This is a genomic window from Mucilaginibacter sp. (assembly GCF_028288225.1).
Taxonomy (GTDB): domain Bacteria; phylum Bacteroidota; class Bacteroidia; order Sphingobacteriales; family Sphingobacteriaceae; genus Mucilaginibacter.
The window spans coordinates 1-55827 of sequence record NZ_JAQBOC010000031.1; the positions used below are offsets into that span (position 1 = coordinate 1).

Consider the following 55827-nt stretch of genomic DNA (forward strand, 5'->3'; position numbering starts at 1 on the left):
TGGCTTTCCAAAGCCAGAACAAAATTGAAAGTTCCTGATTTACTTTCATTTAGCCAGTTATTTGAGGTTAAACCATGGCCCCACCACAACCCCAAATTGAACTGTCGAAATAAATTCGGTATACTAATTTCCGTTTTTTTGGTAGTATACCGAATAGTATACCGAACGGCTTAAACTGTTTTGACCCTGCCTGAATGAAAAAGTGCTTTAAAATGGATTTAAAACAAGAAAAGCCTTTCTTTCGAAAGGCTTTATCTCCGTTTAAACGGTTTTTGTGATCCCGCTGGGAGTAATTTATCATGATTATATAGTTAAATATCAGTAGTTTATAAAAACACTGCGAAACATTTACGAAACATTACAAAATTTCAAAGCCGTTTTTGTTGCCCTCGCTGCGTAATGTTTCAATTATTTTACCGAAACCTTTACTGAAACTCTTATCTGTTCCGCTTATGGTTATCTGCACTTTCATGCTGTTCTCTTTATTGGGGTATGGCACATGCGGATCATTCACTGAGTTTGATACCGGCAGAGCATTCCGCTCTAAAAATTTGTAGTAATCAACAATAAAATCAAACTCCAGTGCCTTACTGATCTGCATTACTACTTTAAATTGCAGCTCCAAAATTGATTCCATTTGAAAATACCAGCTTTCAGATTTGCCGATTTCAGCGCAAAGCCATACCCTGGTGCGACCTAATTCCTTGGATTTCTGTTCAATTTTTTCCTTAAATGGATACTCTTTTGCCATAACTACAAAATAATGTAACTGATTTACAGCCAGTTACGCATTTTACTACAATTATTTACTATAAAATATTGTATTACTACAAAATATTGTAGTACTTAGCCGTACAATAATAACACATTATTAATACAAGCGGTGTATAACCACTTCACAATAACGGTACAATATTAATACAATAATTATACATAGTAAATACCATTTAAATAGTATATGATGCAAAACGAAGCCCTTAAAATCCCTACTGAGTTTTTACCTGAGAACTGGGCGAAAGATGTAGCTGCAAAATTTAACCTGTCGCGGCATATGGTAAGATCTGTGGCGAATGGCAAGCGCAAAAATAACCTGGTGTTTGACCACCTGTTAGAACTTGCCGTGCAGGGCAAAGCAAAGGCGGCGTCAGAAAACGCTTATCGCATTAAATTATTAACCAAGCTAATTGCCTAAGCCATGACACTACCTGCCGGATTACGTGATAACAACTATGAATTTTTTGCCGATGATAACCGCGCCTGCTTTATCACACAAGGCGCAGTTGCGGAGGTTGATAAGCTGAGCGAGCAGATGCTGCAGGCAATTGAAAGTGAGCTCGGTAAGTATCCCGAAAAGCTTAAGGGGATCAATAAGATGGGCGTTAGCGGCCGGTTGCCGGTTATCAACCAGTTCATGATCTGCAACTATGGCGGGTTTGACAGCAAGCCCGATTTGGTTAACTACCAACTTGGCGAAACTGAATACTGGCCGTGCCCTAAACGTGGCACCTGCGCCTTTGAGGGGATAGTTTGCGATGGCTTAAGAACCAATACCGGCGAGGTTTTGAGCAAGCGTGAAATTGAGGTGGTGAAGCACATTGCCACAGGTGAGCTTGATAAAAACATTGCGCATAACCTGAACATATCGCACAGCACGCTTACCACCCATACCCGCAACATCAGGCGCAAAACAAAACTTTTCAGAAAGGCGGATATAACCAGGTTCGCATATGAGAATACATTAATCTAAATCTTAAACAATAAACCATAACCAAATAATGAAAAAAGAGCTAATAAGCTTTCACGGAAAGCAGGAAATTAAGGATGCAAAGGTTGCAGATATTACCCGCCACAGGGAACTGGATAACATGACCCAGCAAACATACTTCGACGAGGAGGAAAAGAAAGGATGCGCAGTTACCTGCACTATGTTTAGTCCGGCAGAGTTTGTTAAGGGCAATCTTACCACAACGGGGATCCACAAGCGGTATGAAACCGAGTTAGGTATCCCGCGAATTATAGCACGCTTGGAAGATCGAATTTTTGAGGGGCTGCCGGTTGCAGAATCTAAAAACTGGCCTTTAGCTTTTATTGAAGCTGTACCGGTAGGTGTAAACTTAGAAAACGTATGGCGGAAATTTATGATTTGGCTTTTAGTAGATGACACCGCAGGTGTCATAAAATATGTAAAAGACGAGAATGGCCGCCAGGCCATTAAAAATATTGCGGATGCCTTTGAGCGTTCGCTTGAAAGCGAAGTTTCACGCAGTGAATGGTTGACGCTAAGATCAGCGGCAAGGTCTGCTGCTTATGCTGCTGCTGATGCTTATGATGCTGCTTATGCTGCTGCTGATGTTTATGATGCTGCTGCTGCTGCTGCTTATGCTGCTGCTGCTGATGCTGCTGCTGCTGCTGATGCTGCTGCTGCTGCTGCTGATGCTGCTGCTGCTGCTGCTGCTGATGCTGCTGCTGCTGCTGCTGCTGCTGCTGCTGCTGCTGATGCTGCTGCTGCTGCTTATGCTGCTGATGCTGCTTATGCTGCTGATGCTTATGCTTATGCTGCTGCTGCTGCTGCTGCTTATGCTGCTGATGCTGCTGCTGCTGCTGATGCTGCTGCTGCTGATGCTGCTTATGCTGCTGCTGCTGATGCTGCTTATGCTGCTGCTGCTGCTGATGCTGCTGATGCTGCTGCTGCTGCTGCTGCTGCTGCTGCTGCTGATGCTTATGCTGCTGCTGCTGCTGATGCTGCTGCTTATGCTTATGCTGCTGATGCTGCTGATGCTGCTGATGCTGCTGCTGCTGCTGATGCTGCTGATGCTGCTGCTGCTGCTTATGCTGCTGCTGCTGCTTATGCTGCTGATGCTGCTGCTGCTGCTGATGCTGCGAGAACAAACGCTCGCTTCGCTCGCTATATCGCAATGAGCCAAAAGCTCATAGAACTTTTACAAACCGCTGCATAAATGCAGACGGAATTAGATTTCGGCGGGCACCTTGTGCCCGCCGAAATCCGAACCTGAGTTTAATACCGGTAAGGATGTACGCAAAGAGCTTAGCGATTATATAAAGGAAATCGGGCTGCTGCCCTACAAGGATTTTTACATGCGGTGCAAAAATTCCATTGCCATAAAATTACCCGACGGCATAAACAAAGATCAGTTTTTAATGATCGCCCGGGATGTGTATGAAAGCAGGGCATCCTTTTTAGATCGCAAATCAGGAAACAAAAAAGCAATCAGGTTTAACAGGCATAAAAAATAACAACCATGCAAGCCCAACAATCAACCACCATTATTACGCCGTTCACAGTTTTGGAGATCACCGAACGCGATGTGATCACCAAGCTACGCAGTTACGCCGAAGAGCGCAGGCATGCAATCAAGGCTTATCCATTTGCACATGGCGCCAATGAAAAGCTGGAAGCTATTGAGCAGATCATATACAACCTTGATCGCGCTGAGGCTTGCCGTAACCCATCGCAGGCTATAAAAATTGTGCTTACCACGGCGCTGAACTTCCATTTTATTGCACCGCGCCAAACGCACAAGCTATTTGCCGCCTGGTATGAAAAGGTTGAGGATGTGATGCGGGCTTGTCGCCAGTTTTTAGGGTGGAGGGCACAGTCATGAATACGTTGCTTTTAAGGGCCGCTTTATCTGAATTGGAATTATTGAAATTTGAGATAATCGACCTTAAAGAAATTATTGCCGACGAGGGATTGCCTGATTTTCACCGTACTGCAGCCACTATTAGACTTAACCTGCAACAACGATCTGTTGTCACCTTGAAAACAATGATAAATGTTGAACTGGATATGGTCGACATTAACGAGGTGTTGGATGAGGTAAATAATAACCTTTCTGCGAAATGGAGTTAACCACACCCTACACCATCGTATGCCCCAAATGCAAAACAAGGCAGACCGCTTTTATAAAGATCGGCCAGGCATTTAAGCACCCGTACATAAAGTGCGTGAACCATTGGGGTTGCCGGCACATGATAATTGGCGATGATCTGAATTATTTAATAGAACCAGTAATCAAAAACCCGGAGGACCTGAGAAAATTTAAACAAGGAATTAACTTTTAAAAACCTAATCAATGAAAAATTACCTTACACAAACCATCATAGCACTTGTTGCTTTTCACACCGTTTTTGTGCTATTGGTTACCGGCGCACTGCGCGATCTGAAAGCATGGTTTAAAGAACCGATAATTATTAGGGGCTGCGAAGCCAGGGGCGACGCGCATAGCGCCTATCTATCGCGCTGGAAAATATTTCAGCGGAACTGGGGCGCCCTTTATTTCCACAAGTTTCACCGCAGCGATGCCGATGACCTGCACGATCATCCATGGAACTTTATTAGCGTGATCCTTTGGCGCGGATATCACGAGGTAGTTATGGACCCGGATAAGCCGAACGTGAACGGCGCATATCTCTGCAAAAGGGTTTACCCCGGCACAATCATCTATCGCAAGGCAACGCATACGCACAGGGTAGTTTTGTTGGGTTACAAACCCGCTTACACTTTGGTTTTCCGATTTAAATACGTTCGATTTTGGGGCTTTTATGTGCGCGGTAACTGGCAGATTTTCCGTGAATATTTTAAAGAAAACGGGTGTTAGCCATGACAAAGAAACAAACCTTTTACGCCTGGTGCATATGCATAGGTGGCAGCTTACTGATCGGATTAGCAGTGGGCGTATTGATCTGCAAAATAATAAGTAACAATTAAACCAATTATATCATGAAAATGCTGTTAGTCCTGTTTTTGGCATGGGCTGTTTATTGCCCGTTTTGTGCCAGTTGCACCGTTTATAACCTGTTTTTTTAATCAAAACCAAACCTAATTAAGTAATCAATTTTTTCACAATAAATAAAATCAAAAACAATGGCAAAATTAGAATTAAAAGGAATCGTAACAGACGTATTTCCTGTTGAAACCGTCGGGCAGAATCAAACGCGCAAGCAGTCGTTAATATTAACGGTTCCGGGTTATGTGGATGAATATGGCGACAAAAAAGGCGAGGATGAGCTTTGGAGGCTGGACGCAATCGGGGATAAGATAGACGCCCTGAACATGCCGGCAGCTAACGGCAAAAAGGCAAAAATATCAGTTTTTATAAATTCAAAAAAGATCAGTAAAGCTGATGGATCACCAATGTATATTATTAATGTCAATATCAATAAAATAGAACTTGCCGCTAACCAGGCAAGCAATGCCGCCGCTGCACCCGCTGCAGATGATTTGCCTTTCTAATCTAAACACCAATTTTTAACCACCCAATATGCCCGGACTGATATCCTATTATACAAACGGTATTACCAACAAAATACCTGATACTTCGCTCAACCTTGATGCTGCCATTGGCATGATCAGGGGCGGCGAGTTTCAGGACGCAATTGAATTATTGCGGCAAACTACCGATAAGCCGGCCCGCGAAAATATCAAAAAGGGGCTGGCTTACTTTACCTTTTCTGGCACATTTTCTACCCGTGGCGTTTCGGGCCTTGTTGAGCATTCGGGGTATTTGTGTTTAGATTTTGACGATGTGGAAGATCTGTTCCGCCGGATGGGGTTGGTCCAGCAATCGAAATATGCTTGCGCCTGTTTTTTATCCCCATCGGGCAAAGGCTTTAAACTGATCATCAAAATTAACCCGAAATACCATGCCGAAAGCTTTTTGGCTTTGGATCGGCACTTTTGGGCGATAGGCTTAGAGGTTGATAAATCGGGAAAGGATGTTAGTCGGGCATGTTTTGTAAGTTATGACCCTGACGCTTATTTCAACCCGGAATCAGAAGTTTTTGAGTTCGACCCGCAGGCCGAACAGGTTTTAAATCAAACGCCTGCCGTTGTAAATAAACCAGCGACTTTTAATAAGGTTGATACGCAAACGGCGCTGAGCCTGGTTGATTACATTGTTTGCCAACTGGAAGAGCAGGGCATCGACCTAACAAATAATGAATATGATGCGCGCCTCGAAATTGGTTTTGCTTTAGCCACCTACGGTGAAGATGCCCGGGCGCTTTATCATAGGGTAGTGCAATTTAATGACGCATACACCGTGCGCGATGCAGATTATAAATTTAACGATGCGCTGCGCAAGGGCAGGTTTCAAACCCCGGCAAAATTCTTTGCGATGGCAAAAGCGGCGGGTGTGCAAATTGTGATGCCGAAAAAGATTGAGCCGGTAAAAGAGGTTAAAGCGGTTGACGAAACACCCGAACCTTTCCGCCTAATCAATCCTGATAAAGCTGTTAATTATTGGCACCTGGTTATCCATACCGACCTGATCGTAAGGATGGGCGACACGCCTAACCTGGTGTTTGACATCGCCCAAATAAATAAAGAAACTGTACCCGATTTAAAAGCGATCGGCAACAAGGTTCGACTGATCAGCTACAACCCTGCGGAAGACTTCGACCTGTGCGATGCGCTTGCCGCCCAGGGCTTCACCATCGCTATAAATACTTTTGCCGGTGAGTTTGTGGCTTATCATAAATACCTGATCCAACATTATACAGCTCATACGCCGGCCGATGACCTGAGCGACAATTTACTGAGCGTTTGCGAACACATTAGCTACTATAAAAATGCACTTGAACGGGAAGAAATTGCCGTTGAAATAGCAAAGCAGTTTAAAAAAGCAAAGGCAACGTTTGTTAAGGAGATCAACAATTTTGTAACTACCAGGGAAAGGGATAATGTGCAGATTGTTGCCGATGGTGAGGCTGGTTTGCCGGCATGGATAGACGCGGACGTTTACTGGAAGTACGGTTTCGACAGCAAAGCTACCGGCGACGGCATCGGCATTTATTTTATGACCAGCAACGGCCCGAAGCGCTTAACAAACTTCGTGCTTACGCCGCTAATTCACGTGTACACGCCAGACGAGGCCGGAAACCGCCGGTTTACTGAACTGAATAACGGCCGCTACAAAAAAGTACTGCAGTTGCCCGGCAAAGCATTTACCAGTATGGATGTGTTTGATACCATCATCACAAGTGAGGGCTCATTTTTTACGTACGACGGGTTCACCAAGTCGAACCTCAACAAAATGAAAACATATTACCTAGACGAATACCCCAAATGTTTTGAGCTTAATACACTCGGCTGGCAGCCTGAGGGTTTTTTTAGCTTCAGTAACCTGGTGTTTAAAAATGAGATTATTGAATATAACCAATATGGCATTGCCGAAATTGATGAGGTTAATTACCTGAGCATGGGCGCAAGCAGCGCCTTAGAGGGTGTGCGTGCCGAGGATGATATTTATAAAAACGACAAATACCTGAGCTATAACAAGGCCGAAATTGATTTTACCAGGTGGTGTGAGCTGATGGTTGCCGTTTTCCCCGAACATGGGATGATGGGCGTTGCCTTTGCCATGATGTCGGTTTTTAAGGACCTGCTATTTAAGCGGAACAATAACTTCCCGATGCTGTATGCCTATGGCGCGGTGCAGGCTGGTAAATCAAAGTTTGCCGAATCGGTTTGTAACCTGTTTACGCATGATATGCCGATGTTTAACCTTAACCAGGGGACAGACTTTGCATTTTTTAACCTGCTGGGACTTTTCCGCAATGTGGCTATCGGCTTGAACGAGTTTGACGAGAACGGGATAAAGGAAGAATGGTTCCGCGCGCTAAAGGGAGCGTTTGACGGTGAGGGCCGCAGCAAGGGCAGCGGGATCCGCAACAAAACAAAAAAGCAGGAAATTAACGCCGCCATCATCCTGATAGGCCAATACCTGAGCACAAAGGATGATAACAGCGTTTTAAGCCGGACGCTGCCCTGCAAGTTTACCGAAAATAACAAGCGTACCGAGTTGCAGATCAGCCAGTATAACGAGTTGAAGATGCACGAAAAAAAGGGCATCAGCAGTTTGCTTTGCGAGGTACTGGCCTGCAGGCAGTTTGTTGCAGATTGTTATCCGCTGCGCTTTGAAACCATAGGCGCTGAACTTAAGTCCGCGTTTTTAAAGGACGGGCAGCAGCCAAAAAACAGGATCATTGAAAATTATACCTCAGCGTTAACGATCATCAGCCTGATCAGTGAACGGATAGAGCTTGGTTTTACTTACCGCCGATTTTTTGATTATTGCAAAGAGGAAATTGGCAAACTGGCCAATATTATGACGGAAAGCAATTCACTCAGTCACTTTTGGAAAACAGTTGAGTTTCTGCTCGATCAGAATGTTATTGAGCAGGGGTATCACTTTAAGGTTGAGGTAAAAAATGAGATCCGCTTAGATAAGAAAAACACCTATACCAAGCAGTTTGAAGAACCTAAGAAGCTGCTGTACCTGCGCCTTAGCACCATACATGCGCTTTATCTGCAAGCTGCGCGGAACCAAACCGGTAAAATGGGCCAAAATGAGCAAACAATAATCACTTATATGAAAGATCAGGAGTATTATATCGGCAACAACCCCGGCAGCGGGTTTACAGACGCACAGGGCAACAGCACCAACACCAGCAGCTACGTGTTTGATTATGATGTGCTGGGCGTTAACCTGGAACGCTTTAAACAGGACACCGCCGTGCCGGTTACACTGAGCGGAAAAGTGCAGTACGATGCCGCCATTGAGGTGGTGATTGATAAGGAAAAGGTAAAATTTACGCTACTGCAGGATGAAAGCTACACCAATACAGACGGCCACCGGGTAAAGCGGGAAATCCTGACCTGGTGCCTGTGCGACCAAACCAATTATGTGTACACCCTGAAACGCGACCGCGAGATAAAGGTAACCGGCACCCTGAACGAGCAAAAGAACGGCGACAAGGTTTACCGCCGTATGAATGTTACCAATATTGAATTTACCGAGGCTATGCTGCCTTTTGAAAAAAGCGATGCCGAAGTTGATGCGGCGTTTGGGGAGGCCGGGAAATGACTTTAGCCACAAATAAAATACATTTAATGAATTGTATTGACGGCTTAAGGCTGCTATTGCCAAAGTCGATAAATACATGCGTATCATCACCACCTTACTACGCGCTGAGGGATTACGGCATTGAGCCTACAAAGTTCCCTGCCATTGAATATACGCTGTTTGGTTTCACAATTAAAGTAAAAGCGATGACGGTTTGTTTAGGCTTGGAACCAACGCCTGAAGATTTTATTGGCCACATGGTTTATATCTACAGATTAGTGCGCGAAGCTTTGAAAGATGACGGTACTATTTGGGTAAATATTGGCGATAGTTATTCAGCAACTGCAAAAAGTAGAAATGATGAGCAAGCGGCGCGCAAAAGCAAGCTGATGGGGAGCAAAGGCACACAAATAAGTTGCGCAAAACAGCAAAGCAAAATATTTACCGGTACAGGAATAAAACCTAAAGACATGATCGGTATCCCCTGGATGCTTGCCTTTGCTTTACGTGCAGATGGTTGGTATTTAAGACAGGATATTATTTGGCATAAAAAAAATTGCATGCCTGAAAGTTGTAATGATCGGTGTACAAAAAACCATGAATATATTTTCTTGCTGTCGAAAAAAAACAGGTATTATTTTGACCAGGAGGCAATTGCCACGGAGGTCGCACCAAGCACGGCCCGGGACGCACGTGTAATAAATGATATGTATTCTACAAATAGACCTGATCAGGGGTTTGTTGGTAGCCCATCGCAAGGTAAGGGGATGCTTAAGCCAAAATATAAAGTTCCTAATGGTTGGGATTCCCGGGCCGGAAGTCACAATGTGATTGACTGGGCAACGGAAGAGGCTCAAGGGAGAGGAAACCCAGCATCATATAAGGGATCATCTTTTGATAAGGGTAAAACTGGCGAAGTCTTACAAACGAGAGGCGGAAGATCACCACGTCCGGATGATAGTCGCGGTGGCAACCAAGGCAACGGTGATATCCCTGCTATCGGTAAAGGAAACCGGAAAACTTTTAGGGGTGGCGGCACTTATGTTCATGACCAGGCTTTTGAAAATTCCGCTGCAGTTGCAAATAATTCGGTAGGTAATACACCAAACGAAACCGGGAAAGCAAACAAACGCTCAGTTTGGACAATAGCCACACAAGGTTTTAAAGAGGCTCATTTTGCCACTTTCCCCGAAAAGCTTATAGAAGATTGCATAAAGGCAGGTTGCCCGCCTGATGGGTTGGTACTTGATCATTTTATGGGTAGTGGCACTACCGCGCTGGTAAGTTCAAAACTGGGGCGCAATTTTATCGGCTTCGAGCAAAATCCTAAATATTTAGAAATAGCTAATAACCGGCTTTTTAAAGAGCTTGGCTTATTTAACCCTATATCGAATGCCCTATAACCCCTACGCAGATATCCAGCAATACACATGGTACCGCAGCACCGGCGGGCAGGTAAAATATTACCTGTGTGTGAGGGCGCGGTTTACCTGGGGCGATTGCCGGCCGTTTGATATTGAAATGTTAGAATATTTAACCTGCACCCCAAAACCTATTGATTGTGAAAAGCTTGCCGAGCTGCTTACAAAAGGTAGTTTGGTGGTGGCTAAAAGTCCGTTTGGAGAATAAAAAATTAAATAAAAATACGATGAAAAAGAAAAAATCAATACCTGTAAAATTCCTTTGCCACCAAATTAACCCGGCAGTAACCGACGCGCCATTTGATGAGCAGATGCCTGCGCCTGGCTTTAGACCTGTGCGCAACAAGCCAATTTTTATTAACCAGGATAAGGTTGTAGCCATAATTGAAAACACGTTAGGCGAGGTGTACCCAAAATTGACGCAGATGCTGGTTGTTCAAATTAAAGCGTTATGAAACGGGTAATAAATTTCAGCGGCGGTAAAACATCAGCATTGATGACAATTTTACTTAACCCCACTGATGAGGATATAGTTTTATTTACCGATACATTACGTGAACATCAAAAGACTTATAAGTTTATTGATGACTTTGAAAAATATGAGGGAATAAAAGTTCACAGGGCTTACTACACCCACCAAAGAGCGCCTGGATTGCAAGGGTTCGATGCTTTAACTAAGTGGAAAACCTATTTACCGAACAGAGTAAGACGGATTTGCACTGAAGAGCTTAAAATAGTAACCGCTAAGCGATACCTAAGAAATTTAGGGGTGCGAAAGTTTGAAAACTTTATTGGTTTTAGGGCTGACGAGATGCACCGTGTAGAACGAAGTTCGCAACGATATGTAAATGTATTTCCGAAATACCCGCTGGTAGAAAAAGGCATCACCAAAGAAATGGTCAATCAGTACTGGCTCACCAAGCCTTACACCCTCGAAATACCGTCGATACTTGGTAATTGTGATCTGTGTTTCTTAAAGGGAAAGGATAATATTATTAAAATATTACAAATGTACCCTGAACTTGCAGAGCCATGGATAAGAGATGAGGAAAACGCTGGAGCGGGTAGAACTAACAAGCCTACATTTATTAAGGATATTTCATATAAAGAGTTATTACATATCGCTCAATCTCAAAAAACTCTTTTTGATTTAGATGATGCACTGCCAGCCTATAATTGCTCATATACCAGTTTTTAACTGTCCTTTCCATCGCCTAAAAAACAACCAACCTTTGAGCCTTGCCAGTGCAGGGCTTTTTTATTTTGCAGGATTTTTGCCGAAAACAGGGTAAAAAGTGCCGGGTGTTCCTTGCGCTCCTAAGCTGTTCCTTGCAAATTGGGCTGTTTTTGGGGTAAAAAGGAACACCTGTCCGTTTTTGGCATCGCGTTAGCAAAGTACTGCGGAATTTTAAAAAGTGCCATTACAGCGTTTAAACGCACATTGGTTTGTAAAAAAACAGCGAATGTAAAAAGCTGTGGCAAAGTAATAAAATGTGTTCCTAATGTACCTTTATACCTTAATATTGATTTTTAACTAAATAAAGCTATATTATTGCTTAGGAACACTTAGGAACACCGGGAGCGCTTAGGAGCGTTAGGAACACTTTTTCGCGTTTTGGCATCCCCGCAATACGTTTCTGTATTTTTTTGCAGTTGATGTAAAATAATACTACAATATTTCGGAGTAAATAATTTATCTTTAGCAAACTAATTACCAAATTAATGGCTAAAGATATCCTGATCAGGCTTTCGGTGTATCCATACATCCGCAAGTATTTGCTGTATCATTACAGCGAGCCTTTTTTTGTTACCGAACTTGGATATATTCCATCGTACCTCGAAAATTGTTTAGAGCATGTTACAAAAGTAAACCCGGCCACTTACCGCAAAAAGGACAAGGTAATTTACGGTGACTTTGTAGGCATAATGATTGGCGAGGGCACCATCCGTAAACATGGGTGCCACATCAGCGGCGAAAACGTAAAGAAATTTAATGCCACGGTGCAGGACCTGATCCACGAAGAGATGTTCCGCCTGATCACGCAGCTTAAGCAGGCTGGTTACCAGGTTGATGATACGATCCGCGAGTTTCAGCGCATGTATGGCTTTAGCGAGGATGAGCTGCCGTTTGACAATCTGAAGCGCTGGTATTACCGCGAGCGCGAACGGATTGAGCAGCGGGCCGGGAAACGGATTGAGGTACACCCGCAATACGTGCTTAATTTTTTTGAAGAGGTTAAGGAGCGCAGCGGGTTTAACGGGGTGGTTAGTCAGATGAATTTTAGTAGTTTATTAACGGCATGAAAGCGAATGAACTAAGAATAGGAAATATTGTTAAAAGCAATAAAGGCTCTTTTGTGATTGTAAAAGAGATTAATGAGGGATCATTCAACGGTACTGTTAGGGTTGTTGATACCACACATTATGATGATGAGGTTTTGTTTGGTTATAGCTGTAGCGAAATTGAGCCGATAAAATTAACGCCTGAAATATTTTTAAAATGTGGATTCAAGCAAATTGGAGTTTGTGAGTTCGGCTACTCATACCGGTTAAAACTTAATTCACGAATGGAGTTTGCATGGTACCCTGGCGAGGAAATTTTAAGGGTACAAACGACCTCATCAGGCTCAACCACTAGTTTACGTCATATCGAAGCTTTACACCAATTCCAAAATTTATTTTTTGCCTATACTGGCGATGAATTAACAATAACCCTATGAGCGCACAATTTTCAGAAGATAATAACATTGGCGGTGCGCAGCGGATACAGCTGGCGCCGGCTTATGCTTTTAGTAGTTTAAGTCCGGGGGTAGTTTTCCGCGCCGGGTATAGCTGGGATGATATGGTGTTTTTACCCGAAAATGCCCAGCTGACCGACGAAAGCGCCGAGGGGGATAACGGGATGCAGTACACCTATAACCTGGTATTCGCCTTTAACAAAAAGGACGCGGATAAAATTGCTGCGCTGCGCAAGTATCTGGGCACGGTGGCGGTTGCCCTGGTAACCGATAGCAACGGCTTTCAGCAGATCATCGGCAACCAGCAAACGCCCATCACCATAAAACAAAACACCGACAGCGGCAAGCAATATACCAACATGAATAATTTGCTTTATACCGGCGTTGTGGTGCAGGATAGGGAAGCGCTGCTGTATGACCCCAACTATGTGCCGCCGGTTATTCCGCCGATTATTACGAACGGGATTTTTAATGCCAGCTTAACCGAAAACCTGATCCCCTGGGTTGATGCCGATGTTGAGATTGATGATAACGGTGCAAGTGTGCTGGAACTTTTCGCCAATGGCGACCATGGCAGTATTTCGATGATCCCGGGCCATGCGTTTATTATAAAGGCGATCAGTCGGAGCGGCGGGCATACGGCGGTTGATCCGCAGATAAGTTTGCGGGTGGTAAAGAACGGCGTGCAAGTGTTTTTTGATCAGCAGCCCGCTACGGTCGGCCGGGTGATATCCTTTCCGGGAACGGTTGAGGATAGCGCGGTTTATACCGTTACGGTGGCCGGGGCTGATGTTGGGTAATAACTAAGATTTATAGGATTTAAAGATTTATAGGATGGACAGGTAAGCAATTGCCTGTCCTTTTTTTGTGCTTTTTGGGCTGGTAGTTTTGGCTCAATGAGTTTGAAACTGATATCAGCATTAGCAAAGGATTACTGGGCCATTACCGAAGATGCGGTAAATACCTATTTCCCTATTGCGCAATCAATTTTAAACGGCACCCATGTATTAAAAGCCGAAACGCTGGCGGATGATGAATTTGAGCCGGTTGATTTGGATGATGATAACAGCGAGACTATCGCATCCCCCGACTCATACACCGGGCGCATTGCTGTAATGAGCATAATAGGTGTGTTAATGCATTACGGAGGTCCCTGCAGTTATGGCGCTGTTGACTATGCTAACCGGATTGACGAATACAGGAACGACGAAAGTATTGCCGGGCTGATTGTAAAAGGCGACGGTCCGGGCGGACAAGTGCAAGGCACTAAAACGTTGCGCGAAGCATTCCAAAGATTTGCAGCAGTAAAACCATTAATCACGATTGTTGATGACGGTGTTGTTGCCAGTGCGTTGGTGTGGGCATTTTCACCATCTACGGAAATATATTGCAGCAATGCGATATGCGAGTTTGGAAGCGTGGGGATAGTAGCCTGTTTTATGGATGTGCGCAAGGCTATGGAGATGAACGGAATTAAGCAGGTTGTGATCTATGCCCCGCAGAGCACGCAAAAAAATAAAGATTTTCAGGACGCACTTGATGGCAAACCGGCAGCGGTAATTGCCAAACTCAAATTTGTTTGCGAAACATTTATTACAGATGTGGCAGACGACCGCGCCGATAAAATAAAAGCCGATACCTGGAAAAACGGCGAAATGTTTTTCGCCGAAGAGGCTGTCACCATCGGTCTGATAGACGGGATAAAAAGCTACACTGAAGTGGTTGCCCGCATGCAGGAATTAATTGCACAAAATCAAAACGAAAATATCATGTTACAAAACAAATTACCAAAAGTAGCGGCCCTGAAAGGCGCAACGCTCGCTTCGGCAGCCGACCTACAGGCGGCTAATGAAGATATTGAAGCCTACGGCATTGCCGGGGTAACCCTATGCCTGGATAGTGAACTGGAAGCCCTGCAGAGCAGCGCTGAAACTATTGCAGGTTTACAAACCACAGCAACCGCCAACACCGCGCTGATAGCCGCTAAGGATGGCGAAATAAACACCCTTAAAGCGGAAAAGGTTGCGCTACAGGCTAAGCTTGACGGCAGGCCAGCTGTGGAAGTTACCGGCACCCCTGCACCTAAGGATGTAATTGCTGGTGAGGTTGTAGTTGATGCCTTTGAAACTTCGGTGGATAAGGAAGCAAAGGCCCTACAAGCCCAATGGTAATAATTTAATCACCCCTATTAAAAAACACAATTAAATGAAAATTTCTAAAGGATTATTTCTGCTTGCGGGCGCACTGTTTGTAAGCTTATTTATCGGGCACTCTGTTGCAAATGCTTTCGGGCATTCGGCATACGCTTTGCCTGTAGCGGGTGCATTATTTGTATCCTCATTTATTCCGCGTGCCCAAATCGGAGCATTTTTAGTTAATACGCCCGACCTTTCATTGCTATCAACCGCTTTCGGGCAGTTCGGCGGCAAGATCTTGCGCAAGCATGTTAACGAGCTCGACCTGGGCACAGGTGTAACGCAATACAAAGGTGTTAAGGTGCCGGTATTTATGACTAAGCTAAGCGCGCAAGGCGGACCTGTTCCGTATAACGCTGCCGACGCAACCGGAACAGCGGCCGCTAAGTTTACAGACAGGACATTGACCGTTCACCAGTCTAAATGGGATTTTGATATTGACCCGGAAATTTATCGCCAAAAATATCTTGCAATTGCCGACCCTGCAAAAGTGCCTTTTTACCAGTTCATTCTTGACCAGGTAGGTATCGAATACATGGCCGCAATAAACGACAACGTGTTAGGAACGGGCGTTTATAACGCCGCAGGAACTACCGCAGCAGCCATTGCAAATGGCTGGATCACCTTGCTTAAGGCTGAGGTTACAGCCACCAACCTAACCGCCAAGGTGGTTGGCGCAATAAACGGCACCAATTCGGTTACAAAGGTTGAGGGTTTTGCTTCGGCACAGCCAACCTGGTGGAGGAAAAAGGGTTTTGTGATCAAATGCTCATACGGAACGTTTGACGCCTACAAAACCCACTACCGCACATTAAATGCGTTCGGCTTTCAGCCACGCGCAAACGGTGTGTACTATCTTGACGGTTTTAAGGATGTGATTTTGGAGCCGGTTAGCTGGATCACTACAGACGGGCTTTTAGGTGTTGTGTTTGATGCGCTTGCTTTCGGCACCGATGGCGACCGTATAGAGGTTGCAGCATCAATGCGCCGCAACATTATCGAACTGCGCTTAATGCTGCCTGTAGGTTTGGAGATGGAAGATTTGGATTGCGTAAGCGTATCTGATAACCTGGTAGCATAATTAGCTGATGGCAAAGAAAAAAGATACAGGTACACCGGACGGTGTACCTGTTGCCGAAACCATAGTGGTGGATGGCAAAACGGTACGGGTTAAGTTCGGCGGGCATATCCCCGGAATGAAAACGTACACCAAAGAGGAGTTGCTTGCTGATCCCGAGGCAGTGGCTTACCTAATCGAAATACAGTCGGGCTGTATTGAAATTTTATCAAACGAAGCATAGATCATGGCAGCAGATTACGCAAATATAATTCTAACCGGTCTACAGCACGTAGACGGTAACGAAAACCCGAGCGGCATACAGGAAGATGTGTTCATTATGATAGTTAGTCAAATGGCTACTATTGCGGAGCCCGCCGCATCGCCAACCGCGCCCGAGGCAATGCTTACCATTGCAGGCCCTCACGTTATGGCAACCGGTAAATCGCCTTTCGCGGTATACAGCATGTTTGAGAAATCAGACTTTGAAAGCCCGATGGCAGGCGAGGTTTATAGTAAGATATTTATGCCTGATGTTACCTGCTTTATCCCGCAGCCAACGCCTGAGAATGCCGGTAATTTTTCGGTATTGAAAAACTCGCGCCTGATTGTGCTGATCAAACGCACCCAGGGCGGCGCAGGCTTTACGCAGATCGGCAGTAAGCATTTATCGGCCAAAATAAAAGATGGATCCGTTAAATACGGTAAAGGCCCCACAGGCGAGCCCGGCATCACCTTTAATATTGAGGCGCCAAGCATCCACCCATTTTATTACTACACCGGCATTTTGCCAGTAACAGGAGTATAATGAAGAGGTCAGAGGTCAGAGGTCAGAGGTCGTTTGAAAAGGTTGTAGATGTGGCGAACCCTCATCTTAACCCCGATTTGGAGGGTAAGTTTAAGATTGTTGGCACGCATTGCCCACGGGTATTGCAAACCAGCATCGGCGATATTGATTTTCGCAAGCTTACCGAGGCTGAGGCTGAGCAGCTGGTAACCGATGGATTTGCCCATTTAATAAAATTGTCTTTTCATAATTTAGGTTTATAAATTGGTTAGTTTTAAGTAAAGCCGCATCGCCAGGTGCGGCTTTTTTGCGTTTAATTATAACCAGGTATATCTATTTCGCCATTTAAAAAGAAATCTGCCAATACTGCCGCATAGAAAACTATTGGAACTCTTTTATTAAAGGTTAGTTCCAATTTAAACATCTTGCTATAGTCTGTACCAATCAAAGATATTTCAGTATCTACTGACCTGTAGATTACATGATTAACCTTATAGTCTGAAAATAAGTGTTTTAAAAGCATAATCAAATATACCGATACAAAAACAGTTTTGCAATTCTTTCCCTGTCCTTTTTAACCGGCGCTTACTTTCCCTCTTTTGTGCTATGCAGGATGTTGCAGCATGGTTACTTACAAAGGATTACGAAGCCGGTGTTTTGCTTTACGCGAAGTACGGGACTAATAGCTTTTTGAAACAAAAGTTCGGTAATGGCCCGGACGAATACAACGTGAAAAAGTTGTTTGAGGTTTTGAGTGCTTTAAGTCCGATGTCCGAAAAGTCCGAAAGTCCGAAAGTAGCTGCGGTTGTTGCAATCCCCAAAAATTCAAATCCTGATCACGCAAAGAAATACCTCGATCTGCTCAAAAAAAAGGAAAAGCTTTATATGGAGCTTAATATTTTGATGGGCGATAAGCACCATTTGCCCGAGGGCGAGGAGCTGCGGATCTGCTGCACGCAGATCTTGATCAAACACCAGGCGCTGCGCGAATGCTGGGCGCTGGTAGATCATTACCAGGAGCACCAAAGCTTCCCTGCCGAAAAACCATTTAAAGAAATTGATCCGGATACGGAAATTCAATACCTGCGCCAAACCATCAGCAAGGCAAAAGCCCGGATAGCCGGTGGCAAGTGCCGCAACGTTGATCAAACACAAAAACTCATCGACAGTTCGCAGTCGCGGCTTGATCTGTTACTAACCGAACGCAAAACTGCATGAGCCTCAATAAACTGATAAAAGCCAGCGATGTAAAAGGCGACGCCCCTTATGAGGTGATATTACGGGCATGGCTGGAGCATAAGGTTGATAAGCTGCCGGAAATTCATTCTAAAATGCTGGCACGCTGGCAAATGGTTGATAAGCTGATCAGGCAGGGCGACACAATAACGGTTATTAATGATGATAATTCGATTGAAAAAAAGTTAAAGCGCTTTAACTTCCGCGACCTGGTGGAATGGCTGCAGGAAAATTACGGCATCTCCGCCCGCACCGCTTACGATGACATTAAGAATGCCAAACGCTTTTTTTTGAGTGCCGAGGGCAGGGAAGATGTGGAGTATGCGCGCGGCGTAATGGTGGAGTGGGGCGAGATGATGATGTTTAAGGCGTTCGATAGCGGCGATTTTGACAGCGCATCGAAGTTTTTTAAAGAGCTTAATAAAATTAAAGGCTTGCATGAGCAGCACCTTGATTTGCCGGATTATGCCGACTTTGTGCCGCCAAGCTTTATCATCACCGGCGACCCTACCGAATTGGGTTTTGAAAAAATTGAGAACCAGGACGAGGTTGTTAAGCGCATCCTGAGCGAGCGCCGTAAGGACTTTATTGACACCGAGGCCGAAGATGCGGAGGTATTGCCCGATGAATGAGCCGCGTAAAATATGGCTCAACAAGCCGCAGCGCGAAGCCTTTTTAATCCGCGCGCATGAGCATTACCATGTTTGGGCACGCGGTACCGGTAAAACCGAGGGGCCGATTGCCTTTCGCAGCATCCACAATGCTAACGTGATGCCCAGGGGCGCTACCGGCATGGTGGCGGCAACTTATATGCAGATTTTAACGCGTACGCTCCCACCGCTTGAAAAGGCCTGGCAGCGTTACGGCTACATGCCTGATGTGCATTACTGGGTTGGCAAGTATCCGCCTAAAAACCTGAAGATAAAAAAGGCTATTTATCACCCAAGATCGCCCGAGCATTGTGTTTTTTGGTGGAACGGCCACGTACGCCATTTTATGAGCCTCGACCGCCCCGGCCTCGCCAACGGTAAAACGGTAGACAGCATCGACGGCGATGAGGCGCGTTTTATGAACTTCCAGCGCTACCTTGATGATATTGCCCCGACCAACCGGGGAAACCGCGAAATTTTCGGCCATTTAGCCGAGCACCACGCCGTTACGTTCTGTACCGATATGCCGGAAGATCAAAGCGGCAAGTGGATCCTTGATAAAGAAAAGGAAGTAAACAAGCGGCTTATTACCGAAATATTAAATATTCAGCTTGCTTATAATGATATTGAAACGGAATATTACCTGCCTCGCACCACCAAGCCACGGCGCATCTACCTGGCGCGAAAGCTTAAGGATTATGCCTATTGTTTGAATGAGCTGCGTAAAGGCAGTGTTTTTTATTCGGAGGCCACAAGCTTAGAAAATATTGCGGTGCTGGGTGAGGAGCAATTCAAACAATGGCGGCGTGAGTTAAAGCCTAACGTTTATGAGCGGGCAATATTAAATAAGCGCATCATACAGGTTGAGCAAGGTTTCTACCCCCAGCTTAACCTCGAAAAGCACACCTATGATGCCTTTGACTATAGCTACATCGATAACGCTATTATGCCGATCAGGGCTAACCAGTTCGTGCAGGATAGCCGTTGCGATGCCGATGTGAATAAGAGCAGGCCACTTGATATAGCCTTTGACAGTAACGGTTACTTCAACTGTATGTGCATAGGTCAGGAAACACCCAAAGAATACCGCGTACTTAACGCGCTGTTCATCAAAGAGCCCGACTTGCTTAAGTACCTATGCAATAAGTTCACCGAGTACTACCGCCATCACCCAACCAAAGAGGTTAACTTTATCTATGATCATACGTTCATGGGTACGGATGCCACTCGGCACCACAGCTTCGCCGATGAGATAACTAAAGCAATAACAGCTAAGGGTTGGAAAGTAAAGCGGGTGTATATAGGCCAGCAGCCAGGCCATGACACCAGGTACCGCATGTGGGGGACCGTACTTAAAGAGGAGGACAGGCGTGTACACAAGGTAAGGCTTAACAAAACTAACTGCAGCACCCTGCTTGTGGCACTCCAGCGTGCAGCTGTAAGGCAGACAGCCAAGCGCTTTGAGAAAGATAAGCGCGATGAGGCACGCATCCACACCGTGCCACCCGAGGAGGCCACCCACTTCACCGATGCCTTTGATACACTATACATAGGCAAGTTCAAGCATCAAATAGGTTACGCCCTACCTCACGCTGACTTCATTGCCCTTTGAGGGGGATATCGCAATATCGTGCTCCGGGCTTTCCCTCTCGCGATAGTGTGTGCCGTGGTCAACTTCGTGTAAATGTAATTCAAAAAAGCAATTCCGAGGCTTAATGTCCAAATATCTAACCATTTACAACTTTTTGTACTGCAATTAGTTGTGTGCGTTTGCCTGTCCTTTATTTCCGTCTATGATATAAGAACTTTTGTGTTATGGAATTTGTCCGGATAAGCGAAATGTTACAGATAATGGGAATGAAAGACGAGGATGGGCAACCGATCCCGTTTAAGTTTCGGTTTGATACCTGTAACCTTAAGGACGGTACCGGCGGCAAAAGAATTTCCATGACGGATGTTATTTTGGTCGGCGGAGCGGTGAGCAGAAGCAACACGCAAAACCCCGGGCACTTCGCCAACTATACCCGCAATTTCAGATCAATTAATAACCAGGAGATCCGCAAGTTTCACCCGCTGCTGGTTGAGGAGTTTAACGATATGAGGGTAATTTTATGAGCACCGAGATATTATTCGCCGAAACGGTGGCTTACCTGCCAAATGCTAAGGCAGCGGTTTATCATACCCAGCCTACGGCAAGGGTCGGAAAGGTTACCCCGGCATCAAACACCCCGGCGGTGCAGGCAAGCGAACCTGTTTTATTCGACTTTAAATCTGTTGACAACCTGGCATACTGGGGCGACAGCAATATGTTTCCTCAGGAGATCATCGCGTTAGCAGAAAAAAATACAGAGCTGCCGGCATTGCTCGACTGGAAAGCCCGTGCCGCACAGGGCAGCGAGATACTCCCTTACCAGCGCATTTGGAACAAAGACACCAAAGCATGGGAAGATGAACCGATCCTTGATGCCGATATTCTCGGCTTCTTTTTAAACGAAAACACTAAGAAATATTTCCGCGAAGCATATACCGATTTCTATTGGTTTTGGAACGTGTTCCCCGACCTGATAAAGAATGTTGAGGGTGATAAAATCGCCTACATCGGCACACATGATGCAAGCTGGTGCCGCTGGTTTAAAATGAACGACAAAGGCATCATTGAAAAATGCGCCGTCAATTCAAACTGGCTGGGCGGGATCCACTTTGAGAGCAAATATGTGATGGTGCACGACGTTGTGAACCCGCATAATTATATGATAGTTGATGACCTTAAGGCCAATAACGCTATTAAGCGGTTTATCTATCCTATCTCATACCCATCGCCGGGCAAAGCTTATTACCAGCTGGCGCCGTGGGATGGCATCCGCACTTCCGGGTGGCTTGAACTGGCTTCGCAGATCCCCGCCTTTAAAAAGGCGATCATGCAAAACCAAATGCATATCAAGTACCTCATCCGCATCCCAACAAATTACTGGCCTGCGGTATATCCCGACTGGGATAACCTTACCCAGGATGTGCAGACCCAATATAAAACAGCCAAGCTTGAACAGATCAACCAAAAACTAACGAACGTTGAGAACGCGGGCAAGTCTATTTTAAACGAGGTAAGCTATGACCTGAACGGCGAAAAGCTGCCCGGCTGGGATATTGAGGTAATTGATGACAAGCTAAAGGACGGTGCCTACATTGAAGATTCGCAGGAAGCATCCGCGCACCTTTTACGCGCGCTTAGTTTGGATGGCACGCTGGTAGGGCAAGGCCCCGGCCGCAACCTTAACGCAGGTGGCGGCAGCGATAAGCTGATTGCCTTTAATATGTACTGCGCGCTTTTAGGTCCGCAGCGCCAGGTGATTGACGAGCCGGTATATTTCATCGCCCGCTATAATGGCTGGTTTGACCGCTACCCATTTTTTAAGATCAAAACAATTGACGCCTCGCCGCAGGCATTAGATACATCCCGCAAAGTTTCAAACCAGGTACAAGATCAATGGCCACAAAACTCATCTCCACAACCGAAGAATTAAAAAGCGGGATGGGCGCGATAAACGTCGATCTCAGCTATGAAGCAATTACCTCATTTATTGATGATGCGGAACTAAACCACATCATCCCGGCAATAGGCTACCCGCTTTATAACGCCCTGCTCGCTGCTATAACAACGAACACGCTAACCGAAAAGCAAACCCGCGCCCTGGCACTCATCCGCAAGGCCGAGGCTAATTTCACTATACATTACTTTGTTGCCTTTGGCGCGGTCGGGATTACCGAAAGCGGCATCTATGTCACAAAAGATGCGACGCACTTACCGGCATCCGACAAAAAACTATACCTGTTGCGCATGCAGAGCCGGGCCGATGGGTTCCGTGCACTAGAAGCGGCAGTAAATTATTTGGAGGCCAATCTTGCGGACTTCCCTGCTTATGCTACTGATGTTACCCACCAGCTAAACCGGCGGTTTTATATCAATACTACCGACGAGTTTTCGCGCGGGTTCAACCTTGGTCAAAATGCCGAGGTGTTCAGCACGCTAAAGGCTGTAATGGAAACGGTGGAGGAGAATTATATCGATCCGCTTTTGGGCGATGACCTTTCTGCGGTTCTGCGCGCGGCAATCCTTACAGGGTCGCTTAGTGCCGACCAGCAAAAGCTTGTTACCAAAATTACCAAAGCCGTGGCACTGCTCAGTATTGCCGAGGCTATCCCGTACCGCCTGGTAAACATTGAGGCAAACGGGTTGGTAACCAGCACCACAAAGGGGAATATTGAAAACATTGAGGTAAGCACCGAGGGCGACCAACGCAGGTTGCAAGGCATGATGAACATGCTGCAAATGCGCGGCGAAAGCGAAATGGGCAAGCTCACCAAGTGGCTTAATGATCACGCCTCGGACTTTTCCGGCTATGTAGTTACCGACCTGCTTGCAAAAAGCAAGATGAACGATGATGAAAGAGGGGTGTATTTTGTATGATACTATTAAAATATAAAGCCATTACCTAACACTATGGAAGCTAACGAGCTTAAAAATTTAAACAAGCGCATTGATGATCTTTCTAAGGGAATGGAAGAGATCCGCAAAGCTATTTTGGGCGATGATTACAACCCGACAGGCTACCAAAAAAGGCTTGATAACCTTGAAAACAGAGTAGATATGGTGGAGGATTTTATTACAAAATGGAAGTGGATTTTGGTTGGCGCTATCGGCCTAGGCGGATATGGCAGCTTAACCTTTATCCAGCAGATCATTGAAATAATCGGAACGGCTACACATAAAAAATAATGCACACCCTCACATTCACCTATAAAAACACCCCTATGCTTTACCGCGGGGCGCGCAACTGGAACCAGCTTACCGCTGTGCAGTTGCTGCGCTGGTCGGCGGTGGCGTTCGGGCAGTTTACTGATGGTGAAAGGGTGCGGCTTGCCTTAATTATTATCTATGGCATCCCGGCAAAAATTTACGGTAAAATTCCGGATCATATCCTTACCCAGGTTGCGCCCACCATAGCGTATTTATTTGAGGGAAATGAGCTAACGCGATGGCTGATAAAAAAAGTAAAGATAGGTTTCCGCAGCTACCACGGCCCTGCCGACATACTCAGCAACCTGAGCGCCAACGAATTTTTTAATTATACCGAAGTGGTTTACCAGCAGTGCATCAAAGCCAGCAACAGCACGGCCATAAATGTGCTGTGCGCCATCCTGTATCGCCAAAAACGAAAAACAGAGGTAGAGGATGATCTGCGCTGCAAGCTTACCGACGCCGGTATTGCCCTGCGCGCCCGCAAAATGGAAGCGTTGCACCCGCACGTAAAAACCGCAATCCTTTTAAACTATGAGGGTTGCCGGGCGTTCATCATTAAACACCACCCGGATATTTTTATAAAGGGAAAGAACGGCCAGCAAACCCCAAAAGCCGCCGACCTGGTGCTGAGCCTGTCCGATGGCCCATTTGGCAACTATAACCAAACACAGGGCGCAAACCTCTATAAGTTTTTAGAGCACATGCAGCGCGTTATCAAGCAGGCAGAGGAGGCCAAAGCGAAACCATGATCACCGAACTTGAATATATCGCCTACTTTGAAAACCTTGCCACACAAAGCAAGCAGATCAACCACAACCCGCCCGCTGCCAGGGCTTTCTTTTACATCCCCGAGGAGTGGAACCTTGCCGAGATAGATAAGGCCCTGCGCTCCAGCAAAATTGCGCCTATGTTTTTACTTGACAGCCTTGCCGGGATATTCACCGATGAGCAGTCGGAAAACCATGTGCAGATGATAAATGCGCAGTTTACTATTTTGGATATGGTTGATGTTGGCAACGTGGAAAATATCCGCGCAGCGCGGGATAAATGCCTGGACATTGGCCTTAACTTTTTAACCCGGATAAAGAAAGACAGCCGTAAGCGCGAGATGATTACCCCGCTTACCCGCTTCACTATTAACCAGGTGCAGTACAACCCGGTGGGGCCTATGGCCATTAAACATTACGGGTATACGTTCCGCTTCAAAATCGCCTGTCCTTTCGGTTTTACGGTAGATTCGGCAACTTGGCGGGATATTACTTAGCGCCCGATGATCACCATTAACCAGCAGCCCAATGCCATTGCCTTTAGTCGTAACCCCATGGTTTACGAACTGCAGAGCAACCGGTTATACCAAAGCGCAGGCGCTGCTTATGTGGGCATCCTTACGTTTGGCGCAGGCTACCTGGTTTCAACAGGCTTTAACTTTACCCTTACGTATGGCAGCACGCCGCTAAAGTTCTTTACATCGCCATTTGCTGGCGGCTACCAGGATGACGGCTATACACTGCCTAAAGCCGATACGCTAAGCTTTGATGACTGGATGACGGCAAACCTTGCCGTTTTTCAAAGTAATTTTTTCTTAAACCGCGATTTTATAATTGATCTTACCTTTATCGGCGGCATAAAATACATTCGTTTTACGGCTAAACAGGTTGGCGACCAGTACAGTATCACCCTTGATGACACCACGGTTGCCAGCTTAACACAACTTACCGCAGGCGCAGGCAAACAACCACAGCCAAATTTTAAGCTGATGATTGAGGTTTTTATGCAAAAGCCCGATAGCGCGGAGTTTGAACTATTGAGCCAGGCATTTACCGAGGTTGATGATGCCGGCAAATCCATCTATGATCTTTCTGCCACCCTTACCGATGGCCTCGCTGCCTATGGCTTTGACAGGCCCGCGCTTAATATGCCGTCCGCAGAATATTGCCCGAACACCTGCCGCAACTACTACCTAAAAATAGCTGAGGTGTGGGGCGTAACGCAGCAAATTCGCGCGGTAACACAAACCACCACAAAAGCGGCATTGTATGGCGGGTTCAGCAAGCGGATGCGCGAGGAGCTTGTTTTCCCCGGTTATTTTGCCGATGGCGCACTGCTTAAGTTCTTAGACCAGGAGCCAAACCTGAAGATCACCCATTTAAAGCAACCCGAATTTTTAACGCTCTGCAACTTCGGGGCAGCCATCGCAACGCTAAAGCAAAAGGTGGTGGTTACGTTTAACGACAACACTGCGCAAACGGTTTATAATTTCCCTTATACCGATGTTGTGCAGTATGCCAAGCTGTATTTTCCCTCGGGTTACTCGCAGCTTAACCTCGGGCTTATTGATGATACCAAAACAGTTGCGCAGTGGGATATCACCATTGTAAATAACGCCGGTACCGCGCTAAGCGAAACCCGCACTTATTTGATTGATTACAGCTACCGCCCGTATGGCAATTACCTGCTTTATCAAAATAGCTTTGGCGCTTACGTAAGTAGTTTTACCTATGGCAAGGCAAGCCGTGAATATGACTTGGTTTTCCAAAGCGCCGAGATCACGCCGGCCGGTGGATTCAGGCTGATAGAGGGCGAGCGGTTGGATTATGACCAGCAGATAAGCTCAAAGCTTACGCTGGCAACCGGGTTTATTACCCGCCGGGCGCTGCTGCTGTATAAAGATCTGATCCTGAGCACCGATAAGTTTTTGATAGACAAAGGCAAAGCGGTACCTATCAGCATTATCAGCAAAACAATCAAGGAGTTTAAAGATGGCGATAACATTTATGCGCTCACCTTTGATATTGGCTTCCAGTGGAACGAGGAACTATATACTTACGACCCGGAAGAAACCGACCCTTATACCCCAGCAGACCTGAGTAATTATGTACCACCGACCCCCACCGACACCATGCCCGATAACTTTGATGACAGGTATTACCTGAAAACACTCACCTATAACCGGGTTGAGATAGATGGCAAAATAACCACCGAGGCCAGCGCCAGGAATACGGAAGATGTTAACCTGCAGGCACAGATCAATGCCTTTGTTGCATCGCTGGCAACCAAGATGGATGTTACCGCCAATTTCGACAGCAGATATTATACCAAAGATCAGATCGATACTTATTTTTTGGGGATAGTTGGCGTTATTGTGATTGATAAGCCTGCGGGATCACCCAACCCAATAGTTATCCCGACTATCCAAACAACCTATCCAAATTTAGGCAGCAAACCAAGTATTATCTGCCTGCAAAAAATGAGTTCAACAGTGTATAAGGACCGTACCGATCTGCAACCTGTACGCACATTTATAGGCGCCAACCTCGACAATATCAGCATTGATGTAGAGGCAGACATTGCCGACCCAACAAAAATCGCAATTGATACAACAATTTATTTAAAAGCATGAAAAAGCTACTAATCATCACCCTGCTATCCATCCTGTGCATTACGCAGGATTATGCGCAGAACATTACCGCACCGCCATCGCTGCCGGTAAGTAACACCCCAAAAACCAGCACCATAAATATTACGGATACCACCAATTACCAGGTATGGGATTATTTCGGCGGAGGCTATCGCAGGCGCTTCACCTGGCCGGATTTTAGGAAATTCGCCATAAGTAAGGCCCTCGGGGCAACTAAAGATAGCACATCTGTTATTTTGCCCACTATATCAGCGCTTCAAGCTTATGCGGGCCGATATACCATTGCTTTAGTAACCGACACATTACGCGGAGGCGGTACGCCATTTAATTACGTTGGAACTGGTACAGATGACAATGTAGTAACATTTGCAGCAACGGCAAAAGGCAGCGGGCATTGGGTTAGACAGTACAATAAGAGTAACCCGGTGGATATGCGTTGGGGCGGTGTAACCAATACCAAGACCGTTGCACAGAACAAAGCAATAGTTAATGGCTATACCACGGCTCATCCTGATGCTTACATCGCTTTGCGCAGTGCTTATATTCCGTTGGATAGTATTACAATTAGTAATAATATTCGAATTTATGATCAAAGCACAAAAAATGAAATATTTAGCGGGCAACGGGTAGGTAGATCAACCGGTGCTGGCGGATTGCATTTTAATGTGCAGGGCGCACAATATAACCTACCCGGTAGGTTTTATGATCAACCAGGTTCAAATTTACAAAGCATGTTCAACACGGCAAAGCTGGATATATTCGGTAATTGCTATGAATGTGATTTTGTAAATTACCGGGTACTGGAGCTTGACTTTAATAATGATTATTCATTAGGTACAAATGGCATAGCATTTATAGGCCCTAAGGGCGTGGGTAATTATTTTGGTTCGCCTCCAACCCTTTTATGGGGGTTCCAAAATGGCACAATATCACCTGCAAAACTTCAGTATTATGATTTTGATGACACTTTTTGGCCTACAACTTTACAAGGTGCCTGGTTTTCAGGTTATACTTTTTCAACCGGCGATTATATAACCGCATCTAACCATTTATATCAAGCTACAACAAGCGGAATTGCAGGGAGCACAGTGCCATCACATACATCAGGCACGGTCTCAGATGGTGGCATTAGCTGGTTATTTGTGAAAGATTATAGTGGTTCCGAAAGCGCCAATTTTAAATCATCGTTTATAATCGGCGATAGAAATGTGCAAGGTCTTCACGGTATCCCTCACAGTGTTAGATTTCAATTATTAGGCGATGCACTTATAGGTAATGCCAAAAATACATATTGGGTTGGCGGCACAAATCAAACTTTATGGACTGATGCTACGACCTTAAATGGAACCGACTGGCGCCGCACATCATCAAACGGCACTAATTCCTTTCAGCGCTGGGAGCAAACCAAAAATATGATACAGAACAGTGGACTATCGTGGACGACGGCTACCAGGTTTATCACCAATAACAGCACTACACCCAATGTAGATAGTGCAATGATGATCACTTTTATAAATACCGTTCCGACTCCTATAACTAACCTGGTGGGCGAACCTTATCAGCTGCTGTATTTGCAAACAGGCAATACTAACACCTCGCTTGTTTACGGAACTAATATCCAAACCACCGCGCAGGAAAACTTAGTCCTGCTGCCCAATACTACCTATATATTTCAAAATAACAGCAGCGGTGTGTGGCAACAGGTAACGCCCGGGCTCGCAAGCGCGACAGCTGCCGGCATTATTGGTGGATCCGCAGATCAGACCTTTGAGCCAGGTAAGAAGATCTTCCAGGGAAACATTGATGCCAATGCAAGCGTAGCCGGGTCAACAGCAATAACCGTTATTAATTCAAACGGAGGCACAGCTGCGGATGCGAAATTAAGAGCATGGAACGGAACCGATTTCTTAGACATTACAACCAGGGGAGCAGGCTTTACAGGGCACGCAGGAAACGGTGTTATTAGTATGTCAACAGGTAAAAACATAGAGATTTTATTAGGTGGATCACAAAAAGCAGTTTATTTTAGCAACGGTCATTACGCATTGGGCACCACCTCCGATAATGGGAATGTATTTAACGTTAATGGTGCAGCAAGCGTAACCTCTTTAACCGCAGCAAAAATAGCCCCGGCAGTAACATTTCAAACACCTACGGCTGCGTTAACGGATAGTATAACTGTAAAAAATGCTGCAACCGGCAAGTTAGGCGCGGTAAAAACGCTTGGTGTGTCACAGTTGGATACGGCCAATGTTGCTACACATACTTATACCGGGCGTTATGCAACCATTAACGGCTCTCCAACATTTGTTACCCAGGCTACTTCTGATAATAGCAATAAGGCCGCTACCGATGCCTGGGTTAAGGCTCAAAATTATTTTTCAAACCCAATGACAACATTGGGCGATATAGTTTATGGAGGTGTAAGCGGCACAGCTGCAAGATTAGGAGGCAATATCACAACCACGCAAAAATTTTTAGCCCAAACGGGGGACGGAACAAATAGCGCTGCACCTGTTTATTTTGATCTTTTTGGGACGGTTAATAATTTTGGCGCCATACAAAACTTTACAGGCATCAATGTAAGTACAGGAATTAGTTGGACTACTCAGCCCAACACCACAAGCTTGATTCAAAATTCACCCACAACTCCCAATATAGTCGTAATGCCAGCCACATCAGGCACACTGGCGACTTTGGCCGGCCCGGAAATATTTATCAATAAAACACTAAGGGCACCTAAAATTGATGGTTATACAGTCGCAACCCTGCCAGTTGGCGCTATTGGAATGATTGCTTATGTGACCGATGCAACAGCCCCTACATATTTAGGTACGCTTACAGGTGGCGGTACAGTAACAACTCCGGTAATTTATAACGGCACTGCATGGGTATCGCAATAACTAATTCAAATAATCTTAATCAAATAAATCATGAAAAAAACCATCATCATCATCGCCTTAATGGCCATCAGTACCTTATCATTTGCCCAGGCAAAAAAAGACACAGCAAAAACCATCGCACCGGTTCCGGCAAAAAAAGAATTTAAACTAAACCCGGAAAAGCTATATCAACTGCCGCTTTTTACCTACGATGAAATTCAACTGTTAACACAATCCCCGGATGACGCCAAATCCATTGAATGGAGCGACCGGGTATCGGGCCTTCAGATCCAACAATGGAAAGCAGCTGCAGACGCGGTCCGGAAAAAAGTAGCGGTGGCCATGAACGAACTCATTAAAACCGAACAGGCGAAGTTTAGTGCAGACACGGCCGCAGCAATGACCACTGCAGACGTAAAAAAACGGGCTGTAATAGCCAGGCGATTAAAAAATAAACTTCCCCGCACTGACGCATTTACCTTGATAAAAGCGGCTAATGCCGAATTAGCAAAATCAACAAAAAACAAATAATATGAAAAATTGGAAAACCTCTTTAGCCGGGCTTATCACCGGCGTACCCGTAGCTATTGACGCACTGATCAATGCTTACACTGCCGGCGCATTTACCGGCAAATCAGGTGTGCAGCTTATTGCCGGCATCGGCATTGTTTTGCTGGGGCTGTTCACAAAAGATAAAAATGTGACAGGCGGCACCGTAAAGCAGTAACACCTCATTACAATTCCCCGGGAAACCGGGGAATTAAACCAACAAATTATGATAGCCGTTTACACCCTTGATGGTACCGAATTAAAGCTGAACTATGGTTCGGCATTTACCATTAATTGGGTAAGCACCGTTTTTAATGACAGCGACGAGTTTCTTGGCTCAAAATCTTTCCCTGTCGACCTTGCCGACTGCCCCTCAAACAACAAGGCCCTCAACATGGGTATCAGGCTCGAAAACCGAAGCGCCCGCGTTGATACCCCCGTTATGGTGCGCATCTTCGGCATCCACTGGAAAAAGTGCGCCCTGAGTTTTACCATCGGCACAAACGGCTATTCGGCTTTTTTAAAGATCGATAACGGCACATTCGGCAACCTGATCAAAAACACGCAGCTGCCCGATATTTTCACCAACCGTACTACGCTTGGCGCGTTCCAGTCGTTCAAAACTATAAAGCTCAGCTATTCTGTTGGCGATACCCTTACCTATTTAGCCAATAGCTGCGCTGCGCCTGGCAAGTACCCTGCATACTTTTTCCCGCTCTATAACAAAACTATGTTTGGCGGGTCCAGCGTTGATTCGCCCGCGTACGATAGCAGTTTGCAAACCGTGAACCCCTGGCAAAGCGGTGTTGGCTTTTTACCGGATGAGGTAACCAGTCCGGAGCAACATTTTTACACCCCGTTCTTTACACTGCACTACGTAGTAAAGCAGGTGTTAAGCTTTTTAGGCTATACCCCGGCCGGTGATTTCTTTGCAGATCCGCTGATGCAGGATAAAGTGATTTTTAACACCGGGTTTATTGACCATGCCGCTATGTTTGCCCCGGCAGGGTTGGAATTATCCCTTGCTAAACACCTGCCGGCACTTACACTTACCGAATTTTTCACCAAGCTGCGCACCAGCTTTAAGCTGGCCATCTATTTTGATGCCGATACCCAAACATGCACCATGAATTATGGTAAAAACACCATAACCAGCCGGGAACGGGTTGACATTAGCGGATATGTGGAAGCATCAACCCCTATAAAATCAACCCCGCCGGCCGGTTATGAGCTGATTAACCCGGTGGATGACGGCGACAGTCTGTACAAAAACTTTCAGTACGATAAAAGCTATTTTATTGGCGATGTAAGCAAGGTGGCGCCCGTAGCTATCGACGCCTTTATTGGCACCACCTTTGCCCGGATACTGGCTAACCCCCTGAGCGCTGGAGTAAATTACCGCATCCCGCGTGTTGACCAGGTGGGCAATGCCTACACTGATCTTGCAAACGGCAGCGATGCATGGAACCAAACAGGCTTTGGTAAAAACGCTTTTAACTTCCGCATCCTAACCTACAGGGGCATGCAGGAAGATAGCGCAGGCGAGTTATACCCATACGGCACCAGCGACGAGTTGAACAGCCTTGGAGCAGACGATCATGCTTATGGCCTTAGCTGCTGGCTTGGCGGAGCTAAAGGATTGTTAGCGGTTTATAATTTTGATTGGTACACCTTTTTTTTACGTACCGAATTGGTGGAGCTTACCGCGCACCTGCCTATGCGCCTGCTGCAGCGCGTAACCCCGCTGGGGCTTATTGAGTTTGTTACGCCCACGCGCGCAATTATCCCGGCCATGATGAACGATATGACGTTTGAGGCCAATAAGTTGACCCAAAAGATCCAGGCTAAAATAACGGCATACCCTATTTACAGTCAGAACGATTTGGCGCTGCCGGCACTGAGCCAGTTTAAGCCGAGCGAGGAGATCAACCCCGGCGGCATTTATGTGCGCATTGCGCCTGTGGTGCCAAATGAGAGCAGCACTTACGCCGATCTTGGTCACGGGTTGCCCCGGATACCGCTTGACCTTTATGCGGACATTACCCTGCAATTTTTCAGCGATGAGGCCGGCACCATCCCGCGCGAGGTTTCAAACCTGCTGATTCATTTGCATACTGATCATTATTATTTTCATGATAACCTATGGAGTAGTAACGGTTATTACATTACTGCCAGCGGAAGTGAGTTTGTGATTGGTAATGACCAATTACATGACCCATTCGATCAAATTTACCATCGCTTTAGCAGCGGCGGTTATTGGAAACACTTCTACAGCCTAAGCATTAACCCGGTTTTACTTGCCGGGCTTGACTATAAACTTTGTATCCCAAATGGCAACCGCGACCCCTACTCAGACCCAGCCTATTAAAGATATTGCCGCCACCGTTAACGGATGGGCCGAGGTAGTGATCGACCGCTTTCACCAGGCGATGGATGATTACGAGATTGGCAAGCTTGATGGCGCGCTATGGAGTTCATTCGCTTATGAATTGGTACAGGCAAACGGCAATGTAGATAAGGTAATTTTTAAGTTTAAACAATACGGACGCTTTTTAGATATGAGCGTTGGCAGGGGCGTACCCATAGGCGCGCGCGGTACTGCCGCGTTTACCCGGTCGCGCAACGATAACGGCCAGTTAAAACACTATGGACGCAAGCCAAAGCCCTGGTATAGTAAAACCAAAACCCGCGAGATCGGGATCCTGCGTACCATCCTGGTGCGCGATTACGGCATTAACACTTTGGCTGACCTTGAATCGGCATTTAATACTACCGAAATTGTAACCATACAATTATGAGCACACAAACCGAAAGCGCGATACTTAACGTACAGATCAATGGCGAAAAGGCCATTATGACCTTTCAGGAACTGAATAGGGCAAGGCAGGAACAATTGCGCCTGGTACAATCGCTTAATCAAAACACCCCGCAGTACGAGGAGCAAAACCGCAGACTGCAAGCGCTTAATGCTACCCATGCAGCGTGGCGGCAAAACATTTACGGCGTACAGGAAGCTAACAAGGGCATGTTCAGCGATTGGAGAAAGGGATTTGCGGAATTGGAAGAGTTAGCGGCAAAGGTTACCGTTGGTACTATTGTAGCTATGGGCGTGCGTGGCGCTATTGATTTTGTTAAGGATATGTTTAACGGCGCTGAACAGGCTTACACAGAGGCGCAAAAAACCCAAACCCAACTGCAGCAGGTTGTAAAATCAACAGGCGGAATAGCTGGCGAAACCAAAGAGCAACTGGAGGGCTACCAAAAGGCGCTGATGGATCAGACAGGGATTGATGATGATGTTATTGCCAAGGGCGAGGAGATGCTGCTAACGTTTACCAACGTACGGGGCAAAATATATGAGCAGGCCCTGCCCGCTATTGTAGATATGACGGCGGCGCTTAATGGCGGCGCGGTAAGCATGGAGGGCATACAAAAGACTGCTATTTTGGTTGGCAAAGGGTTGCAAGATCCAATTAATGGCGCTACAGCGTGGAAAAAAGCGGGCGTTGCTTTGGATGATCAGCAAAAGGAGCAGATTAAAACCATGGTGCGCAGTAACGATATGATGGGCGCACAGGCTATTTTATTAAAGGAGCTGCAAAAGGAGTTTGGCGGCACGGCCAAAGCTATATCAGATACTGATGTTGGCGCTTTGCAAAAGTTTAATACACGAATTGACAACATCAAGGAAAATATAGGCGGAATGATCATCAGCATTAAGGGTGGTATGGCGTCGGCATTTGAACCATTTTTAAGCTGGATGGAAAAGGTTACAACTACAACCATGCCCGAAAAATTAGAACAGGAGCGGATCGGGCTCAATGCCCTGGTAGGTGCAATTGTAAGCTGTAACGACAATCAGCAAGTGCGCAACCAATTAATAAAGGAATTGCAGGAAAAATACCCTGACTTTATAGGCAATATCGAAAAAGAAAGGATTAGTAATAAAATGCTGACCGACCAGCTTGTCGCGGTTAACGAACAGTACAGGGTAAAAATATTTATAGCAGCGAACGAGGATAAATTAAAAACGATACAGGATAAGCGCAATGCGGCAATTAGGGATGAGGCCGATGCGCGGCAGCGGGTTGCCGACGCTTCGGGATTGTCTGCTGTGGCACTGGCAAAGCTAACCGACGAGCAGGTGAGAAACCTTGCCGTAAAACAAACCGCTAAAAATATTGCCGATAACCATCAAGGCGGTACTACGGTTGATGGGGCTTTAACCATATTGGGGTATCAAAAGGATCTTGACCTTATATTGAACGGGCGTGACCGGATAAAGGCAAGCTTTAAAGAAGAGGCGGACCTGATGAGCGCAAACGCTGTATACAATGAAAAGCTTACAAAAATAGAGCTTGATAATGTAGATAAGCAAATTGCTGCCATAAAAAAAAGAATGCTCACCGAAAAAGAAGCCGATAAAGCAAACGACCATGCAGAGCTCAACCGGCTGGAACAAAAGCGAAAGGGGATCTTAGGCATAGTTGATAAACCAACCAGCGGCCCAACAAAAGCCGAGGGCGATGCCGCAGCTAAACGCGCCAAAGAGCTTGCCGCCAAGCTGTTGAAAGAAGACGAGGACCTGCAAAAAAAGTACGATGACCTTAACACGGTTGAGCTGGCCAATACCATGGCCAAATTTGACAAAGAGATTGCGCTGAGTAATAAGAAATACGATGACGAGATAAAGCTTAATGAAGCTTATCTTAAAAAGAAAGGCCTTACCGAAAAGGAAAAGGGCGATGCCGAAACCCGGATAGCTGATTATACAACCGGGAAAACCAAAGCCGCAACCGACCTGAAGAATAGGTATGAAACCGACCTTGCGGAGCGCATCAAAAAAATAAATGAGGGGCTTACCGTCATCCTGCAAAGCGAGTATGATAAGCAAAAGCGCCTGATCAATGATAAGTATGATGCCGAAGTAAAAGCCGCCGGCACCAATGCCGACGCTATAAAAACCATTGAAGCAAACCGCATCATCTCTCTTAACCAGGTAGATGTAAACGAAAAGCAAACAGCCGAAGAGGAGAAAAGCAAAATTGATGCCGAGTATGCCACGCTTACCGTTGATAAAAACGCGGATGCTATTGCTGCCATCAACAAGCGGTATGATCAGGAAATAGATGCGTTAAAGCAAAAGCATACTAAAGAGTTCCAGGAAACGCAGCAGTTTCAGCAAATGGTTGATGCGCTGAATAAGAACCGGGATGCCGCCGTTGCCAAAAAGAAAGAAGATGATGTAAAAACGCTGAAAGAAGCGGCGGTACATGCTGCAGAGGAGATATCGAACGCGGTATTTACCATAGGCGCCAATAACAGGGCGGCAGAGCTGGATGCTGCTGTAGGTAAGTTAGAAAAGCAACGCAATACTGAACTGTCAAACGCCAACCTGAGCCAAGCGCAAAAGGCAAAGATCAATGCTAAGTTTGATAAGGAAGAGGCCGCACTTAAGCTTAAGGCATGGAAAGCCGACCAAAAGGCAAAGATGACACAGGCTATTATAAACGGTGCGCTGGGGGTTACGCTGGCGCTGGCAACCTTGCCGCCCCCGGGCAGCTGGATCCAGGCGGCGGCTGTAGGGATTGCCACCGCAGCGCAGGTAACCGTAATTGCCAAAGAAAAACCGCCGCAGTTTAGCCGGGGCGGGATAGTGCCAAACGGCCCCTCGCATTCGGCCGGTGGTATGAACATTACCGACCCGCTGGGGCAGGTAGTTGCAAATATAGAGGGCGGCGAGCCGGTGATCAGCCGCAACGCCTATGCCAGTAATAAAACATTGGTAGATGCGCTGCTGGGCAGCGGCGGGCACAGTATTGATTATAACCGCATCACCAGCGCCGTTAATGGCTCTGGTTCACGGTCCGGATCAGGCTATGCCGGTACGCAATCAGGTGCGGGCGGCAACGGTTCGCCCGAGGTTACCAGCGCCCATATTGCCGAGTTAAAAGGGATGATTGCGCAGCTGGCGGGGATAGTGCAGGTAAGCGATAGCAAGCAAATTGTTTTAAGCAATAGGGTGTTTACCGACCACCAAAACAAGAACGCGCAAATAAGTGATGCGGTTAACGGATAATTTTTATAATTTTAAGGAAACTTTAAACCTTGAATTATGAAAAAGTTATTTATGTTCCTTTGTTTGGCAATCGCCTCTTTTTCGTGTAAAAAGTCAGACAATCAACCGTCTGTCATTGTTGATTTTTCAATAACTGCCACACGTAAAATTCAATCATACTATGTGCTTAGTTCTAAGGGTGTTAAAACCGAAAATACATCTCCGACAAACACAACTTTTTATGATTATCAAACAGCCGTAACTACCTATAAAGTTTCAGGAAGCTTTAACGCAATAAAGGCTGATAAAATTTCAATGCGTATACCAGAGGTTGATGTTTTAAATATTACTTATTTTACCGTTCAGGGGGTGAGGATTGGGGGAGAAACGTCATCCGATTGGCCAAATGAAATTGCGGCTTCTTTTACTATTAAATAGTTAACTCACTTAAATAGTATTGCATAAAAAAACCGGCTACTTAGCCGGTTTTTTTGATTCTTCCTTGAACATCTTTTCTAACAGCTCAGCCGCTATTTTATTAATTGCTGTTGGTTCTACCTTCTTTTTTTTGCGTTCAAGCTGGATGGTTAACAAACCTATGTGAACATCATCCGAAATATCCAATGCTATTTTTGTCATGTTTCAAAGATATAAAAAAAATTATTTAAACAAATTGTTTTGATATATTAATTCTTTTTGTTTTCTTTGTTTTAAATAAACAAAAAGAACAAAAAGAACAACATGGAAAATCAGAGAAAACAAAAGCCACAGTTGAATTATTTACAAGAGTTCAATTTTGAAAAAACGCCCATTTTAGCGGGAATCGTGACCACGCGTGAACTAATCGCTCTACGGCCAATAGTAGAAAACCTCGGATTAGACTGGTCATATCAACTAAAAAAGCTAAAAATGGATGATGCTGGTGATCAACTGTGGTCATATGCTAAAGTGCTTTCTGCCGACAATAAACCGCGCGAAATGGTATGTATGGCCCCTTTTGAGTTCCAAAATTGGCTTTACGAAATTACCCCTTCAGATAACATGAATATTCACGTGTGGTCATCCTATAAAAAGGGACTTGTACTGTTTATAATGGATATGTTAAAGACTTCACTTGATGAGGTCTTAAGGCTCCGCGGTATCGAAACTGAATTTACATTGCTTAAGAAGGATGTAATAGAATACATGAGTACAGATAATGAGGGAAAGGATGCCAGCAAATTGGCAAAAGAAAAATTTAAAGAAGCCGGCAGCATTAAGAAAAGGATACTTGACCGGATGAATAATATTAACCCGGATCAGCTTCTGCTTTTATAATTCAGTTGCCACGCTGAGCGTTTCAACTACCGTTTATGTAAACGGTAGTTGAAACAAAAAATACCTGGTGTTTCGACCACCAGGTATCAATAAAAACACTTAACCCTTAACGATTAAATATCATGCCCAAATATAATAAAAACCAAACATCCGCAGCACTTACCCTGCGCAACAACTTAGAAAGCCAGCTGGATAGCTATATTGAAGATCAGCATTGCGCCAATGAAACGGCCACAGCTGTAATTTCATTATTGGTTGATGGTCAATGGTGGGTAGCAATTAAGCCAATTTGCGAGGCTTTAAATGTTCATTATAAACATCAGGCAGAAAGCATAAAAGAAGATGTTATTTTAGGGCAACTATCCCGTAGTCAAGGGATGGTTGCTGCCGATGGCAGGCTTAGAAATATGACTTGTTTGCCGGAAAAATATATTTATGGTTGGCTGTTTTCAATTCAGTCAGATAGCACTGGACTCATTGAATATAAAAAGGAATGTTATGATATTTTGTATGATCATTTTCACGGTGGCATACGCGAAAAGAAAATTTCCGAAAAGCTTGATAGAACTGCTCAAATAGAAATCCTAAACAAGAAAATTGAGGGTAAATTATCCCTTGATGTTGATTATATCAAGGTGAAAGAGTTAGAGGCTGAAAATATCAGAATTGGGAAAGAAATAGCGATGCTTGAAAAAGAAGATCAATCAATACAATTAAATATGTTCAGAGAAAAATACCAGGAAAACTAATATTCGGTTGCGGTGCCCAGCACCGCAACCGCCTTGCTGGGCAAGGCGGTTGAACTAAAAAATACCTGGTGTTTCGAGCACCAGGTATCAATAAAAATACTTAACCCTTAACAATTAAATATCATGCCCAAATATAATAAAAACCAAACATCCGCAGCACTTACCCTGCGTAACAACTTAGAAAGTCAGCTGGATAGCTATATTGAAGATCAGCACTGCGCCAATGAAACGGCCACAGCTGTAATTTCATTATTGGTTGATGGATCTGATAACCTCAATGAGACGCAGGTAAAACACATGCATAAGCTGCTATACATGCTGAATACCGTACAATCATTGCAAAGCCACTTAACGCTGCAGTAATATTAAATTGTAACATCTGTTCTTTTTTCATATTGTTCATAGTTGTTTAACTTATGAGCCGGGTGATGTTACCCGGCTTTTTTATTTATAATTCTTTTCAACCAGCTCCCCTAAAATTTGAATGTCATCTATGGTGAGCTTATTGGTATTTGACATCAGGATCCATTCCCCATTTCGCTTAATCAAATCACCATAGTAATAATTATCAATAAGCACCGCGTACCCGCCTGAGCCAGTGTTAACGTGCGAGATCCGCACCGTTTTTTGTTCATCCCCAAAAGATGCTGTAAACTCCATTTTATAACTCTTTATTAATTAATACTTTATATTTAATAGTTTATAATTACAACTTTTAGTTTTTTATTTTCGTAAAAAGAGAATACCAAACTAAATTAAACTATCAAAATATGAGCCAACCGAATTAGTTATTTTCATTATCATTGTACGGTATAAGATATTGTACTTTTTATCGGGTGTTGCTTTTCTAAATAACCACAAATAAGATCCCATGCAACGCAATATGAAGTACGCCGAAATGGCGTGGCTGAGTGTTTTGCGTGGGATGGGCTGTGGTTAGCCCTGAGAGGCAAGAAACATCTTGGTTGCGCCATATTTCTTTTGCGGCAACCGCCAGTTAACAGAACTTCCTAAACTAAAAAATCTTAAACAAATGCTACAGCAATGCGGTACAACCCCGGCCAGCTTTAACGGCTTATTAAAAATTTATGAAGATGGCGACGCCATCAGGATGATCGACATTTTAACAGAAACCCTTTCAAGGGATGAGAACCTGCACCAGGCCGATAAAAACGAAATCGCCCGGTTTATCCACTTGTTAACCGCCATCACCAGGCAGCACGATGCCGATAAAAACGAGATCATCAGCAGCTATAAAGTAGTGTAGCCCCATACCCGCTACCCCCTAAGCGGGTATTTTATAAATTGTTGAAATTATCCATCAGCAGCTGTTTGCGGTTCTCGCTCATCTTTACATACTTTTCGGTAATCCGTACGCTGCCATGCCCCAGTAATTCCTTAAGGGTAAACACATCGCCCCCCATCTCAATAAATAAGGTAGCAAACGTATCCCTGCTAACGTGGAATGTCAAATGCTTATCAATATTGCATTTATGGGCGATGATCTTTAGCCACTTGTTACATGTCTGATCTTCAATCTCTGGAAATAATAACCCTTTGCGGCCCTCAATTAATTTATTAGCATATTCAGCCAAAGGAATATCAACTACCCTGCCAACGCGACGGCCTTTTTTTACATCAACCCGGATATGGTTATTGCGGATCATTGCCCTGGTAACCCTTGAATTATCGCTCACCCGCAAACCTGTAAAGCAGCTGAAAAGAAACTTACGTAATACTTCCCGCTCTGTATGTTCAAGCTTACTATCCTCAAAATGTGCCTGCAAAGCCTTAAGTTCGTGTTTTTCGAGCGCCTCGCGGTCGCCATCATTATAGTTAAGCTTAATTTTTGCGAACGGATCTTCTATTTTAAAGCCATCAGCCACAGCAGCATTAACATACCGCTGCAAACCCTTAAGCGCATTGACCACTGTGTTATAAGCTATAGTTGTACTTTCTCCCTCTGTCTTAACCATTTTCTTTTTTTTGGTGAGCCATTTTTTGTATTTGATCACCAGGGCGGCGGTTAATTCGCTCATAGGGAAATAACTTTCATCGCCTAAAAAAGCCTTGAAGCGTTTAAAGTTGGTGGTGTGCCTTACGCCGGTGTCCTCGCTTATGATATCCTGGTTTATATTATCATCAATCTTATTTTCCCAATACAACAGGAAATTGTCGCGGCTCTCATAGTTTTCAAATTCCTTAGCAAACAGATCAAGCGTAAGGCTGCGGCTTTCAGAAAAGTACCGCAGTTTTATCCGGGTAGCGCGCCCCTTAGCTTCATTGATCACCATATTAACAGAGTCAACCTCGCTATCCTTAGCGTGCCGGGGCTTGGCCTGTTCCTTTTCAAGATCGAAAAAAGCAGCTGGCCAGCTCACCTTTAAGTTAAACTCGCGCTTTTTACGGGCGATGGTAACGCGCAGGTAAACCGTGCGGGTTTTATCAGCCCTGTCCTTATCGGCAATAAACACTTTGATGCTAACGCCCTGGTTAAATTCGCTTTTACTCATGGCAAAAAAATATAAAATTTATGCGAAACACTGCGAAACATACTCGAAACATTGTCCGATAAATGCCCTTAAAAACCTGTTTATAATTAGAAAAATTATTTTGCGAAACACAAAAACAGCCTTTAGATGTATCCAAAGGCTGTTTTTGGTGTGAGGAGTGATCCCGCTGGGATTCGAACCCAGGACCCCAACATTAAAAGTGTTATGCTCTACCAGCTGAGCTACGGAATCATACTTTAAGCGCTTCCGTTTAAAGTGGTGCAAATATAGGACTATTAGGCTATGGGTGCAAGCGTTATTTTAATTTATTTTTTAATGTTTTTAAGCGCTTCATTGCCAGCTTTCTACATTTTTAAAATGCCGATTTTACCGCCGTTGCCAGCTAATAAAATCAATTTTCCATATTTTGCCTTGCGACAAACGTTAAAACTGGTGTCATCAATTTTGGTCCATGTTTTGCCGCCATTGGTTGTAATATTGCTGCCGGGAGTGCCTGTCGAAAGAAAAATATCACCCATTATAAACTCAACACATGATTGAAAACCAGCAGGTTCTTTAACCGGGGGGCTTAAAAGTTTAAAGGGATGAATAGTATAGCTTACTGCAATTGAGTCTGTTTTTTTATCATTTGCGTAATCTCCGCCGATTAAAACATTATTTTTTTTGCCGATAGCTACCGAAAATGCCCCCTGGCTGGGTTTTCCATGGGTTATTGGGAAGTTTGCATAATCCCAAACGTTTTTATTTGAATATGACAATAATCGTGAACTGCTGCCGCCGGAAACTATAAATATTTTTCCGTCAATAACACGTAAACAAGTACCACTTGCCGCAAAAGAAGCCTCGTCTTTCAATGCATCAGGTAGATTTTTAAAAGGGTTCCAGGTTTCACCGCCATCATTAGTTTCGAGCAGTAAAAATTTGTTATTGATCGGGTCGCCTAATATTAAACCATGTTGTGGCTTGTCAAAATCCATTGCATCTAAAAAATAGTTTGTATCGGTATTTTGGTATTTTACCTGCCAGTTTGCACCTCCATCTGTAGTTTTTAAAACCAGTGCCGGTGTGCCAGAGCTCATGATAACTGCGCTTTTATCCGAAAAAGCTTCAATATCTCTGAAATCGGCTTTTTCAAATCCTTTTACCTGTTGCCACGCCCAGTTTTTTCCGCCATCACGCGTAATGGCGATGTATCCGCGACTACCACTGATCCAGGCAACGCTGTCGTCCACTACAGATAATCCGCGAATGCTGGTTGGTTTGCCTTGTTGCAATTGTACTATGCTTTGCGCTTTTAAAAAAGAGGTGATCAATAAAAAAAGTGATAAGAAACAAGATTGTAAAAGGCGGAATTTTTTCATTTTACCAGGATAAAGGATTGAATAGTTTACCCGAAATTAATTTTTACATCGCCAAGTTGCAACCAATTGCAGTTTTTTATATTTATAGAATGGCATTTTGCATTAAAAAATTATATTTGCATCGGTTAGAAGATGTGAGACGTGAGATATGAGTATTGAGATGAATAGTCTCCTTTCTCAAATCTAACATCTCAAATCTCTTTCGCAATGCCCGGATGGCGAAATTGGTAAACGTTGCGGTCTCAGAAGCCGTTGAGAATTGTCTCTTGAGAGTTCGAGTCTCTCTTCGGGCACATCCATTTTAGATTTGAGACATTAGATTTGAGATATGAGACTGGTTTATTACTATTAATCTCGCGTCTCAAATCTAACATCTCAAATCTTTTTTATATGCCCAGGTGGCGAAATTGGTAGACGCACCATCTTGAGGGGGTGGCATTCGTAAGGATGTGGCGGTTCGAATCCGCTCCTGGGCACACACTCCTGTTAAATTCAATTTTATATTTATTCCTTAAGAATTACCTTTTTTCAATGGCGCTTAACATAGCGGGATCTGCGGTTTTTATAGAGGATGAATTTGATGATGATACCTGGTTTGTTTTACTGGAAAATTCAATCTCATTAACCTCTTTTTGCAAAAGGGCCGCTTGATCTTCAAGTATTTTTATCCGGATGCCATTGATGCGTGACTCCGTTTCCTGAGCAGATTTAATAGTTTGAATATCTGTTTTAAGGCCAAAATAAGTTGTAATTACTGACGCTACAATGCTGGCTGTGCTAATGATTGTAACAACCACATTTTTTATTGTTATACCTTTTAATTGCCGGTTTTCTATAGCTGTCATGTTTTATATTTTTTAGGAGTTATTTGAAAGGAAAACCCTCTTCTTTGTTGATTTTGGTTTATTGGGCCGGAGAAATAGTTTTTGCTGCGGTAAAGAAGTTTTTGCCCAGGTATGATAAGCCGGCGGCTAAGGCCACACCGCCTATACTTTTCCAGTTGAAGGAAAGTGAGCCAGCCTGAACACTGGTTTCAATTGTGGCAATAACAGCGCTGCCAACAGCAACTAAAATACCTTTTGCCAGGTCTTTAATGTTTAGGGAGAATAGTGAAGAGGTTTTCATAATGGGAAATTGTTAGTTATTAATTTTTTTGCCATAGTCTAAATAAACTTTAAATTCGGTGTTTAAGGGGATGAATGGTAAAACTTGAAACAGCAATAAAGAGGAGCAATAATAATTTTGATCTAATAAGACTCATAGCGGCTTTAATGGTTGTATTCGGGCATTCATTCCAGCTATTCAGGAATGATGGGTATTCCGAACCAGTGAGCCATCATTTTCCGGATCTAAACTGTGGTGGTTTGGCCGTAGATATATTTTTCTTTTTAAGCGGGCTTTTTATTACAGCGAGCTTTGTAAATAGCCCAAGCAGGCAGGCATTTATCATAATGCGATTATTTCGGATCTGGCCAGCATTAATAGTATGCACCATTGTTACTGTATTTTTAGTTGGGCCTTTAGTGTCTAAATTAACCGTATTTCAATATTTTAATTCCAAAATTACCTGGAGTTATTTTTTTCGTAACATAACGCTTCAAAATGTCAGGTTTTTTCTCCCCGGTGTTTTTGATGCCAATCATGACCCACGCACCGTTAATGGCCCGCTTTGGACTTTACCGGTTGAAGTTGGATGTTATTTTTTGATATTCATTATGGGTATTATGCATGTTTTTAAGGAGAAATGGTTTACGGTTTTAATCTTTACTACGCTGACCCTGCTTTATGTGTTTAATTATGAGCAATTATTTATTTATTGGAACAAACCGGTTCCGTTTTTCTTTGCAGGCAGCCTGGCTTATATCCTGAGAAAACATATAGTAATTGATTATAAAATATGTTTAAGCCTGATAGCTTTAACATTCATTCATTATACCATTGTTTTACTTTACATAGTAATAATATATACTGTACTTGTTATAGGATCATCAGGCATTGTAAGAAAAATAAAATTACCCGCTGATTATTCTTACGGTATTTATATTTATGGTTGGTTAGCACAACAAGTGCTGTCTCACTATATTCCAACAATTACTTCATATAAAAGTTTACTGATAACTATTCCCGGTGTATTTTTATTAGCATCACTATCATGGCATTTTATTGAATATCCATTTTTGAAAATGGGTAAAGGAATCGTGGATAATCCACCTCCATTTGTTATGCTTTTTAAGCGTAAATTTTCGATTAAATAACAAAAAACTAATTACTTAAACTTAAAAAAAGAGATAACCGAATTGAATTATTAGGAGATAAAGCAGTGAGTTTAGGGGAGTAGAAGAGAATGTGTGCATTGGAATTGAGGTTTGCATTTTTTTATAAATGATTTTATTATCATGTTACTTTTGAGAAGCAAAGCACATGAAATATCTTAATTTTGTTAGATTTTCAATTAGTTATAGGTTTGTTATTGTTGATAATCCTCCATTGTAACATCCTATAATTCTATTCCTAGCGTTATCAAATACTGCTCCTGATAAGTTTGTACCCGTTACAATGTTGCCTATAGTGCCGAGTGTTGAGCCATTTAAAACGTATAGGTGGTTAGATGCTCCTGCTATCCTATTATGAGAAATTATGGGATCAAATGAAATATTAGAAGTGCCACTACCGACTGAACCCGTAGCGCTATAAGAAAAAGTGCTTGTGTCCATTGTTAATAAAGTGCCGCCATAACAACATATAATCAATCTCGTTATGTTTCCTGGGTCAATGGACAATCCAAAAATTCCAGAATTGCTTATGGTTATAAATGTAATTAATGCTCCTGTCGTTCCGTTTCTTACCTCTACAGAGTTATTACTATAGTTACAACAAAAGAATCTATTATTTGCAATATAGGGATCAAAAGTCATGTTCGAAATAAAAGTACTACCGAGTGAAAATGTACTCATAACAGACAGCGTTGCAGTATTTATTATTGTACCTTGACTCCCAACAGAGATCAATCTAGTAGTGTCAGCTGGATCAAAACCTAAGCCAATTCCGTTTACGCTTGGAATTGTAGCTAAAATTGAAAAGGTATTTATATCCATTACCAGCATAGGGCCTCCCGTATTTACAAAAAAACGGTTATTGGAAGCTATCGGATCAATAATTAATGTTTGAAAGTTATAATTTGGGATAGGATAGTTATTAATAACATTTGAGACTACATCTTTAATTTTAAAGAAATTATTTCCTGCTTTGAATATGTTTGTTCCTGATCTATATAAATGTGACATAGCTATACTGTTTGTATTGGTATTTTAAACCACAGAGTGGATGTTTTTTTAATGTATAAATTATTGGTTCCGAGTACTTGTTGTAAGGGTAGAGCAGATGAATAAGCTGCATTAAGCTGAATGCTTGTTTTATCTCCAGTAGTATCATCAATATCGGATAGGTATAGATCCAAAATATTACCAGCTCTAGCGGATCTTATCCATTGGTTGACACCTATGCAATCATATCTATAGTCGGTATCTAATGCATACTGCCCTGTTAAACCAATAACCGATGCCATTCCTGAACTAAAATCAGCAGTTGTCAAGTTAGACGGCGAAGTCAATTGATCTATTGCATCGTAATTTTTTTGAGCACCTGATGAAGTTATAGTTATTACTTTTTCACCACTTGTGACTGTTGGCAACACTCCAGAGACATTGCCTATAATTTGAAAGTTTGTGCTATCATATGCTAATAAATAAATACCGCTCGCCAAGATATCATTTGCCAATAATGTTGCTGTACTGTTCTTTTTAATGGACTTAGCTCCTAAGCCATTGAGATTTAAAGTCGCAGCTCCAGTATTTGCATTACTGAATTGTATTGAAAAGATTTGTGTATTCTCGTAAGTAGTTATTGCAGGAACTATTGTGGCTACGTACGAATCTGTGCCAGAAGCGATGGTAGTAGCCACTCCACTACCTCCGGATGACGGATTTACCCATCCTGTATCGTAGTTTGTGCCTGAGTTTTTAGCAAGTATTTGCCCCGTTGTTCCTCCTGATGGAATAGTTTTACTTATTAATGCCGTAATTTGTGCCTGCAGTTTTCCTAGCGCTCCTAAAATAGTATCGGTGGCAGTAATAGCAGTCGTGCTGCTAAAGCCTAACCCTGTTAAAACTGTTGCTAAAACTCTGGCTATTGTAAAATAAAGATTCGTGCTTCCCTCAGGTACAGCATCAGTACTGCCGGGAGATGCTACCAATTGGATATAAGTACTGCCACTCCAACGGTACTCGGCATTATCATTCAGCGTTATGTATATTTTGCCGGTTTCTCCTGTAGCTGGCAACGCAGCGTAATTGGTAAACTCTGAAACATCGTCAACATAGCCGGGTAGCTGTGCTGCAGCTACTTTGCCGGAGCCATCCAACCCTGCATAGCCGTTTGCTATGTTTTTGCTTGCGGCATTTTCAGCAATATAACCTAAACTGTTTTGTTTGGTGGCCAAAACAGCGGCCAGGCTTGTATTGTCTGCCGGATTGCCGGAAAGATTTTCAAATGAGTTGTCCTGCCAATCGGTATTAAAATCGATGCCATCAACCTTTACCAGTACCTGGCCTGCTGCGCCGCTGTTTGCAACACCTGCTCCTAAAAAGGATACCCCATCCCCCCAAACACCAGCCGTTTTGGGCCCAAAAATGATATAGTTAGAAGTGTTGATGTAAAAATTTCCATTAACCCCCGTGGTGCTGTTTGATGGATTGATGGTTCCGGACAGCACGGTGTTCCCGTTTGTGCCATTAGCTCCGTTTGTTCCAGCAGTTCCCTGCGGGCCTTGAGGCCCGGTTGCCATGGAGAAAACCTGGGACCAGCTTCCGAGTGATTTTTTATAAAAGATCCCGGTCAGGGTATTGATATAGCTATCCAGGTTTTTGCCTGTTGCTGATGCCGGCAAACCGGCGCCGTAAAGTAAAGTTCCATCGGCGGCATTGGCAGCCGGAAGGGTGTAAACTACGGTCCAGGTGCCGGCCACTTTTTGTGCAAAGGATCCGGCTGTTGTGCTCATTGGCAGTGCCATAAATAAATGTTGGCGAACCGGTGAGCGTTTGCACTACGGCTTCTATTTGGTTACGGATGGGCATTTGGGATTAGAGATTAAAGGTTAGTTGATTAGAGATTAGTTGGGTTAGTCCATGCGTCATTGCGAGGAACGAAGCAAACTTTGAGCTATGCAGATCAAGAAGCATTAATATTGTGGCGACCGAACTGCGGCTGAAAGGCCCCATCGGCATTACTGTTCATTGATTGTCCTTAGTAAAGGTTGCTTCGTTCCTCGCAATGACGGGGTGGTGAGTTTGATTTTCAATTATTGCGCCTGTAAAAGCTCTGAATATTTTTTTTGATACTCAGCTTCCGTTTTATTCAATAGCAGCTTGGTTAGTACACGTTCATAGGGCATGTTTAAGATTAGTGCCCATTTGGTAATATCGCCACCGGCAAGAGAGTTTACTGTATTGATGTATTTAAACTTTTCAAACGTTTGGATGCCCGCCCTGCGCTCCAAAGCTGATGGAGCCGATGAAAGAAGCCGGTTCTCGTCTTCGACAAGGCGGGATAAAAGGTAAAAAAATGCTTGGCTACGGGCAGCGCCTCCGTTACCCTAAGTTGTTTTATTTCGCTGGTAAATTCTTCGGCTTCATATTCGTTGTAGGGTTTGCCGGTGGCCCTGCAGTAAAAGTAGTGGGCAAGCACCTGGCAACAGGCTTTTAAGGATGGATTAAAGGTTTGCTGCCAGCCCTCATCGCCATAAAGCTTAATATGCTCACTTATCTCATCGCCAATAATTTCGCGGGCGGCCATAAAGGCCCCGGCAGGTTCAACAGACAGGTTGTTCATCACGTTTACGGTTTTGCCTGTTACAAATGTTATTTTTTTGGGGATGGCATCACTGTTGTATAAATATTTTATTTGGTGCGATAAGGACAATACAGCTTCGCCAAATATTGCGAAATCATCCATGCTTTGTACATTTTGCAATTGCTGAACAGGAATGCCCGATAAAATGCTGATGGCTTCCAGATCATACAATGCTGGGTTTTCCTGCAGGGCTATCATCTGGCCCAGGGTAACTTCATCCAGTTTATCAGGAATTTGAAACCTGAGTTTGCCGGTGGTTGTTTTTAGTGTTTTTTGTATCATTTTGATTTCGGAATTCGGATGTTGGATTTTTCGTGTTATATTGTTTTTTAACGGCTCTCAAGAAGGCTACGCCGTTTCGGATTGGGTTGATTTGAATGGATAATTTTTAAGAGGAGAGGCTGTAACTATATTTTCTTGAACTAGAAAGAAGATGGCCTTTAGCTTGCAAAACGCAGGTAAATCGTCATGTTTAATATTGTGTAATTCTGCCGTCCCATGAAATTCTTAATAATTGATAAACTTTTTTTTTGTTAATTACATGCTTAATATCCACTTGGGAGCACGCCTTCTAAAGCGATAAAAAACGCCACTAATCCAGCTACCAATACTATAGTAGCGGTCGGGTTTGGTTTTCTTCTCTCCTTATTTATGCCGTGTGATTCCCATTTTGTAACATTTCCATTCCCATCAAATGTGAATTTTACAAAACGATCATATTGGCTAAATTGAGTTACATTGTTAGTTTCGAAAGTTGAATTGGTAGAAATACCATTATAATTATAAAGCCATTCTTCTGTTCCTTCGCTTTGTCGTTTTTCAGCAGGCCGGCCAAAATCTTTAGTCACCTGTGATTTTGTGGTGTAGCGCTGCATTACTTGTTTGTGCGAGTAGAGCACCATGGTACAACTACACATAGAAAAGATACCTATAAGGGCAATAAAGCCGAGCAATGCTTTTTTCATGTGAATGATTTTTATTCTAATGTACGTAAATTATTGATAATCAAAAGTTTATTCATGGAAATTGCTATCGTTTTTTATTAAACAGGTGGTCAGTTACAATAACATGCCCATCTCCCTAAAAGCTACATGTTTATCGGGCCGCGGGGCCAGCCAGCTGTTTCGTTTTATCCTGCCTGCCGATCTTAACTTATTCAGGGCCACATAACGCAGTGGATCAATCAAGTGGTTCCATGAGTCTACCGGTTCATTAAGGGTACGGCCTGTGCGATCGGTTCGCCATTTGTAGCGGCCAAGTTCGTTGCGGAGGTTTACGCTTTGGCGGGTTACGTTTATTTTGTAGCGCTTTAAAATATCAATAGAGTTATTAACACTGTCGGCGCCTTTTTTTGCACCTGCTATTTTCCAGCCAAGGCGCCTCAGTTCTTCAATTGATTTTGGTTCGGCGCTGTCGGCAATTATATCAATATGCTGGCCTATGCCTAAGTCAATTAAACGCGCCGAAATATCGGTATTAGTAAGGCCGGTATTATATAATTTTTCATCAACCCAAAGCTCACCGTTTTGCTTGTATACCATTACAAAGCCGGTTTCATCATTGGTAAAACCAAAATCGAGCCCGGCAGCTACGAGCTTTGCACCGGCCGGAATCTCCTCGCATATAAACCAGTTGTTAAATATCAGCCCGGTTATTTTGCCGGTAAGGCCGCGGGCATAAACGCGCCACTGTTCAAGATCCTGATCTTTCAGCGCTTCAATTTTTTCTTTTGTTTGGGCTGATAAAAAAGGATTGTGCCTGTGGTCGGATATAATAAGCTGTACATTTGGCTTGCCTATTAGGTAATCATGCACCCAAAAGGCGCTGTTTGGATTATAATCTATAAAGATCTTTTGTTTGGTGCGCAAGGCCAGCTCGGTATAAACATCATAGCTAATGCCGTTAGCTTCGTTTACAAACAAAAAATCACGTTTCCCTGATTTCGCATCCTGGGCATTATCATAGCTTTTAAATTCGAGGATTGTTCCATTATGAAACTCAAAGATCCTATCGGTTTTGTTATAGCTTTTTACCAAATTTTGCAAGCCGGCCCATCCGTAATAAATACTCTGCGCATCGCGCAGGGCACCGGCTTTAAGGTTGGGGATGTCTTGTCCAACTACTGTTATAACCAACTTTTCGGCCTCACAGGCGAGGCAAAAGAGCACCTGGGTGATGGCAAAGGTCTTACCTGAACTTGTGCCACCTTGATTAATAACAATATGATTATCAGTATAATAATTTTGACGGAAGAGCACTGATGCTTTTTGTGGGATCATTTTTTAATGTCGGATTATTTTTATATTTGTTACCTAAAACCTGCTAAACCTGCTGCTATGCAACGTATTCACTTTTTATTAATGGCCATTTTTATATGCTTTTTGTGTGCCTGCGGTAACAAAAGCGGCAATAAGCCAGCTAATTTGCAGCTGGTGATGATTATCGGTAAATGGAATCTTCAAAAGCAAAGTGATGAAGTATACATTGACGGGGCCTTAAAATCAGACACAACAATGCTGGCATCGAACAAAACCCTTAGCTATGCACAATTTGATGCCGATGGTAAATTTAGCTCAATAAGCTTTTACAATTCAGGCGGCATTGGCAGCACATCATTAGGCAATGTTATAGCTGTTGATAGTTTAAGCGGTACATACAGTTTTGCAGGACCGGGCTTTAAGCTTTCATCTGCAGGCCTGGGTGGTTTTGGCGTTGGTACTATAAATTTCATTACAGGCCCTGTTCCTGTAATTCACCTGGTATCACAATCGGCACAAATAGTACAATTAACGGCATCGTTATTAACCTTACATATGGAATATACCACCACCCAAACCCTTAATGCCGATGTGAAAAATTATAAATATGTGCTGGATTATTATTACACCAAATAATTATTAAAAGATAGCATCTGGCTTATAAAAACAATTGGTACATTTAACTTACCAATTGTGAAGCAATGAAATACAAACACATACTGTTAATTTTACCCGTATTGTTTGTGTGTATACAAGCATGCAAAAAAGTGGCTGCCCCGCCGGAGGCAAAAGTGACCGTTGTAGGAAAGTGGTTTATAATCAAACATGATCTTAAATTAATAAAGGATGGTGTGCAGATTGGCGAAACAATAAAAACCGACTACACTGCCGACGATTTTGCGCAATTTTATAAGGATGGTACCGGTTACCAATCCGCTAAAGGAACAGCAAACTCGCCCAGTCTTACCATATTTCATTATACGCTTAAAGATAGTAGTATAACGCTGTACATTAATGGTAACCCGGGTGTTGTTGAAACCATCACCAGGCTTACCGAAACCGGGTTTGCCGTACATTTCGAAAGCCAGGTTATTGATCCGAATAATCCCACCCAAATTTATACCGGGATAGAGGAGTATGAATTTAAAAGGTGAGCTTTTATAATATAACTTCTTTTTCGCTTTCGGCAGGCTTTGGGCCCGATTCAAGGATCTCCACCTTAATAGTTTTAGGCTGCTGTTCTGTTGGTTTAATATCGTTGCGCTCATTCCACCCCATGTTTTTTAGGGCGAATATGGCTCCGGCAGCTGATTGGGCATGGAGCTTTTTCTCATACGATGCCTCAATACGCAGGTGCCCCCATTTAAGCGCTTCGGCAAATTTGCCATTTTCCATATAATTGTCAAATGCCCTGATGCTGTTAAAGCCTAAAAAAAGTGCAAGATCGGCAAGAGTAGCAGGCTCCGGATTGCGGTCCCAAACTTTTTGAGTAGGTGCGGGCAGATCCTTAGCTTCTTTTCCGGGTTTGTTTTCCAGGTGATACTCGCCTTCAATAAGATTAAAATAAGCATCAATGCGGGCGATAAGACTTTTCTCATCGCTAAAACATGGTTGAAACATCAGGTTTATGATTTAAATGCCATTTGGCATAGTACAGATGTAAAGGTAGGAATTTTTAAATTAAAATGCAAATATTTTTAGCAAAATAATTAAAGGGATTCTATTTTTATTTTTTAGATAAAAAGGCCGAATGACAAATAAATTATCCCTGTTTCGGTATTGTTACGATTTTAGGTTAAAAAAAGTTAAATTGTTTATTAAATTTGACATGCAGGCAACTTTAGATGTTTTATCTTCGTTTTTTATTTAGTAGATTTAATTAATAATTTAAAACATGTGCAACAAGAGGTTTACCTACCTTTTATTTTTCATAACAATAGCTTTTATGGCGGTGCTTTCATCATGCCAGAAGGATAGTGATGTGAAAGAAAACAGCGCATTAAAAGCCAGTATTGCTGCAGATAGTGCTGCCATTTCATCGCCCGGTAATTTTCTGGCAGCAGCAGGTACGCTATCTTTAACAATTAAAGATTCAACCTATGTGTTTGATGCATCAAAAGATTCAATAGCATTTATTAATGTGCATGATGATAATGATAATACCAAACGTTATTATGGCATTACAGCTATAAATAAAGAACATACCATGAGTTTTGGCATCAGTTCATCGGGCTATGTGCATAATGATAAAAGCGGGGATATAGCAGGCAGCCAGTTTTTGCTGCTCCCCGGGTATAAAAAGCCAGGCTTTCAGTTTTCATTGAGCAAATATTCAGGGCAAAAAGAATTTGGGAACATTTACATTGACAAATACAACCAGGATAGCGTACTTGCCAAAGGTACATTCCATACATTTTTAGCTAGCGACGATAAGGCAAACGCCCCGTTTTATAAAGTTGAGGGTAGTTTTGATCTGAAGCTGAAGTAAAGTGAGTCAGTAAAGTCGGAAAAGTCCGAAAGTCAGTAAAGACGGAGGCAAGGTATCACATCATAAAAAAGTTACTCATAACATACAACTTCCAGAACTTTACGACTATCATATTTTTTACTTTCGGACTTTTCCGACTTTCCGGACTTTCGGACTTCTCCAAAACATCATCGCAACGTAATAAAACCCCATCGCTTTTAACCTTTCGTTATTCACCGCCCTAAATACGACCTTTTTTGCGTATATTTGTGCAAATTTAAAAACATTGATGAAAGTATTTATTGCAGGCTTGCCACTTGAAGTGGATGAGGCCGAGTTAACTGCTGTGTTTGGTGATTTTGGGCCGGTTAGATCGCTCAGAATAATTAAAGACCGCGAAACAAAAGAGAGTAAAGGTTTTGGTTTTGTAGAAATGGCTAATGATGACGAAGCAAAGGAGGCGATTAGGTGCATGAATGGAGCAAGTTATTATGGCCGCCGGATCACGGTTAACGTTGCCGAGGACAAAGGTCCGGGTTTTAACGCTGGCGGTGGTAACAAAGGTGGTTTTAGACGCAATTAATTGCCAATAGTAATATTCTTTTTTATTGAGAAAGCTCTCCGATGGTTCGGGGAGCTTTTTTTTTGCGCGCTGCTTATCCGGAGGGGAATGATTGGATTTTGTGATTTTAAAATTGTTATATTGTATAGATCAATAGCCATACTCACTATGACAACCCTAACTATTGAAATCCCTGACAATAAAAAGTCCTCTTTTTTGGAGGTTATAAAAAAAGCTGTTGCTGAAATCTTAGATATTGAAACCGATGATTTAAGCGAAGCTGAATTTAACTTTTAAAGGAGTCGCACAAAGAAGTATTGGTGATACGGGATAGCAAAATAAAGTCTACACCTGAATCTGAATTGTGGAATGATTAATATTATTGTTTAACACTTCGCTCCTGACCCCAAAAAGGGGGAATGATTGTTGTAAATTATTTAGCAGCAGTTGTATCCCTTTTACTTTACAGACTCCAGTATAGTGAAGGCACTTCAAAAGGTATTTTTATTAACCATTGAGCTGTACCAGGCGGACCGTGCAAACAGGGCTAAAAACTTAAAGGTTTCGTAAAAACATTATTAGTTGCTTTAACCATTCTGCATAAATTATTATACTTTTAGCCTAAACAACCTCAACCCTCCACTATTATAAATGGATGCCATTAGTCTTAAACGAAGTAACACAATTTTAATAATTGGGGTACTCATTGCCTTTTTATATTACCCTTCAATTGGTTTTATAACATTCAGGGGAACCGGCTATACCGTAAACACACTTTTTATTTCAAGGTTATTTATCTGGCTTGAAGTGGCCATACTATATTTTTATGCTACAAAAGTTGAACAGAACGATTTTTTACTGTGGCCCGAAAAAAAAGAAACATTTTGGTTTTATCCTGCTTCGTTTGGTGCCTTGTACCTGTTAACAATTGGGGCGGGCATAGCTTCAAACATACCTTTATTATTTGGGCATCATGATAACCGGCAAATAATGCTGCACATGGTGGCTGTGCTGAATAAAAGCTGGCCCCTGCTTATTTTTGCCGCACTAACCGCCGGGTTTACCGAAGAACTAATCTTCAGGGGATATCTTGTGCCAAGGCTCGAGATGCTCTTTAAAAACAAACATATGCCGGTAATTACCTCATCATTAATGTTTGGGCTTATCCATTTCAGGTATCAAAGCTATTCAGAAGTAATTTTTACTACTTTAGTTGGTGTGGTATTTGCCATTCATTACCAATGGTACCGCAATATTAAGATCCTCATTTTCACCCATGCATGTATTGACCTGGTCTCTTTTTTAGTATTCAGGCTTGCATTGGCTTATCATCTTCCCTTAAAATAATTCCTGCATCAAATAATTTCGGGTTGCGCTGAGTGGTCGAATATGCAATTGAGCCACTGGTAGTTACGCCCAATTTGTCATTTTTTAAAACAATTTCCCATTTACTCTGCTTAAATTTGCAGTATGAAACCCGGGGATAAGGTAATTTGCATAAACGATAAGATAGATCCTGACAAAAGTGCGGAGATCCGCCAGGATTTTGAGATCTGGATAACGCGGGATAAGGAATATACCATCCGCGAAATACTGGATAATGGCGGCATAGTTACCGGTGTGCTGCTTGAGGAAGTGCACAATTTTCCTAAATTTTTTAAGTTGATAAACCGTTACCAGGAGCCTGCTTTTGCCATGTGGCGTTTTCGCAAGCTGCAATATGCAAGTAAACCTGCCGAAGAAGAAAGCGCTGTGGAAGAGCTGGTGAAAGAAGCTAAAGAACTGGTTAAGATTGAACGATAAACCTTTGATACTATGGAACAGAAATTTGTTTTAGGCGATGTAGTAGTAATGGTTGCTGATGGTCCCAAAATGGCCGTTGAAGGCTACGTTGTAAATGAAGACATAAAAACCGGTGCACTTACCGAAAGTGACGAGCTGGTTAACGTGGTTTACTACACCGGCGAAAAATTTAAACGTGATACCTTTCACCAGGATCTGTTATTGTTTATTGATGAGGTGGAAGAGTAGACGAGG

The 55827-nt window shown here is 43.6% G+C and carries 64 protein-coding genes and 3 tRNA genes; 53 read left to right on the top strand and 14 right to left on the bottom strand.

Going from position 1 to position 55827, the window contains the following annotated elements; all coding sequences use genetic code 11:
- Nucleotides 1–358 precede the first annotated feature (358 nt).
- The gene (locus JWQ54_RS08875) at nt 359–751 is read right to left on the bottom strand and encodes a hypothetical protein (protein ID WP_299583258.1); all 393 of its coding nucleotides are present in this window, start codon (nt 749–751) and stop codon (nt 359–361) included.
- Between the two features lie 207 nt (nt 752–958).
- On the opposite strand from JWQ54_RS08875, the gene JWQ54_RS08880 reads away from it, so the two are divergent.
- The 38 genes from JWQ54_RS08880 to JWQ54_RS09065 all read left to right on the top strand — a co-directional run bounded on the left by JWQ54_RS08880 (nt 959) and on the right by JWQ54_RS09065 (nt 37094).
- A complete protein-coding gene (locus tag JWQ54_RS08880; protein WP_299583261.1) occupies nt 959–1192 on the top strand; it encodes a hypothetical protein in 234 nt (77 codons plus the stop codon).
- A 3-nt stretch (nt 1193–1195) separates the two neighbouring features.
- Nucleotides 1196–1747: a LuxR C-terminal-related transcriptional regulator gene (locus JWQ54_RS08885; protein WP_299583264.1), complete on the top strand. Its 552-nt coding sequence runs from the start codon at nt 1196–1198 to the stop codon at nt 1745–1747.
- A 28-nt stretch (nt 1748–1775) separates the two neighbouring features.
- The gene (locus JWQ54_RS08890) at nt 1776–2957 is read left to right on the top strand and encodes a hypothetical protein (RefSeq protein WP_299583267.1); all 1182 of its coding nucleotides are present in this window, start codon (nt 1776–1778) and stop codon (nt 2955–2957) included.
- 31 nt (nt 2958–2988) lie between these two features.
- On the top strand, nt 2989–3255 hold the full coding sequence (locus tag JWQ54_RS08895; RefSeq protein ID WP_299583269.1) for a hypothetical protein: 267 nt from the start codon (nt 2989–2991) through the stop codon (nt 3253–3255).
- A gap of 5 nt (nt 3256–3260) precedes the next feature.
- Complete coding sequence (locus JWQ54_RS08900) at nt 3261–3623, top strand: hypothetical protein (RefSeq protein ID WP_299583272.1); 363 nt, start codon at nt 3261–3263, stop codon at nt 3621–3623.
- Nucleotides 3620–3871: a hypothetical protein gene (locus tag JWQ54_RS08905; RefSeq protein ID WP_299583275.1), complete on the top strand. Its 252-nt coding sequence runs from the start codon at nt 3620–3622 to the stop codon at nt 3869–3871. Before JWQ54_RS08900 ends, JWQ54_RS08905 begins: the two co-directional genes overlap by 4 nt.
- A gap of 223 nt (nt 3872–4094) precedes the next feature.
- Nucleotides 4095–4619: a hypothetical protein gene (locus JWQ54_RS08910; protein ID WP_299583278.1), complete on the top strand. Its 525-nt coding sequence runs from the start codon at nt 4095–4097 to the stop codon at nt 4617–4619.
- A gap of 266 nt (nt 4620–4885) precedes the next feature.
- On the top strand, nt 4886–5254 hold the full coding sequence (locus JWQ54_RS08915) for a hypothetical protein (protein WP_299583281.1): 369 nt from the start codon (nt 4886–4888) through the stop codon (nt 5252–5254).
- Between the two features lie 28 nt (nt 5255–5282).
- Nucleotides 5283–8888 carry a BT4734/BF3469 family protein gene (locus JWQ54_RS08920; RefSeq protein ID WP_299583284.1) on the top strand — a complete coding sequence of 1202 codons (3606 nt, stop codon included), beginning with the start codon at nt 5283–5285 and terminating at the stop codon, nt 8886–8888.
- Between the two features lie 26 nt (nt 8889–8914).
- Nucleotides 8915–10270, top strand: coding sequence for a site-specific DNA-methyltransferase (locus tag JWQ54_RS08925; RefSeq protein ID WP_299583287.1), 1356 nt, complete (start codon nt 8915–8917; stop codon nt 10268–10270).
- On the top strand, nt 10260–10496 hold the full coding sequence (locus JWQ54_RS08930; RefSeq protein WP_299583290.1) for a hypothetical protein: 237 nt from the start codon (nt 10260–10262) through the stop codon (nt 10494–10496). Before JWQ54_RS08925 ends, JWQ54_RS08930 begins: the two co-directional genes overlap by 11 nt.
- Nucleotides 10497–10515: 19 nt before the next feature.
- Nucleotides 10516–10743: a hypothetical protein gene (locus tag JWQ54_RS08935; RefSeq protein ID WP_299583292.1), complete on the top strand. Its 228-nt coding sequence runs from the start codon at nt 10516–10518 to the stop codon at nt 10741–10743.
- Nucleotides 10740–11486: a phosphoadenosine phosphosulfate reductase family protein gene (locus tag JWQ54_RS08940; RefSeq protein WP_299583295.1), complete on the top strand. Its 747-nt coding sequence runs from the start codon at nt 10740–10742 to the stop codon at nt 11484–11486. The genes JWQ54_RS08935 and JWQ54_RS08940 overlap by 4 nt, the downstream gene beginning before the upstream one ends.
- A gap of 524 nt (nt 11487–12010) precedes the next feature.
- The gene (locus JWQ54_RS08945) at nt 12011–12592 is read left to right on the top strand and encodes a hypothetical protein (protein WP_299583298.1); all 582 of its coding nucleotides are present in this window, start codon (nt 12011–12013) and stop codon (nt 12590–12592) included.
- Nucleotides 12589–13008 (top strand): hypothetical protein, encoded by a 420-nt coding sequence (locus JWQ54_RS08950; RefSeq protein ID WP_299583301.1) that lies wholly within the window; start codon nt 12589–12591, stop codon nt 13006–13008. The genes JWQ54_RS08945 and JWQ54_RS08950 overlap by 4 nt, the downstream gene beginning before the upstream one ends.
- Nucleotides 13005–13826, top strand: coding sequence for a hypothetical protein (locus JWQ54_RS08955; RefSeq protein ID WP_299583304.1), 822 nt, complete (start codon nt 13005–13007; stop codon nt 13824–13826). Before JWQ54_RS08950 ends, JWQ54_RS08955 begins: the two co-directional genes overlap by 4 nt.
- A 96-nt stretch (nt 13827–13922) precedes the next feature.
- Nucleotides 13923–15197 carry a S49 family peptidase gene (locus tag JWQ54_RS08960; protein WP_299583307.1) on the top strand — a complete coding sequence of 425 codons (1275 nt, stop codon included), beginning with the start codon at nt 13923–13925 and terminating at the stop codon, nt 15195–15197.
- Nucleotides 15198–15231: 34 nt separating this feature from the next.
- Entirely contained in the window at nt 15232–16302 is a 1071-nt protein-coding gene (locus JWQ54_RS08965) for a hypothetical protein (protein WP_299583310.1), read from the top strand.
- A 7-nt stretch (nt 16303–16309) separates the two neighbouring features.
- Nucleotides 16310–16522: a hypothetical protein gene (locus JWQ54_RS08970; protein WP_299583313.1), complete on the top strand. Its 213-nt coding sequence runs from the start codon at nt 16310–16312 to the stop codon at nt 16520–16522.
- A gap of 3 nt (nt 16523–16525) precedes the next feature.
- Nucleotides 16526–17086: a hypothetical protein gene (locus JWQ54_RS08975; RefSeq protein ID WP_299583316.1), complete on the top strand. Its 561-nt coding sequence runs from the start codon at nt 16526–16528 to the stop codon at nt 17084–17086.
- The gene (locus JWQ54_RS08980) at nt 17086–17328 is read left to right on the top strand and encodes a hypothetical protein (RefSeq protein WP_299583319.1); all 243 of its coding nucleotides are present in this window, start codon (nt 17086–17088) and stop codon (nt 17326–17328) included. The genes JWQ54_RS08975 and JWQ54_RS08980 overlap by 1 nt, the downstream gene beginning before the upstream one ends.
- 343 nt (nt 17329–17671) lie before the next feature.
- Nucleotides 17672–18283, top strand: a complete 612-nt coding sequence (locus JWQ54_RS08985; RefSeq protein WP_299583322.1) for a hypothetical protein — start codon at nt 17672–17674, stop codon at nt 18281–18283.
- Complete coding sequence (locus JWQ54_RS08990; protein WP_299583325.1) at nt 18280–18933, top strand: hypothetical protein; 654 nt, start codon at nt 18280–18282, stop codon at nt 18931–18933. Before JWQ54_RS08985 ends, JWQ54_RS08990 begins: the two co-directional genes overlap by 4 nt.
- Entirely contained in the window at nt 18926–20563 is a 1638-nt protein-coding gene (locus JWQ54_RS08995) for a hypothetical protein (RefSeq protein ID WP_299583328.1), read from the top strand. The genes JWQ54_RS08990 and JWQ54_RS08995 overlap by 8 nt, the downstream gene beginning before the upstream one ends.
- Before the next feature lie 203 nt (nt 20564–20766).
- Nucleotides 20767–21066 carry a hypothetical protein gene (locus JWQ54_RS09000; RefSeq protein WP_299583331.1) on the top strand — a complete coding sequence of 100 codons (300 nt, stop codon included), beginning with the start codon at nt 20767–20769 and terminating at the stop codon, nt 21064–21066.
- Entirely contained in the window at nt 21063–22472 is a 1410-nt protein-coding gene (locus JWQ54_RS09005; protein ID WP_299583334.1) for a hypothetical protein, read from the top strand. The genes JWQ54_RS09000 and JWQ54_RS09005 overlap by 4 nt, the downstream gene beginning before the upstream one ends.
- Nucleotides 22436–23416: a DUF6712 family protein gene (locus tag JWQ54_RS09010; RefSeq protein WP_299583337.1), complete on the top strand. Its 981-nt coding sequence runs from the start codon at nt 22436–22438 to the stop codon at nt 23414–23416. Before JWQ54_RS09005 ends, JWQ54_RS09010 begins: the two co-directional genes overlap by 37 nt.
- 33 nt (nt 23417–23449) lie before the next feature.
- Entirely contained in the window at nt 23450–23725 is a 276-nt protein-coding gene (locus JWQ54_RS09015) for a hypothetical protein (protein WP_299583340.1), read from the top strand.
- The gene (locus tag JWQ54_RS09020) at nt 23725–24498 is read left to right on the top strand and encodes a hypothetical protein (RefSeq protein ID WP_299583342.1); all 774 of its coding nucleotides are present in this window, start codon (nt 23725–23727) and stop codon (nt 24496–24498) included. The genes JWQ54_RS09015 and JWQ54_RS09020 overlap by 1 nt, the downstream gene beginning before the upstream one ends.
- Nucleotides 24495–25013 carry a hypothetical protein gene (locus JWQ54_RS09025; RefSeq protein ID WP_299583345.1) on the top strand — a complete coding sequence of 173 codons (519 nt, stop codon included), beginning with the start codon at nt 24495–24497 and terminating at the stop codon, nt 25011–25013. Before JWQ54_RS09020 ends, JWQ54_RS09025 begins: the two co-directional genes overlap by 4 nt.
- A gap of 6 nt (nt 25014–25019) precedes the next feature.
- Nucleotides 25020–27149: a hypothetical protein gene (locus tag JWQ54_RS09030; protein WP_299583348.1), complete on the top strand. Its 2130-nt coding sequence runs from the start codon at nt 25020–25022 to the stop codon at nt 27147–27149.
- Entirely contained in the window at nt 27146–30070 is a 2925-nt protein-coding gene (locus JWQ54_RS09035) for a hypothetical protein (RefSeq protein ID WP_299583351.1), read from the top strand. The genes JWQ54_RS09030 and JWQ54_RS09035 overlap by 4 nt, the downstream gene beginning before the upstream one ends.
- A gap of 30 nt (nt 30071–30100) precedes the next feature.
- On the top strand, nt 30101–30580 hold the full coding sequence (locus JWQ54_RS09040; RefSeq protein WP_299583354.1) for a hypothetical protein: 480 nt from the start codon (nt 30101–30103) through the stop codon (nt 30578–30580).
- Nucleotide 30581: 1 nt separating this feature from the next.
- Nucleotides 30582–30776: a hypothetical protein gene (locus JWQ54_RS09045; protein WP_299583357.1), complete on the top strand. Its 195-nt coding sequence runs from the start codon at nt 30582–30584 to the stop codon at nt 30774–30776.
- Nucleotides 30777–30824: 48 nt separating this feature from the next.
- Nucleotides 30825–32966, top strand: a complete 2142-nt coding sequence (locus JWQ54_RS09050) for a hypothetical protein (RefSeq protein WP_299583360.1) — start codon at nt 30825–30827, stop codon at nt 32964–32966.
- A complete protein-coding gene (locus JWQ54_RS09055; RefSeq protein WP_299583363.1) occupies nt 32929–33396 on the top strand; it encodes a hypothetical protein in 468 nt (155 codons plus the stop codon). Before JWQ54_RS09050 ends, JWQ54_RS09055 begins: the two co-directional genes overlap by 38 nt.
- Nucleotides 33393–36677 (top strand): hypothetical protein, encoded by a 3285-nt coding sequence (locus JWQ54_RS09060; RefSeq protein ID WP_299583366.1) that lies wholly within the window; start codon nt 33393–33395, stop codon nt 36675–36677. The genes JWQ54_RS09055 and JWQ54_RS09060 overlap by 4 nt, the downstream gene beginning before the upstream one ends.
- A gap of 36 nt (nt 36678–36713) precedes the next feature.
- Nucleotides 36714–37094 carry a hypothetical protein gene (locus JWQ54_RS09065; protein ID WP_299583369.1) on the top strand — a complete coding sequence of 127 codons (381 nt, stop codon included), beginning with the start codon at nt 36714–36716 and terminating at the stop codon, nt 37092–37094.
- Between the two features lie 36 nt (nt 37095–37130).
- On the opposite strand, the gene JWQ54_RS09070 is transcribed toward JWQ54_RS09065, so the two are convergent.
- Nucleotides 37131–37295, bottom strand: a complete 165-nt coding sequence (locus JWQ54_RS09070) for a hypothetical protein (RefSeq protein WP_299583372.1) — start codon at nt 37293–37295, stop codon at nt 37131–37133.
- A 102-nt stretch (nt 37296–37397) separates the two neighbouring features.
- Here JWQ54_RS09070 and JWQ54_RS09075 point away from each other — a divergent pair, with 102 nt between their 5' ends.
- From JWQ54_RS09075 to JWQ54_RS09085, 3 genes are all read left to right on the top strand, one after another.
- Nucleotides 37398–37973, top strand: coding sequence for a phage antirepressor N-terminal domain-containing protein (locus JWQ54_RS09075; protein ID WP_299583375.1), 576 nt, complete (start codon nt 37398–37400; stop codon nt 37971–37973).
- A gap of 122 nt (nt 37974–38095) precedes the next feature.
- A complete protein-coding gene (locus JWQ54_RS09080; protein ID WP_299583378.1) occupies nt 38096–38722 on the top strand; it encodes a phage antirepressor N-terminal domain-containing protein in 627 nt (208 codons plus the stop codon).
- Between the two features lie 123 nt (nt 38723–38845).
- Nucleotides 38846–39085 carry a hypothetical protein gene (locus JWQ54_RS09085; protein WP_299583381.1) on the top strand — a complete coding sequence of 80 codons (240 nt, stop codon included), beginning with the start codon at nt 38846–38848 and terminating at the stop codon, nt 39083–39085.
- 81 nt (nt 39086–39166) lie between these two features.
- Here the strand turns inward: JWQ54_RS09085 and JWQ54_RS09090 are convergent, their stop codons facing one another.
- On the bottom strand, nt 39167–39382 hold the full coding sequence (locus tag JWQ54_RS09090; RefSeq protein WP_299583384.1) for a hypothetical protein: 216 nt from the start codon (nt 39380–39382) through the stop codon (nt 39167–39169).
- A 373-nt stretch (nt 39383–39755) separates the two neighbouring features.
- On the opposite strand from JWQ54_RS09090, the gene JWQ54_RS09095 reads away from it, so the two are divergent.
- Entirely contained in the window at nt 39756–39989 is a 234-nt protein-coding gene (locus tag JWQ54_RS09095) for a hypothetical protein (RefSeq protein ID WP_299583387.1), read from the top strand.
- 31 nt (nt 39990–40020) lie between these two features.
- Here the strand turns inward: JWQ54_RS09095 and JWQ54_RS09100 are convergent, their stop codons facing one another.
- From JWQ54_RS09100 to JWQ54_RS09110, 3 genes are all read right to left on the bottom strand, one after another.
- On the bottom strand, nt 40021–41235 hold the full coding sequence (locus JWQ54_RS09100; RefSeq protein WP_299583390.1) for a site-specific integrase: 1215 nt from the start codon (nt 41233–41235) through the stop codon (nt 40021–40023).
- A 158-nt stretch (nt 41236–41393) separates the two neighbouring features.
- Nucleotides 41394–41466: transfer RNA gene (locus JWQ54_RS09105), tRNA-Lys, on the bottom strand.
- 113 nt (nt 41467–41579) lie between these two features.
- Nucleotides 41580–42596: a YCF48-related protein gene (locus JWQ54_RS09110; protein ID WP_299583393.1), complete on the bottom strand. Its 1017-nt coding sequence runs from the start codon at nt 42594–42596 to the stop codon at nt 41580–41582.
- Between the two features lie 209 nt (nt 42597–42805).
- Here JWQ54_RS09110 and JWQ54_RS09115 point away from each other — a divergent pair.
- Nucleotides 42806–42889 (top strand) — tRNA-Leu (locus JWQ54_RS09115).
- A gap of 99 nt (nt 42890–42988) precedes the next feature.
- Nucleotides 42989–43072, top strand: a tRNA-Leu gene (locus JWQ54_RS09120).
- Nucleotides 43073–43114: 42 nt separating this feature from the next.
- On the opposite strand, the gene JWQ54_RS09125 is transcribed toward JWQ54_RS09120, so the two are convergent.
- Together JWQ54_RS09125 and JWQ54_RS09130 are read right to left on the bottom strand one after the other, a co-directional pair.
- Nucleotides 43115–43441, bottom strand: coding sequence for a hypothetical protein (locus JWQ54_RS09125; protein WP_299583396.1), 327 nt, complete (start codon nt 43439–43441; stop codon nt 43115–43117).
- A gap of 58 nt (nt 43442–43499) precedes the next feature.
- On the bottom strand, nt 43500–43721 hold the full coding sequence (locus JWQ54_RS09130; protein ID WP_299583399.1) for a hypothetical protein: 222 nt from the start codon (nt 43719–43721) through the stop codon (nt 43500–43502).
- A gap of 74 nt (nt 43722–43795) precedes the next feature.
- On the opposite strand from JWQ54_RS09130, the gene JWQ54_RS09135 reads away from it, so the two are divergent.
- Nucleotides 43796–44851, top strand: coding sequence for an acyltransferase (locus tag JWQ54_RS09135; RefSeq protein WP_299583402.1), 1056 nt, complete (start codon nt 43796–43798; stop codon nt 44849–44851).
- A 201-nt stretch (nt 44852–45052) separates the two neighbouring features.
- Here JWQ54_RS09135 and JWQ54_RS09140 read toward each other — a convergent pair whose 3' ends face one another.
- The 5 genes from JWQ54_RS09140 to JWQ54_RS09160 form a co-directional block, all read right to left on the bottom strand.
- Entirely contained in the window at nt 45053–45880 is an 828-nt protein-coding gene (locus tag JWQ54_RS09140; protein WP_299583405.1) for a hypothetical protein, read from the bottom strand.
- A gap of 2 nt (nt 45881–45882) precedes the next feature.
- Nucleotides 45883–47652 carry a hypothetical protein gene (locus tag JWQ54_RS09145; RefSeq protein ID WP_299583408.1) on the bottom strand — a complete coding sequence of 590 codons (1770 nt, stop codon included), beginning with the start codon at nt 47650–47652 and terminating at the stop codon, nt 45883–45885.
- A gap of 440 nt (nt 47653–48092) precedes the next feature.
- Nucleotides 48093–48785: a hypothetical protein gene (locus JWQ54_RS09150; RefSeq protein WP_299583411.1), complete on the bottom strand. Its 693-nt coding sequence runs from the start codon at nt 48783–48785 to the stop codon at nt 48093–48095.
- Nucleotides 48786–49048: 263 nt separating this feature from the next.
- Nucleotides 49049–49468 (bottom strand): hypothetical protein, encoded by a 420-nt coding sequence (locus JWQ54_RS09155; RefSeq protein WP_299583414.1) that lies wholly within the window; start codon nt 49466–49468, stop codon nt 49049–49051.
- Nucleotides 49469–49561: 93 nt separating this feature from the next.
- Nucleotides 49562–50782, bottom strand: a complete 1221-nt coding sequence (locus tag JWQ54_RS09160) for a PBSX family phage terminase large subunit (RefSeq protein ID WP_299583417.1) — start codon at nt 50780–50782, stop codon at nt 49562–49564.
- A 57-nt stretch (nt 50783–50839) separates the two neighbouring features.
- On the opposite strand from JWQ54_RS09160, the gene JWQ54_RS09165 reads away from it, so the two are divergent.
- Both JWQ54_RS09165 and JWQ54_RS09170 read left to right on the top strand, forming a co-directional pair.
- Entirely contained in the window at nt 50840–51397 is a 558-nt protein-coding gene (locus JWQ54_RS09165) for a hypothetical protein (protein ID WP_299583420.1), read from the top strand.
- A gap of 65 nt (nt 51398–51462) precedes the next feature.
- Complete coding sequence (locus tag JWQ54_RS09170) at nt 51463–51915, top strand: hypothetical protein (RefSeq protein WP_299583423.1); 453 nt, start codon at nt 51463–51465, stop codon at nt 51913–51915.
- Between the two features lie 4 nt (nt 51916–51919).
- Here the strand turns inward: JWQ54_RS09170 and JWQ54_RS09175 are convergent, their stop codons facing one another.
- Nucleotides 51920–52381: a terminase small subunit gene (locus tag JWQ54_RS09175; RefSeq protein WP_299583426.1), complete on the bottom strand. Its 462-nt coding sequence runs from the start codon at nt 52379–52381 to the stop codon at nt 51920–51922.
- 274 nt (nt 52382–52655) lie between these two features.
- Here JWQ54_RS09175 and JWQ54_RS09180 point away from each other — a divergent pair, with 274 nt between their 5' ends.
- From JWQ54_RS09180 to JWQ54_RS09205, 6 genes are all read left to right on the top strand, one after another.
- A complete protein-coding gene (locus tag JWQ54_RS09180) occupies nt 52656–53249 on the top strand; it encodes a hypothetical protein (protein WP_299583429.1) in 594 nt (197 codons plus the stop codon).
- A 268-nt stretch (nt 53250–53517) separates the two neighbouring features.
- Nucleotides 53518–53811 carry an RNA-binding protein gene (locus JWQ54_RS09185; protein WP_299583432.1) on the top strand — a complete coding sequence of 98 codons (294 nt, stop codon included), beginning with the start codon at nt 53518–53520 and terminating at the stop codon, nt 53809–53811.
- A gap of 147 nt (nt 53812–53958) precedes the next feature.
- A complete protein-coding gene (locus tag JWQ54_RS09190) occupies nt 53959–54087 on the top strand; it encodes a hypothetical protein (RefSeq protein WP_299583435.1) in 129 nt (42 codons plus the stop codon).
- A 354-nt stretch (nt 54088–54441) separates the two neighbouring features.
- Complete coding sequence (locus JWQ54_RS09195; protein ID WP_299583438.1) at nt 54442–55137, top strand: type II CAAX endopeptidase family protein; 696 nt, start codon at nt 54442–54444, stop codon at nt 55135–55137.
- Between the two features lie 123 nt (nt 55138–55260).
- A complete protein-coding gene (locus JWQ54_RS09200; RefSeq protein ID WP_299583441.1) occupies nt 55261–55593 on the top strand; it encodes a hypothetical protein in 333 nt (110 codons plus the stop codon).
- Between the two features lie 12 nt (nt 55594–55605).
- Nucleotides 55606–55821, top strand: coding sequence for a hypothetical protein (locus tag JWQ54_RS09205; RefSeq protein WP_299583444.1), 216 nt, complete (start codon nt 55606–55608; stop codon nt 55819–55821).
- Nucleotides 55822–55827 lie beyond the last annotated feature (6 nt).

Excerpts from the sequence above, each read along its gene's own strand:
- JWQ54_RS08935 (WP_299583292.1), top strand. The coding sequence starts at position 10,516 with ATGAAAAAGAAAAAATCAATACCTGTAAAATTCCTTTGCCACCAAATT.
- JWQ54_RS08890 (WP_299583267.1), top strand. The coding sequence starts at position 1,776 with ATGAAAAAAGAGCTAATAAGCTTTCACGGAAAGCAGGAAATTAAGGAT.
- JWQ54_RS08945 (WP_299583298.1), top strand. The coding sequence starts at position 12,011 with ATGGCTAAAGATATCCTGATCAGGCTTTCGGTGTATCCATACATCCGC.
- JWQ54_RS08905 (WP_299583275.1), top strand. The coding sequence starts at position 3,620 with ATGAATACGTTGCTTTTAAGGGCCGCTTTATCTGAATTGGAATTATTG.
- JWQ54_RS09000 (WP_299583331.1), top strand. The coding sequence starts at position 20,767 with ATGGAATTTGTCCGGATAAGCGAAATGTTACAGATAATGGGAATGAAA.
- JWQ54_RS09125 (WP_299583396.1), bottom strand. The coding sequence starts at position 43,441 with ATGACAGCTATAGAAAACCGGCAATTAAAAGGTATAACAATAAAAAAT.
- JWQ54_RS09030 (WP_299583348.1), top strand. The coding sequence starts at position 25,020 with ATGATCACCATTAACCAGCAGCCCAATGCCATTGCCTTTAGTCGTAAC.
- JWQ54_RS09170 (WP_299583423.1), top strand. The coding sequence starts at position 51,463 with ATGAAATACAAACACATACTGTTAATTTTACCCGTATTGTTTGTGTGT.
- JWQ54_RS09140 (WP_299583405.1), bottom strand. The coding sequence starts at position 45,880 with ATGTCACATTTATATAGATCAGGAACAAACATATTCAAAGCAGGAAAT.
- JWQ54_RS09145 (WP_299583408.1), bottom strand. The coding sequence starts at position 47,652 with ATGAGCACAACAGCCGGATCCTTTGCACAAAAAGTGGCCGGCACCTGG.
- JWQ54_RS09185 (WP_299583432.1), top strand. The coding sequence starts at position 53,518 with ATGAAAGTATTTATTGCAGGCTTGCCACTTGAAGTGGATGAGGCCGAG.
- JWQ54_RS09135 (WP_299583402.1), top strand. The coding sequence starts at position 43,796 with ATGGTAAAACTTGAAACAGCAATAAAGAGGAGCAATAATAATTTTGAT.
- JWQ54_RS08975 (WP_299583316.1), top strand. The coding sequence starts at position 16,526 with ATGGCAGCAGATTACGCAAATATAATTCTAACCGGTCTACAGCACGTA.
- JWQ54_RS09195 (WP_299583438.1), top strand. The coding sequence starts at position 54,442 with ATGGATGCCATTAGTCTTAAACGAAGTAACACAATTTTAATAATTGGG.
- JWQ54_RS09205 (WP_299583444.1), top strand. The coding sequence starts at position 55,606 with ATGGAACAGAAATTTGTTTTAGGCGATGTAGTAGTAATGGTTGCTGAT.
- JWQ54_RS09040 (WP_299583354.1), top strand. The coding sequence starts at position 30,101 with ATGAAAAAAACCATCATCATCATCGCCTTAATGGCCATCAGTACCTTA.
- JWQ54_RS08995 (WP_299583328.1), top strand. The coding sequence starts at position 18,926 with ATGAATGAGCCGCGTAAAATATGGCTCAACAAGCCGCAGCGCGAAGCC.
- JWQ54_RS09075 (WP_299583375.1), top strand. The coding sequence starts at position 37,398 with ATGGAAAATCAGAGAAAACAAAAGCCACAGTTGAATTATTTACAAGAG.
- JWQ54_RS09110 (WP_299583393.1), bottom strand. The coding sequence starts at position 42,596 with ATGAAAAAATTCCGCCTTTTACAATCTTGTTTCTTATCACTTTTTTTA.
- JWQ54_RS09035 (WP_299583351.1), top strand. The coding sequence starts at position 27,146 with ATGAAAAAGCTACTAATCATCACCCTGCTATCCATCCTGTGCATTACG.
- JWQ54_RS08880 (WP_299583261.1), top strand. The coding sequence starts at position 959 with ATGATGCAAAACGAAGCCCTTAAAATCCCTACTGAGTTTTTACCTGAG.
- JWQ54_RS09080 (WP_299583378.1), top strand. The coding sequence starts at position 38,096 with ATGCCCAAATATAATAAAAACCAAACATCCGCAGCACTTACCCTGCGC.
- JWQ54_RS09020 (WP_299583342.1), top strand. The coding sequence starts at position 23,725 with ATGCACACCCTCACATTCACCTATAAAAACACCCCTATGCTTTACCGC.
- JWQ54_RS09025 (WP_299583345.1), top strand. The coding sequence starts at position 24,495 with ATGATCACCGAACTTGAATATATCGCCTACTTTGAAAACCTTGCCACA.
- JWQ54_RS09100 (WP_299583390.1), bottom strand. The coding sequence starts at position 41,235 with ATGAGTAAAAGCGAATTTAACCAGGGCGTTAGCATCAAAGTGTTTATT.
- JWQ54_RS09085 (WP_299583381.1), top strand. The coding sequence starts at position 38,846 with ATGCCCAAATATAATAAAAACCAAACATCCGCAGCACTTACCCTGCGT.
- JWQ54_RS08990 (WP_299583325.1), top strand. The coding sequence starts at position 18,280 with ATGAGCCTCAATAAACTGATAAAAGCCAGCGATGTAAAAGGCGACGCC.
- JWQ54_RS08930 (WP_299583290.1), top strand. The coding sequence starts at position 10,260 with ATGCCCTATAACCCCTACGCAGATATCCAGCAATACACATGGTACCGC.
- JWQ54_RS08970 (WP_299583313.1), top strand. The coding sequence starts at position 16,310 with ATGGCAAAGAAAAAAGATACAGGTACACCGGACGGTGTACCTGTTGCC.
- JWQ54_RS08940 (WP_299583295.1), top strand. The coding sequence starts at position 10,740 with ATGAAACGGGTAATAAATTTCAGCGGCGGTAAAACATCAGCATTGATG.
- JWQ54_RS09155 (WP_299583414.1), bottom strand. The coding sequence starts at position 49,468 with ATGAAAAAAGCATTGCTCGGCTTTATTGCCCTTATAGGTATCTTTTCT.
- JWQ54_RS08950 (WP_299583301.1), top strand. The coding sequence starts at position 12,589 with ATGAAAGCGAATGAACTAAGAATAGGAAATATTGTTAAAAGCAATAAA.
- JWQ54_RS08955 (WP_299583304.1), top strand. The coding sequence starts at position 13,005 with ATGAGCGCACAATTTTCAGAAGATAATAACATTGGCGGTGCGCAGCGG.
- JWQ54_RS09005 (WP_299583334.1), top strand. The coding sequence starts at position 21,063 with ATGAGCACCGAGATATTATTCGCCGAAACGGTGGCTTACCTGCCAAAT.
- JWQ54_RS09160 (WP_299583417.1), bottom strand. The coding sequence starts at position 50,782 with ATGATCCCACAAAAAGCATCAGTGCTCTTCCGTCAAAATTATTATACT.
- JWQ54_RS09165 (WP_299583420.1), top strand. The coding sequence starts at position 50,840 with ATGCAACGTATTCACTTTTTATTAATGGCCATTTTTATATGCTTTTTG.
- JWQ54_RS08965 (WP_299583310.1), top strand. The coding sequence starts at position 15,232 with ATGAAAATTTCTAAAGGATTATTTCTGCTTGCGGGCGCACTGTTTGTA.
- JWQ54_RS09130 (WP_299583399.1), bottom strand. The coding sequence starts at position 43,721 with ATGAAAACCTCTTCACTATTCTCCCTAAACATTAAAGACCTGGCAAAA.
- JWQ54_RS08960 (WP_299583307.1), top strand. The coding sequence starts at position 13,923 with ATGAGTTTGAAACTGATATCAGCATTAGCAAAGGATTACTGGGCCATT.
- JWQ54_RS08925 (WP_299583287.1), top strand. The coding sequence starts at position 8,915 with ATGAATTGTATTGACGGCTTAAGGCTGCTATTGCCAAAGTCGATAAAT.
- JWQ54_RS09190 (WP_299583435.1), top strand. The coding sequence starts at position 53,959 with ATGACAACCCTAACTATTGAAATCCCTGACAATAAAAAGTCCTCTTTT.
- JWQ54_RS08875 (WP_299583258.1), bottom strand. The coding sequence starts at position 751 with ATGGCAAAAGAGTATCCATTTAAGGAAAAAATTGAACAGAAATCCAAG.
- JWQ54_RS08900 (WP_299583272.1), top strand. The coding sequence starts at position 3,261 with ATGCAAGCCCAACAATCAACCACCATTATTACGCCGTTCACAGTTTTG.
- JWQ54_RS09150 (WP_299583411.1), bottom strand. The coding sequence starts at position 48,785 with ATGATACAAAAAACACTAAAAACAACCACCGGCAAACTCAGGTTTCAA.
- JWQ54_RS09070 (WP_299583372.1), bottom strand. The coding sequence starts at position 37,295 with ATGACAAAAATAGCATTGGATATTTCGGATGATGTTCACATAGGTTTG.
- JWQ54_RS09045 (WP_299583357.1), top strand. The coding sequence starts at position 30,582 with ATGAAAAATTGGAAAACCTCTTTAGCCGGGCTTATCACCGGCGTACCC.
- JWQ54_RS09180 (WP_299583429.1), top strand. The coding sequence starts at position 52,656 with ATGTGCAACAAGAGGTTTACCTACCTTTTATTTTTCATAACAATAGCT.
- JWQ54_RS08915 (WP_299583281.1), top strand. The coding sequence starts at position 4,886 with ATGGCAAAATTAGAATTAAAAGGAATCGTAACAGACGTATTTCCTGTT.
- JWQ54_RS09010 (WP_299583337.1), top strand. The coding sequence starts at position 22,436 with ATGGCCACAAAACTCATCTCCACAACCGAAGAATTAAAAAGCGGGATG.
- JWQ54_RS09200 (WP_299583441.1), top strand. The coding sequence starts at position 55,261 with ATGAAACCCGGGGATAAGGTAATTTGCATAAACGATAAGATAGATCCT.
- JWQ54_RS08885 (WP_299583264.1), top strand. The coding sequence starts at position 1,196 with ATGACACTACCTGCCGGATTACGTGATAACAACTATGAATTTTTTGCC.
- JWQ54_RS08980 (WP_299583319.1), top strand. The coding sequence starts at position 17,086 with ATGAAGAGGTCAGAGGTCAGAGGTCAGAGGTCGTTTGAAAAGGTTGTA.
- JWQ54_RS09090 (WP_299583384.1), bottom strand. The coding sequence starts at position 39,382 with ATGGAGTTTACAGCATCTTTTGGGGATGAACAAAAAACGGTGCGGATC.
- JWQ54_RS08920 (WP_299583284.1), top strand. The coding sequence starts at position 5,283 with ATGCCCGGACTGATATCCTATTATACAAACGGTATTACCAACAAAATA.
- JWQ54_RS09095 (WP_299583387.1), top strand. The coding sequence starts at position 39,756 with ATGCTACAGCAATGCGGTACAACCCCGGCCAGCTTTAACGGCTTATTA.
- JWQ54_RS09175 (WP_299583426.1), bottom strand. The coding sequence starts at position 52,381 with ATGTTTCAACCATGTTTTAGCGATGAGAAAAGTCTTATCGCCCGCATT.
- JWQ54_RS09065 (WP_299583369.1), top strand. The coding sequence starts at position 36,714 with ATGAAAAAGTTATTTATGTTCCTTTGTTTGGCAATCGCCTCTTTTTCG.
- JWQ54_RS09015 (WP_299583340.1), top strand. The coding sequence starts at position 23,450 with ATGGAAGCTAACGAGCTTAAAAATTTAAACAAGCGCATTGATGATCTT.
- JWQ54_RS08910 (WP_299583278.1), top strand. The coding sequence starts at position 4,095 with ATGAAAAATTACCTTACACAAACCATCATAGCACTTGTTGCTTTTCAC.
- JWQ54_RS09055 (WP_299583363.1), top strand. The coding sequence starts at position 32,929 with ATGGCAACCGCGACCCCTACTCAGACCCAGCCTATTAAAGATATTGCC.
- JWQ54_RS09060 (WP_299583366.1), top strand. The coding sequence starts at position 33,393 with ATGAGCACACAAACCGAAAGCGCGATACTTAACGTACAGATCAATGGC.
- JWQ54_RS09050 (WP_299583360.1), top strand. The coding sequence starts at position 30,825 with ATGATAGCCGTTTACACCCTTGATGGTACCGAATTAAAGCTGAACTAT.
- JWQ54_RS08985 (WP_299583322.1), top strand. The coding sequence starts at position 17,672 with ATGCAGGATGTTGCAGCATGGTTACTTACAAAGGATTACGAAGCCGGT.